General features: G+C 71.9%; 55 protein-coding genes (2 of these 55 running past the window's edge). 52 read left to right on the top strand and 3 right to left on the bottom strand.

Going from position 1 to position 57671, the window contains the following annotated elements:
* From pgsA to KHA85_RS00670, 16 genes are all read left to right on the top strand, one after another.
* Nucleotides 1-628, top strand: the 3' portion of a protein-coding gene (pgsA, locus tag KHA85_RS00745; protein WP_050797115.1) for a phosphatidylinositol phosphate synthase. It extends 32 nt beyond the left edge of the window; only the last 628 of its 660 coding nucleotides appear in the window; the start codon falls outside the window, past its left edge; the stop codon is at nt 626-628.
* The gene (locus tag KHA85_RS00740; RefSeq protein ID WP_007627698.1) at nt 625-1533 is read left to right on the top strand and encodes a phosphatidylinositol mannoside acyltransferase; all 909 of its coding nucleotides are present in this window, start codon (nt 625-627) and stop codon (nt 1531-1533) included. The genes pgsA and KHA85_RS00740 overlap by 4 nt, the downstream gene beginning before the upstream one ends.
* 7 nt (nt 1534-1540) lie before the next feature.
* Nucleotides 1541-2656 (top strand): glycosyltransferase family 4 protein, encoded by a 1116-nt coding sequence (locus KHA85_RS00735; protein WP_213184445.1) that lies wholly within the window; start codon nt 1541-1543, stop codon nt 2654-2656.
* The gene (locus KHA85_RS00730; RefSeq protein ID WP_213184444.1) at nt 2646-3245 is read left to right on the top strand and encodes an NUDIX hydrolase; all 600 of its coding nucleotides are present in this window, start codon (nt 2646-2648) and stop codon (nt 3243-3245) included. Before KHA85_RS00735 ends, KHA85_RS00730 begins: the two co-directional genes overlap by 11 nt.
* A 106-nt stretch (nt 3246-3351) precedes the next feature.
* The gene (pdxS, locus tag KHA85_RS00725) at nt 3352-4257 is read left to right on the top strand and encodes a pyridoxal 5'-phosphate synthase lyase subunit PdxS (RefSeq protein ID WP_007626279.1); all 906 of its coding nucleotides are present in this window, start codon (nt 3352-3354) and stop codon (nt 4255-4257) included.
* 7 nt (nt 4258-4264) lie between these two features.
* Nucleotides 4265-5137, top strand: a complete 873-nt coding sequence (locus KHA85_RS00720) for an acyl-CoA thioesterase (RefSeq protein WP_213184443.1) — start codon at nt 4265-4267, stop codon at nt 5135-5137.
* A complete protein-coding gene (gene pdxT, locus KHA85_RS00715) occupies nt 5134-5748 on the top strand; it encodes a pyridoxal 5'-phosphate synthase glutaminase subunit PdxT (RefSeq protein ID WP_213184442.1) in 615 nt (204 codons plus the stop codon). The genes KHA85_RS00720 and pdxT overlap by 4 nt, the downstream gene beginning before the upstream one ends.
* Nucleotides 5749-5838: 90 nt before the next feature.
* Nucleotides 5839-6591 carry a YebC/PmpR family DNA-binding transcriptional regulator gene (locus tag KHA85_RS00710; protein ID WP_213184441.1) on the top strand — a complete coding sequence of 251 codons (753 nt, stop codon included), beginning with the start codon at nt 5839-5841 and terminating at the stop codon, nt 6589-6591.
* 63 nt (nt 6592-6654) lie between these two features.
* Nucleotides 6655-7314 (top strand): crossover junction endodeoxyribonuclease RuvC, encoded by a 660-nt coding sequence (locus KHA85_RS00705; protein ID WP_213184440.1) that lies wholly within the window; start codon nt 6655-6657, stop codon nt 7312-7314.
* Nucleotides 7311-7910 (top strand): Holliday junction branch migration protein RuvA, encoded by a 600-nt coding sequence (gene ruvA, locus KHA85_RS00700; RefSeq protein WP_213184439.1) that lies wholly within the window; start codon nt 7311-7313, stop codon nt 7908-7910. The genes KHA85_RS00705 and ruvA overlap by 4 nt, the downstream gene beginning before the upstream one ends.
* Nucleotides 7910-9016 carry a Holliday junction branch migration DNA helicase RuvB gene (ruvB, locus tag KHA85_RS00695; RefSeq protein WP_007626290.1) on the top strand — a complete coding sequence of 369 codons (1107 nt, stop codon included), beginning with the start codon at nt 7910-7912 and terminating at the stop codon, nt 9014-9016. Before ruvA ends, ruvB begins: the two co-directional genes overlap by 1 nt.
* 91 nt (nt 9017-9107) lie before the next feature.
* Nucleotides 9108-9416 carry a preprotein translocase subunit YajC gene (yajC, locus tag KHA85_RS00690; RefSeq protein ID WP_007626292.1) on the top strand — a complete coding sequence of 103 codons (309 nt, stop codon included), beginning with the start codon at nt 9108-9110 and terminating at the stop codon, nt 9414-9416.
* A gap of 144 nt (nt 9417-9560) precedes the next feature.
* Nucleotides 9561-11189 (top strand): protein translocase subunit SecD, encoded by a 1629-nt coding sequence (gene secD, locus KHA85_RS00685; protein WP_213184453.1) that lies wholly within the window; start codon nt 9561-9563, stop codon nt 11187-11189.
* Nucleotides 11186-12244, top strand: a complete 1059-nt coding sequence (secF, locus tag KHA85_RS00680) for a protein translocase subunit SecF (RefSeq protein WP_109148679.1) — start codon at nt 11186-11188, stop codon at nt 12242-12244. The genes secD and secF overlap by 4 nt, the downstream gene beginning before the upstream one ends.
* Nucleotides 12241-12798 carry an adenine phosphoribosyltransferase gene (locus KHA85_RS00675; protein ID WP_109148680.1) on the top strand — a complete coding sequence of 186 codons (558 nt, stop codon included), beginning with the start codon at nt 12241-12243 and terminating at the stop codon, nt 12796-12798. Before secF ends, KHA85_RS00675 begins: the two co-directional genes overlap by 4 nt.
* A gap of 46 nt (nt 12799-12844) precedes the next feature.
* Nucleotides 12845-15211, top strand: a complete 2367-nt coding sequence (locus KHA85_RS00670) for a RelA/SpoT family protein (RefSeq protein ID WP_213184438.1) — start codon at nt 12845-12847, stop codon at nt 15209-15211.
* A gap of 96 nt (nt 15212-15307) precedes the next feature.
* Here the strand turns inward: KHA85_RS00670 and KHA85_RS00665 are convergent, their stop codons facing one another.
* On the bottom strand, nt 15308-16228 hold the full coding sequence (locus KHA85_RS00665) for a peptidylprolyl isomerase (protein WP_213184437.1): 921 nt from the start codon (nt 16226-16228) through the stop codon (nt 15308-15310).
* A 209-nt stretch (nt 16229-16437) separates the two neighbouring features.
* Between KHA85_RS00665 and KHA85_RS00660 the strand changes: the two genes are divergently transcribed.
* Nucleotides 16438-17103, top strand: a complete 666-nt coding sequence (locus KHA85_RS00660; RefSeq protein WP_061228677.1) for an MBL fold metallo-hydrolase — start codon at nt 16438-16440, stop codon at nt 17101-17103.
* Between the two features lie 45 nt (nt 17104-17148).
* Complete coding sequence (gene hisS / locus KHA85_RS00655) at nt 17149-18429, top strand: histidine--tRNA ligase (RefSeq protein ID WP_063935061.1); 1281 nt, start codon at nt 17149-17151, stop codon at nt 18427-18429.
* A 13-nt stretch (nt 18430-18442) separates the two neighbouring features.
* Here the strand turns inward: hisS and ypfJ are convergent, their stop codons facing one another.
* Nucleotides 18443-19360, bottom strand: a complete 918-nt coding sequence (ypfJ, locus tag KHA85_RS00650; RefSeq protein ID WP_109148684.1) for a KPN_02809 family neutral zinc metallopeptidase — start codon at nt 19358-19360, stop codon at nt 18443-18445.
* 149 nt (nt 19361-19509) lie between these two features.
* Between ypfJ and aspS the strand changes: the two genes are divergently transcribed.
* Nucleotides 19510-21312, top strand: coding sequence for an aspartate--tRNA ligase (aspS, locus tag KHA85_RS00645; protein WP_213184436.1), 1803 nt, complete (start codon nt 19510-19512; stop codon nt 21310-21312).
* An 89-nt stretch (nt 21313-21401) separates the two neighbouring features.
* On the opposite strand, the gene KHA85_RS00640 is transcribed toward aspS, so the two are convergent.
* On the bottom strand, nt 21402-22706 hold the full coding sequence (locus KHA85_RS00640) for an alkaline phosphatase family protein (RefSeq protein ID WP_213184452.1): 1305 nt from the start codon (nt 22704-22706) through the stop codon (nt 21402-21404).
* A 165-nt stretch (nt 22707-22871) separates the two neighbouring features.
* Here KHA85_RS00640 and KHA85_RS00635 point away from each other — a divergent pair, with 165 nt between their 5' ends.
* The 33 genes from KHA85_RS00635 to ribH form a co-directional block, all read left to right on the top strand.
* Nucleotides 22872-24248 carry a replication-associated recombination protein A gene (locus KHA85_RS00635; RefSeq protein WP_438802036.1) on the top strand — a complete coding sequence of 459 codons (1377 nt, stop codon included), beginning with the start codon at nt 22872-22874 and terminating at the stop codon, nt 24246-24248.
* Nucleotides 24249-24390: 142 nt separating this feature from the next.
* The gene (locus KHA85_RS00630; protein WP_007626311.1) at nt 24391-24549 is read left to right on the top strand and encodes a hypothetical protein; all 159 of its coding nucleotides are present in this window, start codon (nt 24391-24393) and stop codon (nt 24547-24549) included.
* A 275-nt stretch (nt 24550-24824) separates the two neighbouring features.
* Nucleotides 24825-27485: an alanine--tRNA ligase gene (gene alaS, locus KHA85_RS00625; protein ID WP_213184435.1), complete on the top strand. Its 2661-nt coding sequence runs from the start codon at nt 24825-24827 to the stop codon at nt 27483-27485.
* Nucleotides 27482-27964 (top strand): Holliday junction resolvase RuvX, encoded by a 483-nt coding sequence (ruvX, locus tag KHA85_RS00620; protein WP_213184434.1) that lies wholly within the window; start codon nt 27482-27484, stop codon nt 27962-27964. Before alaS ends, ruvX begins: the two co-directional genes overlap by 4 nt.
* Before the next feature lie 92 nt (nt 27965-28056).
* The gene (locus tag KHA85_RS00615; protein WP_213184433.1) at nt 28057-29229 is read left to right on the top strand and encodes an endolytic transglycosylase MltG; all 1173 of its coding nucleotides are present in this window, start codon (nt 28057-28059) and stop codon (nt 29227-29229) included.
* Entirely contained in the window at nt 29219-30067 is an 849-nt protein-coding gene (locus KHA85_RS00610) for a shikimate dehydrogenase (protein WP_213184432.1), read from the top strand. Before KHA85_RS00615 ends, KHA85_RS00610 begins: the two co-directional genes overlap by 11 nt.
* An 87-nt stretch (nt 30068-30154) precedes the next feature.
* The gene (gene aroC, locus KHA85_RS00605; RefSeq protein ID WP_213184431.1) at nt 30155-31369 is read left to right on the top strand and encodes a chorismate synthase; all 1215 of its coding nucleotides are present in this window, start codon (nt 30155-30157) and stop codon (nt 31367-31369) included.
* On the top strand, nt 31366-31920 hold the full coding sequence (locus KHA85_RS00600) for a shikimate kinase (RefSeq protein WP_213184430.1): 555 nt from the start codon (nt 31366-31368) through the stop codon (nt 31918-31920). The genes aroC and KHA85_RS00600 overlap by 4 nt, the downstream gene beginning before the upstream one ends.
* Before the next feature lie 52 nt (nt 31921-31972).
* Complete coding sequence (gene aroB, locus KHA85_RS00595; RefSeq protein ID WP_213184429.1) at nt 31973-33100, top strand: 3-dehydroquinate synthase; 1128 nt, start codon at nt 31973-31975, stop codon at nt 33098-33100.
* Nucleotides 33097-34197 (top strand): aminopeptidase P family protein, encoded by a 1101-nt coding sequence (locus tag KHA85_RS00590; protein WP_213184428.1) that lies wholly within the window; start codon nt 33097-33099, stop codon nt 34195-34197. The genes aroB and KHA85_RS00590 overlap by 4 nt, the downstream gene beginning before the upstream one ends.
* A gap of 93 nt (nt 34198-34290) precedes the next feature.
* A complete protein-coding gene (gene efp, locus KHA85_RS00585) occupies nt 34291-34854 on the top strand; it encodes an elongation factor P (RefSeq protein WP_007631945.1) in 564 nt (187 codons plus the stop codon).
* A 2-nt stretch (nt 34855-34856) separates the two neighbouring features.
* Nucleotides 34857-35411, top strand: coding sequence for a transcription antitermination factor NusB (nusB, locus tag KHA85_RS00580; protein WP_213184427.1), 555 nt, complete (start codon nt 34857-34859; stop codon nt 35409-35411).
* A gap of 69 nt (nt 35412-35480) precedes the next feature.
* The gene (pyrR, locus tag KHA85_RS00575) at nt 35481-36065 is read left to right on the top strand and encodes a bifunctional pyr operon transcriptional regulator/uracil phosphoribosyltransferase PyrR (protein WP_213184426.1); all 585 of its coding nucleotides are present in this window, start codon (nt 35481-35483) and stop codon (nt 36063-36065) included.
* Nucleotides 36062-37003, top strand: a complete 942-nt coding sequence (locus tag KHA85_RS00570) for an aspartate carbamoyltransferase catalytic subunit (protein WP_063973552.1) — start codon at nt 36062-36064, stop codon at nt 37001-37003. The genes pyrR and KHA85_RS00570 overlap by 4 nt, the downstream gene beginning before the upstream one ends.
* Nucleotides 37000-38337 carry a dihydroorotase gene (locus tag KHA85_RS00565; protein WP_106386095.1) on the top strand — a complete coding sequence of 446 codons (1338 nt, stop codon included), beginning with the start codon at nt 37000-37002 and terminating at the stop codon, nt 38335-38337. Before KHA85_RS00570 ends, KHA85_RS00565 begins: the two co-directional genes overlap by 4 nt.
* A complete protein-coding gene (locus tag KHA85_RS00560) occupies nt 38334-38873 on the top strand; it encodes a PH-like domain-containing protein (RefSeq protein ID WP_109148695.1) in 540 nt (179 codons plus the stop codon). The genes KHA85_RS00565 and KHA85_RS00560 overlap by 4 nt, the downstream gene beginning before the upstream one ends.
* The gene (carA, locus tag KHA85_RS00555) at nt 38870-40078 is read left to right on the top strand and encodes a glutamine-hydrolyzing carbamoyl-phosphate synthase small subunit (RefSeq protein WP_213184425.1); all 1209 of its coding nucleotides are present in this window, start codon (nt 38870-38872) and stop codon (nt 40076-40078) included. Before KHA85_RS00560 ends, carA begins: the two co-directional genes overlap by 4 nt.
* Nucleotides 40078-43437, top strand: coding sequence for a carbamoyl-phosphate synthase large subunit (gene carB / locus KHA85_RS00550; protein WP_213184424.1), 3360 nt, complete (start codon nt 40078-40080; stop codon nt 43435-43437). Before carA ends, carB begins: the two co-directional genes overlap by 1 nt.
* A complete protein-coding gene (gene pyrF / locus KHA85_RS00545) occupies nt 43437-44288 on the top strand; it encodes an orotidine-5'-phosphate decarboxylase (RefSeq protein WP_213184423.1) in 852 nt (283 codons plus the stop codon). The genes carB and pyrF overlap by 1 nt, the downstream gene beginning before the upstream one ends.
* A gap of 424 nt (nt 44289-44712) precedes the next feature.
* Entirely contained in the window at nt 44713-45036 is a 324-nt protein-coding gene (gene mihF, locus KHA85_RS00540; RefSeq protein WP_007631925.1) for an integration host factor, actinobacterial type, read from the top strand.
* Nucleotides 45037-45043: 7 nt separating this feature from the next.
* Nucleotides 45044-45646, top strand: a complete 603-nt coding sequence (gene gmk, locus KHA85_RS00535; RefSeq protein WP_061228656.1) for a guanylate kinase — start codon at nt 45044-45046, stop codon at nt 45644-45646.
* A 66-nt stretch (nt 45647-45712) separates the two neighbouring features.
* Nucleotides 45713-45997: a DNA-directed RNA polymerase subunit omega gene (rpoZ, locus tag KHA85_RS00530; protein ID WP_061228655.1), complete on the top strand. Its 285-nt coding sequence runs from the start codon at nt 45713-45715 to the stop codon at nt 45995-45997.
* Nucleotides 45994-47274 (top strand): bifunctional phosphopantothenoylcysteine decarboxylase/phosphopantothenate--cysteine ligase CoaBC, encoded by a 1281-nt coding sequence (coaBC, locus tag KHA85_RS00525; protein ID WP_213184422.1) that lies wholly within the window; start codon nt 45994-45996, stop codon nt 47272-47274. Before rpoZ ends, coaBC begins: the two co-directional genes overlap by 4 nt.
* Nucleotides 47275-47335: 61 nt before the next feature.
* On the top strand, nt 47336-48547 hold the full coding sequence (metK, locus tag KHA85_RS00520) for a methionine adenosyltransferase (protein WP_181366019.1): 1212 nt from the start codon (nt 47336-47338) through the stop codon (nt 48545-48547).
* A 45-nt stretch (nt 48548-48592) separates the two neighbouring features.
* The gene (locus KHA85_RS00515) at nt 48593-50638 is read left to right on the top strand and encodes a primosomal protein N' (protein ID WP_213184421.1); all 2046 of its coding nucleotides are present in this window, start codon (nt 48593-48595) and stop codon (nt 50636-50638) included.
* Between the two features lie 58 nt (nt 50639-50696).
* Nucleotides 50697-51251: a peptide deformylase gene (gene def / locus KHA85_RS00510; RefSeq protein WP_213184420.1), complete on the top strand. Its 555-nt coding sequence runs from the start codon at nt 50697-50699 to the stop codon at nt 51249-51251.
* 3 nt (nt 51252-51254) lie between these two features.
* Nucleotides 51255-52187, top strand: a complete 933-nt coding sequence (gene fmt / locus KHA85_RS00505; RefSeq protein ID WP_063973561.1) for a methionyl-tRNA formyltransferase — start codon at nt 51255-51257, stop codon at nt 52185-52187.
* A 284-nt stretch (nt 52188-52471) separates the two neighbouring features.
* The gene (locus KHA85_RS00500; protein ID WP_213184419.1) at nt 52472-53812 is read left to right on the top strand and encodes an RsmB/NOP family class I SAM-dependent RNA methyltransferase; all 1341 of its coding nucleotides are present in this window, start codon (nt 52472-52474) and stop codon (nt 53810-53812) included.
* A gap of 24 nt (nt 53813-53836) precedes the next feature.
* Entirely contained in the window at nt 53837-54505 is a 669-nt protein-coding gene (gene rpe / locus KHA85_RS00495) for a ribulose-phosphate 3-epimerase (protein WP_213184418.1), read from the top strand.
* A 2-nt stretch (nt 54506-54507) separates the two neighbouring features.
* Nucleotides 54508-55638 (top strand): bifunctional diaminohydroxyphosphoribosylaminopyrimidine deaminase/5-amino-6-(5-phosphoribosylamino)uracil reductase RibD, encoded by a 1131-nt coding sequence (ribD, locus tag KHA85_RS00490; protein WP_213184450.1) that lies wholly within the window; start codon nt 54508-54510, stop codon nt 55636-55638.
* Nucleotides 55638-56261 (top strand): riboflavin synthase, encoded by a 624-nt coding sequence (locus KHA85_RS00485; RefSeq protein ID WP_213184417.1) that lies wholly within the window; start codon nt 55638-55640, stop codon nt 56259-56261. The genes ribD and KHA85_RS00485 overlap by 1 nt, the downstream gene beginning before the upstream one ends.
* A gap of 74 nt (nt 56262-56335) precedes the next feature.
* Nucleotides 56336-57604: a bifunctional 3,4-dihydroxy-2-butanone-4-phosphate synthase/GTP cyclohydrolase II gene (locus KHA85_RS00480; protein ID WP_213184416.1), complete on the top strand. Its 1269-nt coding sequence runs from the start codon at nt 56336-56338 to the stop codon at nt 57602-57604.
* Nucleotides 57601-57671, top strand: partial view of a 6,7-dimethyl-8-ribityllumazine synthase gene (gene ribH, locus KHA85_RS00475; protein ID WP_213184415.1) — the start only. Its footprint extends 406 nt past the window's final position; 71 of the gene's 477 nt are visible here — the first part of the coding sequence; its start codon is at nt 57601-57603; its stop codon lies beyond the right edge, outside the window. Before KHA85_RS00480 ends, ribH begins: the two co-directional genes overlap by 4 nt.

Below are 57671 nucleotides of genomic sequence, written 5' to 3'. Positions count from 1 at the left end.
CCGGGTGACGCACCCGTTCGCGACGCTCCTCGTCCGGGCGGGCGTCACGGCCAACGGCATCACCCTGACGGGGCTCGTGCTGACCAGCGCCGCGGCCGTCGCCCTGTTCGGCAACGGACTGCTCGTCGCGGGCGCGATCGTCATCGCGTTGTGCACCCTGCTCGACCTGGTCGACGGCGCCGTCGCGCGCGCCGGCGGCGGCGGATCGCCGTACGGCGCCCTGGTCGACGCGGTGTCCGACCGGGTCGCGGACGGCGTGATCCTGTCCTCCCTGCTGTGGTGGCTCGTCCACGCCGAGCCCGACAACCGCTACGCCCTCGTCATGCTCCTGGCCTGCCTGGTGCTGTCACAGGTGGTGTCTTACTCCAAGGCCCGCGCGGACGCCGGCGGCCTGCGTACCCCCGGCGGGCTCATGGAGCGCGCGGACCGGCTGGTGCTCATCCTGCTCGGCGCCGGGCTAGAGGGACTGGGTGTCCCGTGGGCCCTCGAGGTCGGGCTCACCGCCGTCGCGGTGGGCAGCCTCGTCACGGTCGTCCAGCGGGTGTGGGGCGGGCGCACCGACTACCTCCGGCGCGTGGCCCACGAGGACGTCGCCACCGCACCGGCCACGGGGCCGGGAGACCGATGAGCGACGTGCCCGAGCGCCTGTCCGACCTGGGCTACGCGGCCGGATGGGCCGTGGTCCGGGCCCTCCCCGAAGGCCTGGCGCGGGCGCTCTTCCGCACGGGCGCCGACATCGCCGCCCGTCGGCAGGGCCCCGATTCCCAGCTGCGCAGGAATCTCGCCCGGGTCCTCGGCGTCGCCCCGGCGGAGGTCCCCGACGAGCTCATCCGCGACTCCTTCCGGTCCTACGCCCGGTACTGGCGGGAGGCGTTCCGCCTGCCGTCCATGGACCGCGAGGCCGTCGCCCGCGAGATGGACCGCACCATCGACGGGATCGAGCACCTGGACGCGGCTCTCGCGCAGGGGCGTGGCGTCGTGGTCGCCCTGCCGCACTCGGCCAACTGGGACCTCGGTGGCACCTGGCTCGCGCGGCGGTACGGCGGGTTCGCGACGGTCGCGGAGCGCCTCAAGCCGGAGTCGCTCTACCAGCGCTTCCTGGATTATCGCGAGAGTCTGGGGTTCACCATCTACCCACATACGGGCGGACCCACCCCACCGCTCGACGCGCTGCGGGACTACCTCGCCGGAGGCGGCATCGTCGCTCTGCCGGGGGAGCGGGACCTGCGCCGGACCGGTGTGCCCGTGACGTTCTTCGGCGAGACCACCCGCATGCCCGCCGGGGCCGCCAGGCTCGCGGTGGAGACCGGCGCACCGTTCCTCGTGGCCCAGTTCTGGTACGACGGCCCCGACACGATGCGCGTGCGGGTCACCCCGCCGATAGACGTCTCCGGGGGAGTCGAGCCCGCCGTCCAGGCGATGGCCGATCTGTTCGCCGAGGGCATCGCCCGCCACCCCGCGGACTGGCACATGCTGCAGCCCCTGTGGCTCGACGACCTGTCGGCCGAGCGGCGAGAGCGGATCGAGGGCTGATCCGGCCGTGCGTATCGGCATGATCTGCCCCTACTCCTTCGACGCCCCCGGCGGAGTACAGGCCCACGTCGTGGACCTCACGGAGGAGCTCCGCCGTCGCGGGCACACCGTCCGCGTCCTCGCGCCGGGCAGCCCCGGCAGTGCTCCGGTCTCCGGTATGACGCTGACCGGGCCGGGCGTCCCGATCCCGTACAACGGGTCCGTCGCCCGGCTCAGCTTCGGACCCGCGACCTGGCGAGCGACCCGGCACTGGCTCCGCGAACAGCCCCTCGACGTGCTGCACATCCACGAACCCAACGCCCCCGGGGTCGGCATGTTCGCTCTCGCGATGTGTTCGGGCCCCATCACGGCGACCTTCCACACCTCCACCACCGGGTCGATGATCCTCGACGCCGCGGACGGCGTCCTGGCGCCGCTGCTCGAGAAGATCCGTGGCCGCATCGCCGTGTCGAGCCTGGCCCGCCGCTGGCAGATGGAGGCCCTGGGCTCCGACGCCGTGGAGATCCCCAACGGTGTCGACGTGGGCGCCTTCAGCGACGTCGACACCTCAGGGGAGCCGACCGACGCCCCGACGGTGACGTTCCTCGGCCGTTACGACGAGCCCCGGAAGGGGATGGGGGTCCTCGCCGCCGCGCTGCCGGCCGTCCTGCGCGAGGTCCCGGGCCTGCGCCTGCGGATCATGGGCGACGGCGACGAGCAGGCCCTGCGCGCCCGGCTGCCCGCCGGTCTCGACGTGGAGTTCCTCGGCCGCGTCGACGACGCCCGCAAGGCCGCCGTCCTCGCCGCCGCCGACGTCTACTGCGCCCCCAACACCGGCGGCGAGAGCTTCGGCATCGTCCTCGTGGAGGCCATGGCCGCCGGCACCGCGGTCGTCGCCTCGGACCTCGACGCGTTCCGCCGGGTCCTGCGCGACGGGGAGTGCGGAGAACTCGCGGCGGTCGGGGACGCCGACGCCCTCGCCGGCGCCCTCACGGCGGTCCTCACCGCCCCCGCCCGCCGGTCCGAGCTGTGCACCCGCGGCAGCGAGGCTGTCCGGGAGTACGACTGGCCCGTCGTCGCCGACCGGGTGATCCGCGTGTACGAGACGATCCGCGGACCGGGGGAGACGCTCCGTGTCCGTTGAGCTGATCGTCCTCGTCGTCGTCGTCCTCGTCGCGGCCCTCACCGCCGCCCTGCTCGGCGCCTACCTCACCGCCCACCGGCTGGACCGGCTGCACATCCGCACCGACCTCGCCCGCGCCGCCCTGGCCGGCGCCCTGGAGCGGCGCCACGCGGTCACCGCCGCGGTCGTGCGCGACCTCGCCCCGCGCGATCCACCCGGGGCCGACCGCCTGTCCCACGCGCTCGCCCGCGCCCGCGCCCACCCTCCGGACGCCGTCGCCGGGCCCGACCCGGCTCCCCAGCCCCCGCCGCGCCGGAGGACCGACCGGACCGACGACGACGAGGCCGGTGAGCACGCCGAACTGGCCGAGAACACCCTCGGCATGATGCTGGCCGCCCTCGACGTGGGGGCACTGCCCGTCGACCTCGCCGACGAACTCGAGGACGCCACCGACCGCGTCTCCATGGCCCGCCGCTTCTACAACGACGCCGTGCGGGACACCCGCGCCCTGCGCGACCAGACCGCCGTGCGCGTCCTGCGCCTGGGGGGCCGCGCACCCATGCCCGATTACGTCGAACTCGTCGACCCCCCGCCGGGACGGGACGCCTGACGGCGTGGCCGCGGACCGCGGGGGGAACGCGGTTGGGGCGGCGAGGTGAGGGCGACCTACACTGGTAGGCCTGAACACGTCGTCTGAGCCAGGAAAGGCCAATTTCGTGAGCGAGCCGCAGTCGAGCGAGAACACCACCGGAACAGCCCGCGTCAAGCGGGGCATGGCCGAGATGCTCAAGGGCGGCGTCATCATGGACGTCGTCACCGCCGAGCAGGCGAAGATCGCCGAGGACGCCGGTGCCGTGGCCGTCATGGCTCTCGAGCGTGTTCCCGCCGACATCCGCGCCCAGGGCGGCGTCGCCCGCATGAGCGACCCCGACCTGATCGACGGCATCATCGAGGCCGTCTCGATCCCGGTGATGGCCAAGGCCCGCATCGGCCACTTCGTCGAGGCCCAGATCCTGCAGGCACTCGGCGTGGACTACGTCGACGAGTCCGAGGTCCTCACCCCGGCCGACTACACCAACCACATCGACAAGTTCGCCTTCACCGTGCCGTTCGTCTGTGGCGCGACCAACCTCGGCGAGGCGCTGCGCCGCATCACCGAGGGCGCGGCCATGATCCGCTCCAAGGGTGAGGCCGGCACCGGCGACGTCTCCAACGCCACCACCCACATGCGGTCGATCCGCCAGCAGATCCGCAAGCTCCAGAGCCTGCCGGAGGACGAGCTGTACGTGGCGGCCAAGGAGCTGCAGGCCCCGTACGAGCTCGTCAAGGAGGTCGCGGAGAAGGGCAAGCTCCCCGTGGTGCTGTTCACCGCCGGCGGCATCGCCACCCCCGCCGACGCCGCGATGATGATGCAGCTCGGCGCCGAGGGCGTCTTCGTCGGTTCCGGCATCTTCAAGTCCGGCAACCCGTCCGAGCGGGCCAAGGCGATCGTCAAGGCCACCACCTTCCACGACGACCCGGAGATGCTCGCGAACATCTCCCGCGGCCTCGGCGAGGCCATGGTCGGCATCAACGTCGACGACATCCCGGAGCCCCACCGGCTCGCCGAGCGGGGCTGGTGACCCGCCGGTGGCGAAGATCGAGGACATCCTCGACCTCGAGCGGATCGACCGCGACCTCTACCGGGGCCCCGCGATCCGCACCCATCTCCAGCGCACCTTCGGCGGACAGGTGGCCGGTCAGACCCTGACCGCCGCCGTCCGGACCGTGGACTCCGACAAGCACGTCCACTCCCTGCACGGGTACTTCATCCGCCCGGGGATCCCGGACGTGCCCACCGTCTATCAGATCGACCGACTGCGGGACGGGCGGAGCTTCGCCACCAGACGGGTCACCGCCATCCAGGAGGGCGAGCCGATCTTCACGATGTCGGCCTCGTTCCACCTGCGCGACCAGGACGGGATCGAGCACCAGGACCGGATGCCCCGCGTCGTCGACCCCGAGGAGATCCCCGTGCCCTCCGTCGACGACCTGGATGAGGTCCACCGCGTATTCGTCGACGAGTGGGCCCAGTGGGACATCCGGTTCGTCCCGCGTGACGGGATGCCGACCAGTTCCGCGCTGGCCGCGCAGCAGCGGGTGTGGTTCCGGTGCGTCGACACCCTCCCGGACGACGCGAACTTCCACGTGTGCACGCTGGCGTACATGTCCGACATGACCCTTTTGGGATCGGCCAAGATCCCGCACCCGGACGAGCCGACCCAGGACGCCTCGCTCGACCACGCCATGTGGTTCATGCGTCCGTTCCGGGCCGACGACTGGCTGCTCTACGACCAGACGTCCCCGTCCGCCTCCGGGGGGCGTGCCCTGACCCAGGGGCGGATCTTCGACCGATCGGGCCGACTCGTGGCCGCCGTGACCCAGGAGGGACTGTCCCGACGACTCAATCCCGGGGCGCAGTCGTTCCCCGTGGACACCTCCGGCTCCACGTCCGTGTCGTGACCGGACCCGCACCGGCGATCGGTGTCCTCGCCCTCCAGGGCGACGTGGCCGAGCACATCCGTCACCTCGAGACAGTCGGCGCCCGGGCCGTCCCGGTGCGCCGACGGTCCGAGCTGGACGCGGTGGACGGCTTGGTCCTGCCGGGAGGCGAGTCCACCACGATGAGTCGACTGCTGGACGTGTACGAGCTGCACGAGCCCGTGGCCGAGCGGATCTCCGGCGGCATGCCCGTCTACGGGTCGTGCGCCGGCATGATCCTGCTCGCCTCGGACGTCCTGGACACCCGGGCCGACGCGACCTGGTTCTCCGCGATCGACATGACGGTCCGCCGGAACGCCTTCGGACGGCAGGTCGACTCGTTCGAGGCCGACCTCGTCGTCGACGCCCTCGGCGGTGACCCGGTACGCACGGTGTTCATCCGCGCGCCCTGGGTCGAATCGGTCGGGCCCGACGTCGAGGTCCTCGCCGACGTCCGCGCCTCCGACGGCCGGGACCACGTGGTCGCGGTGCGGCAGGGCAACGCCCTGGCCACCTCGTTCCACCCCGAGATCACCGACGACGTGCGCGTCCACGGGTACTTCCTCGACATGGTGCGGCAGGCCACCTCGTAGACTGGGCGGTCAGCGGACCTCTACGAGGCCCCGCGCCGGGCCGCCGGACGGCGGGACCCGGTCCCCAGACCCCCGGAGGGCGGAACATCAATGGCAGGCCATTCCAAGTGGGCCACCACCAAGCACAAGAAGGCGGCGATCGACGCCAAGCGCGGCAAGCTCTTCGCCAAGCTCGTCAAGAACATCGAGGTGGCCGCCCGCACGGGCGGCGGTGACCCCGCCGGAAACCCCACTCTCTACGACGCCATCCAGAAGGCCAAGAAGAACTCCGTCCCGGCCGACAACGTCGAGCGCGCCCGCAAGCGCGGCGCCGGCGAGGAGGCGGGCGGTGCCGAGTGGGAGACCATCATGTACGAGGGCTACGGCCCGAATGGCGTGGCCATGCTCATCGAGTGTCTGACCGACAACCGCAACCGCGCCGCCGGCGAGGTGCGTACGGCGATGACCCGCAACGGCGGCAACCTCGCCGACCCCGGCTCCGTGGCGTACCTGTTCGCCCGCAAGGGCGAGATCGTCCTGGACAAGGGCGATCTGACCGAGGACGACGTCCTCATGGCCGTGCTCGACGCCGGCGCAGAGGAGGTCAACGACCTCGGCGAGCAGTTCGAGGTGGTCTGCGAGCCCACCGACCTGGTCGCGGTGCGCACCGCCCTGCAGGAGGCCGGGATCGACTACGAATCGGCCGAGTCGGGCTTCCGGGCGTCCGTAGAGGTCACGGTCGACGCCGACGGTGCCGCCAAGGTCTTCAAGCTGATCGACGCGCTCGAGGACTCCGACGACGTGCAGAACGTCTACTCGAACATGGACGTCCCCGCGGACGTGCTGGCGAGCCTCGACGTCTGACGGCCGACCCCACTGGTAGGGTCTCGAACGTAGGTTCTACCACCGGTCGAGGAGAGGTCGCAGATGCGCGTCATGGGTGTGGACCCGGGGCTGACCCGGTGCGGGCTCGCCCTCATCGAGACCGCCCCGGGTCGCGCGGTCACGGCGCTCGACGTGGACGTGGTGCGCACGACCTCCGACGAGCCGCTCGAGCGGCGCCTGCGGGCCGTGCACTCCGTGGCCGACGAGTGGATGGAGATCCACCGCCCGGACGTGGTGGCCATCGAGCGCGTGTTCGCGCAGAACCAGGTCTCGACCGCCATGGGTACCGCTCAGGCGGCAGGTGTCGTCGCGCTGGCGGCGGCCTACCGGGAGATCCCCGTGGCGTTCCACACCCCGTCGGAGGTCAAGGCGGCGATCACCGGTAGCGGGCGCGCGGACAAGAAGCAGATGACCCTCATGATCACCCGCATCCTGGGTCTGCAGAAGCCGCCGAGCCCGGCCGACGCCGCGGACGCGCTCGCCCTTGCCGTGTGTCACAGTTGGCGCGCGCCCATGCAGGGTCGGGTCGCCTCGCTCGATGCCCACGTCGCCCGCTCGCGGGCCGGCTTCGAGGCGAAGGTCGCGGCCGTCAGGGAAGCGGCGGCATCGGACGGGACCGGGCGGCGCGACCCGGCCGCCGACCAGGAACGCGCCCGGGCGGCCGCCCGGGGCATGGCGCGGACGAAAGGAGTGCGCTGGTGATCGCCTCGATCCGGGGGACGGTGGCCGAGATCGGTCTGGACCGCTGCGTCGTGGAGACCGGAGGCGTCGGTGTCCTCGTACACGCGACCCCGGCCGCGCTCGCGGGACTGCGGCGCGGCGCGGAGGGCATGCTCCACACCGAACTCGTGGTCCGCGAGGACTCGCTCACCCTCTACGGTTTCGACTCCGTCGACGCGCGGCAGCTGTTCCTCACCGTGCAGACCGTCTCCGGCGTCGGACCTCGGCTCGCGCTGGCGATCGTGGCCACACTCGAACCCGAGGCCCTCATCCGCGCACTCGGGACCGGAGACGTCAAGGCGCTGACCCTGGTACCGGGCGTCGGCAAGCGCACTGCCGAGCGGATGGTCCTCGAGCTCAAGGACAAGGTCGGCCCGGTGCCGGACGGTGACGCCGCGTCCTCCGTGGTCGGGAACGGGCGCGTGCCGGCCGCCACCGAGGTGGCCGACGCCCTGGAGGGACTGGGCTTCTCCGCCGCGGAGGCCGAGAAGACCGCCACCGCCGTACTGGACTCACAGCCCGACCTCGATCCCGCGCAGGCTCTGCGCCTGGCCCTCAAGTCTCTCGGTAAGCGCTGATGACGGGACAGTTCGACACCGCGGGTGGCGGCGCTGACGCCGGGGACGGGCACGAGGCGGAGCTCTCGGCCTCGCTCACCCCGTTCGACACCGACGTCGAGGGCGCGTTGCGGCCACGCAGCCTCGGGGAGTTCATCGGGCAGGAGACCGTCCGCGAGCAACTCGATCTGGTCCTCACCGCCGCCACCCGCCGCGGAGTCGTACCCGATCACCTGCTCTTCTCCGGACCGCCGGGGCTGGGCAAGACGAGTCTGGCCATGATCGTGGCCGCCGAGCTCGGCGGTTCGCTGCGCATCACGTCCGGCCCGGCCCTCGAGCGCCCCGGGGATCTCGCCGCGATGCTCTCCAACCTCATCGAGGGCGACGTGCTGTTCATCGACGAGATCCACCGCATCGCCCGGCCGGCCGAGGAGATGCTGTACCTCGCCATGGAGGACTTCCGCATCGACATCATGGTGGGCAAGGGGCCCGGGGCCACGTCGATCCCACTGGAGATCGCCCCGTTCACCCTGGTCGGTGCCACTACGCGCTCCGGCGCGCTCACCGGTCCGCTGCGTGACCGCTTCGGGTTCACCGCGCACATGGACTTCTACACCGACGCCGACCTGGCCCGGATCGTCACCCGCGCGGCCGAGATCCTCGCCATCCCCGTCGACCCCGACGCCGCCCTGGAGATCGCCGGTCGTTCACGCGGCACGCCCCGGATCGCCAACCGCCTGCTGCGGCGCGTCCGCGACTTCGCCGAGGTACGGGCGGACGGCCGCATCACCGTGCCCGTCGCGCGCGCGGCCCTCGAGGTGTACGAGGTCGACGAGCTGGGACTCGATCGCCTGGATCGCGCCGTGCTACGCGCGCTGCTCGTCCAGCACGAGGGCGGACCGGTGGGCCTGAGCACGCTGGCCGTGGCGGTGGGGGAGGAGTCGACCACCCTGGAGGAGGTCTGCGAGCCCTTCCTCGTCCGCGCGGGCCTGCTCGCCCGGACCCCCCGGGGACGCATCGCGACCGCCGCGGCGTGGGACCACCTCGGGCTCACCCGCCCCGACAAGACGCCCTCCGAGCCGATGCTGCCGGTCGAGGTCGACCGGGGCCCCGGCGCGCGCGGCTGAGCCCCGGGCTGGCATCCTCGGACGGGACCGTCCGTAGCCCGGACCCGACCCACCGGACCCGGAACCCGCGGGTCCACACCAGGAGGACCCCATGGGACTGGAACTGCTGCTGCCGTTGATGATCATCGTGCTGCTCGTGCTGATGTTCATGCAGAGTTCGAAGCAGCGCAGGGCGATGAAGGAACTGCGGGAGATGCAGGAGTCCCTCACCGTGGGGGACCACGTGCTCACCACTTCCGGCCTGCACGCCACGATCGTCGCCGTGGAGGCGGACACCCTCGAGCTGGAGATCGCGCCCGGGATCCGAACCCGCTGGGACCGGCGCGTCATCCGCGAGAAGTTCGACAGCTCCGCCGCGCCGGAAACCGGACCGGGGACCGACGCCTCGGGTTCCCGGTAGTCGACTACCGGCGAGTAGTGTAGTGGGGCCGACCAGCCGGAGGCCTCAGACGAAGACCGAGAGAGATCACCTGTGTCGCCAGTACGTTCTCGAGGCGCCGACGCCCGCCCCAGACCCTGGGCGCTGCTGTCCAGCTTCTTCCTGGTGCTGTTCATCCTCTTCCTCGCCGCGTTCGCCGTGGCGGACAGGGGCCTGACCCCGAAGCTGGGGATCGACCTCCAGGGCGGCACCCGTGTCACGCTGATCCCCAAGGGCGATCCCGACGAGGCCGACCTGCGGCTCGCGCAGGACATCATCCGCGACCGCGTCGACGGTCTCGGCGTCGCCGGGACCACCGTCGTCATCGAGGGCAGCAACATCGTCCTCACCGTGCCCGGCGAGGACTCCAGCCAGGCACGCGACCTCGGCACGACCTCCCAGCTGACCATCAGGCCGGTACTCGAGGTGCAGCCCGTCGCCGAGGGTGACCGTGAACCGGTCCCCGCCGACAAGGGCGACCGCGACGCCGTGGCCGCCGCCGTCGAGGAGGCGCGCGCGGAACGTCAGGGCGAGCCCGCCGGGCTCATCGAGAAGCTGCCCACCTTCCGGTGCCCCGAGCGGGACGTGCTCGCGGGCTTCGACGACCCGGCGCAGGCTCTCATCGCGTGCGGGGAGGGAGCCAAGTACGTCCTCGGTCCGGTGCCGCTGCTCGTCGGCGAGCCCGAGGACGGGCAGCGACTCGACGGTCAGCAGATCGTCAAGGACTCCGTGAGCCACGGCTTCAACCAGCAGGCCGGCAAGAACGAGGTCTCGTTCCGGTTCAACGCCGGTCCCGGCGAACAGGGCAGCGCCACCTGGTCGCGCCTGACGCAGGAGAACCTCCAGCGTCAGATCGCGATCCTCCTCGACGGCGAGGTGATCAGCGCCCCCGTCGTGCAGGGCGTCACGCCGGTCGGGTCCGCGACCTCCATCACCGGTGACTTCACGATCGAGGAGGCGGCCGCACTCTCGGCGAATCTGCGCTACGGCGCGCTGCCCATCTCCTTCGAGGACCCCAACGTCGACAACGTCCCGGCCTCCCTCGGGCTCGCCTCCCTCGAGGCGGGACTACTCGCCGGCGCGATCGGCTTCCTGCTGGTACTGGCCTACTCCGCGTTCTTCTACCGCCTGCTCGGCGTCCTCGCGTTCGTCTCGCTGCTGCTGTCCTTCCTGCTCACCTATGTCGTCCTGGTCTTCCTCGGCTACACGGTCGACTACAGCCTCGACCTGGCCGGGATCGCCGGCCTGGTGATCGGCATCGGTATGACGGCCGACTCCTACGTCGTGTTCTTCGAGCGGATCAAGGACGAGTTGCGCGACGGGCACCGGTTCAGATCCGCCGTGCCCCGGGCCTGGAAGAGCGCCGGCCGCACCATCGTCACCGGCAACTTGGTCAGCCTCATCGGTGCCGTCGTGCTCTACCTGCTCGCCAGCGGAGAGGTACGCGGCTTCGCCTTCACTCTCGGCCTCACGACCGTCATGGACGTGTTCGTGGCCTTCACGGTGACCTGGCCGCTCGTCTACCTGGCCTCGACCCGGCCCCTGTTCGCCAAGCCGTCGGCCAACGGGATGGGCCGGATGGAGAACCTCCAGGCGGCCGCCGCCGAGCAGCGCCGGCTCGACCGCCGGGCGGAGAAGGAGACCGAGGAGACCGCGGATCGCGGGGTCACGGCGACCATCCGTGGCCCGGGCGGCGACACGCTCACCGAACCCCGGATCGACCGATCCGCCACCGACGAGGAGGAGGGCCGATGAGCACTCCCACCAGCACCGCGACCGAGAGCGGCGCCCCGGCCGACGCGCCGACCGGCAGTCTGTTCACCCGGCTCTACACCGGTACCGGCGCGTTCGGCATCGTCGCGAACCGACGCAAGTTCTACGTGCTGACCGTGGTCATCGTCGCCATCTGCCTCGCCAGCATCATCTTCCGCGGCTTCAGCTTCGGCATCGACTTCACCGGCGGTACCAAGCTCTCGATGCCCGCGGGCAATCATGACCAGGACCGCGTGGCCGCGGTCGTCGAGGAGTCCATCGGCGAGGAGCCTCAGACGGTCCAGGTCGTCGGCGCCGGTGACGCGCGGATCGTCGAGGTGGAGACCCGGTTCCTCACCAGTGACGAGATCCGCGCCGCCAAGAACGCGATGTTCGAGGAGTTCCAGCCCGTCACGGCCGACGGGGTCGCCTCCGTCGAGGCGATCGGCGACTCCGCCCGCAGCGAGAGCTGGGGCGGGCAGGTCACGCAGAACGCGCTGATCGCCCTCGGCGTGTTCCTCGTCATCGTGTTCGGGTACATCGCCTTCCGCTTCGAATGGCAGATGGCCACGGCGGCGATCGTCGCGCTGCTGTTCGACGTGGTGACCACCGCCGGGGTCTACTCGATCATCGGCTTCGAGGTCACTCCCGCCACGGTCATCGGCCTGCTGACGATCCTCGGTTTCTCTCTGTACGACACGGTGATCGTGTTCGACAAGGTCGAGGAGAACACGCGGGGCATCAGACACACCGCCACACGGACCTACGCCGAGGAGGCCAACCTCGGCGTCAACCAGACGCTCATGCGGTCCATCCACACCACCATCATCGGTGTCCTGCCGCTGCTGGCGCTGGTCGTGATCGCCGTGTGGATCCTCGGCGTGGGTACGCTGCTGGATCTCGCCCTGGTCCAGATGGTCGGCATCGTCACCGGCACCTTCTCCTCCGTGTTCCTCGCGACGCCACTGCTGGTGTCGTTGAAGAACCGTGACCCCGACATCCGACGCCAGACCGCCAAGGTCCTGGCCCGACGCGAGAAGGCCGAGGCCATCGCATGACCGACTCATCCGTCACCCACGTCTCACCGACCATCAGCTCCTCCGTCGAGCGTCTGATGCGCCGCGTCGAGGACTTCCCGTCCGCGGGCGTCCAGTTCTGCGACCTCACGCCCGTGCTCGCCGACCCCGACGGCTTCGACGCCGTCGTCCGCGGGCTCATCGCCGGTCACGAGATCGGCACCGTCGACTACGTCGCCGGCCTCGACGCGCGCGGCTTCCTGCTCGCCGGAGCCGTCGCCGTGCGCCTCCACACCGGCGTCCTGGCCGTCCGGAAAGCGGGCAAGCTCCCGCCGCCCGTGCACTCGCGCTCCTACGAGCTCGAGTACGGCGCCGCCACGCTCGAACTGCCCGCCGACGGGCTCGACCTGCGCGGTAAGCGGGTCCTCGTCGTCGACGACGTCCTCGCCACCGGTGGCACCCTCACCGCGGCGGTCGGCCTGCTGGAGGACTGCGGCGCAGTCGTCGCCGGCCTGTCCGTCGTCCTCGAGGTCCCCGGCCTCGGGGGCCGGGATAGACTGGCCGGCACACCGCTGACCTGCCTCACGGTCGCGTGACCCCCGGCCGCTCCTGACGGCCCGACACTGCAGGGAGGAGCCGGAGATGACGCAGCGCCAGAACCCCGCCGGCAACCCCGACCGGAGCGGCCACACGGGTAAGAAGGCTACGCCGCAGCCCACCACCCAGCCGCTGCCGGTGATCCCCGGCTCCCGGCCGTCCGCCGGACGCCGGGTCCGGGCGCGATGGGCGCGTCGCCTCACCTCCGGTCTCACGGTCACCTCCACACCCGCGGTCCTCGAACCACTCGTACGCGTCCACCGCATCCACCACGCCAAGGCGGACGTCGGGCTCCTGGCTCGCGCCTACACCCTCGCCGAGCGCCAGCACGAGGGCGTGTACCGCAAGTCCGGCGACCCCTACATCACCCATCCGCTGGCGGTGGCCACCATCTGCGCGGAGATGGGTATGGACACCACCACGCTCGTCGCCGCCCTCCTGCACGACACGGTCGAGGACACCGACTACTCGCTCGAGCAGCTCGAGGCGGATTACGGGGGAGAGGTCGCCCACCTGGTGGACGGCGTCACCAAGCTCGACAAGGTCGACTTCGGCGAGGCCGCCGAGGCGGAGACCATCCGCAAGATGATCATCGCCATGGCGCACGATCCCCGCGTCCTGGTCATCAAGGTGGCCGACCGCCTGCACAACATGCGGACCATGCGCTTCCTCCCGCCGGAGAAGCAGGTGAAGAAGGCCCGCGAGACCCTCGAGGTGATCGCCCCGCTCGCACACCGGCTCGGCATGGCCACCGTGAAGTGGGAACTCGAGGACCTCGCCTTCGCGATCCTCGAGCCCAAGAAGTACCAGGAGATCGTCCGGCTGGTGGCCGACCGCGCACCCAGCCGCGACGTCTACCTCAACACCGTGATCAACCGGGTCAAGGCCGACCTGGAGAAGGCCAACATCCAGGCCCGCGTCGAGGGCCGACCGAAGCACTACTGGTCGATCTATCAGAAGATGATCGTCCGCGGTCGGGAGTTCGACGAGATCCACGACCTCGTGGGCATCCGCGTCCTGTGCGACGACGTCCGGGACTGCTACGCGGCGATCGGCGTCGTCCACTCGACGTGGAAACCCATGCCGGGCCGGTTCAAAGACTACATCGCCCAGCCCCGCTTCGGCGTCTACCGCTCCCTGCACACGACCGTGATCGGGCCGGACGGGAAACCTCTGGAGATCCAGATCCGCACGCACGAGATGCACCGCAACGCCGAGTACGGCATCGCCGCGCACTGGCGGTACAAGGAGACCCGCGGCAAACACAACGGCGACCCCGCCGAGGTCGACGAGATGGCGTGGATGCGCCAGCTCCTGAGCTGGCAGCGCGAGGCCGCCGACCCGGGGGAGTTCCTCGATTCCCTCCGGTTCGAGATGACCAGCAAGGAGATCTTCGTCTTCACCCCCAAGGGCGACGTGATCAACCTGCCGGTCGGCGCGACCCCCGTGGACTTCGCCTACGCCGTCCACACCGAGGTCGGCCACCGCTGCATCGGCGCTCGGGTCAACGGCAAGCTCGTCGCCCTCGAGCGCCCGCTGGAGAACGGCGAGGTGGTGGAGGTCTTCACCTCCAAGGACCCCAACGCGGGACCGAGCCTGGACTGGCAGAAGTTCGTGGTCTCCGGCCGCGCCAAGAGCTCGATCCGGCAGTGGTTCGCCAAGGAGCGCCGCGAGGAGGCTCTCGAGCGCGGGAAGGACCTCATCACCCGCGAGGTCCGTCGCGGTGGCGTCCCCGTCCACCGGGTGTTCTCCAACGAGTCGATCGCCGGCGTCGCCCGCGAACTCGGCTTCACCGATGTCACCGCCCTGTACACGGCGATCGGCGAGAACCACGTCTCCGCCAAGACGGTGGTCGGGCGTCTCGTCGCGGCCCACGGCGGCGTCGACGAGGTCACCGAGGAGCTCGCGGACCGGTCGCGGGACAAGACCATCACCCCGCACCGCCCCACGCCCGCGGGCGCCGGCGTCCTCGTCGGAGGCGTGGAGGACGTCCACGCCAAGCTCGCCCGCTGCTGCACACCGGTGCCCGGCGACGAGGTCCTGGGCTTCATCACCCGCAGCGGCACGGTGAGCGTCCACCGGACGGACTGCACCAACGCCACGGACCTCCATCGCGAACCCGAGCGGTTGGTCAAGGTCGAGTGGACGCCACAGCCGGGGGCGCTGTTCCTCGTGGCCATCCAGGTCGAGGCGCTGGACCGGCACCGGCTCCTGTCCGACGTCACCAAGGTGCTGGCCGATGAGAAGGTCAACATCCTGTCCGCGTCGGTGCAGACCGCAGGTGACGACCGGGTCGCGATCTCCCGGTTCACGTTCGAGATGGCCGACCCCAAGCATCTGGGCCACGTCCTCAACGCGGTTCGTCGGGTCGAGGGCGTCTTCGACGCCTACCGGATGACGTCCAACTCCTAGGCCCGGCGAGCGCCGGAGCCGCACGAACGACTTCGCCCCGGCCGGATGGCCGGGGCGGTGTCGTCCAGGTCGCGATCCGGGCGGGCCCGGGCCGGGTCACTCCTCGGGCAGACCCTCCTGCGCGTCGACCGTGACCTTCTCGATCTGGACCGGACGCTTGGGCGCCTGGTAGTCGTCGCTCATCGGATCGTTGCTCTTGATCCCGCCCTCGGCGATCCGGTCCAGGACCTCGAGCCCCGACTCACCGATGGTGCCCATGACCGAGTACTCGGGCGGGAGCATGGAGTCCTCGTAGACGAGGAAGAACTGGCTGCCCGCACTGTTCGGCGCCTGGGACTTGGCCATGGCGACCGTGCCGCGCGGGTAGACCGAGATCCCGGAGCCGTCCTCCGCCACGGGGAGATCGGTGGGCGGCTCGTCGACGATGGAGTAGCCGGGACCCGAGAGGCCGGTGCCGGTCGGATCCCCGCACTGCAGCACGGAGAGCTCGGCGCCCTCCTCACCGATGGTCAGGCGGTGGCACTCGGTGTCGTCGAAGTAGGACTGCTCGGCCAGATGCACGAAGCTCGCGACGTTGCAGGGGGCCCCGGCCCGGTCCAGCTCGAGCGGGATGTCCCCGGCGTTGGTCGCGATGGTGATCTGTGCGGTACCCCGGCGGGGCTGGTCGCCGCTCGGCGGCTCCACCTCGCGCCTGGTCTCCTCGATCTCGTCGATCTGCTCGTTGAAGCGCTCGGCCTCTTCGACCACCTCGGGGCCCTGGTCCTCGAACTGCGCGGGATCGACCTTCTCCATGGGGGTCTCCGCCGGGTACTCGCAGGTGACCCAGTTGGCCGCGTACTCCTCGGCGCGCGCCTGCTCGGTCTTGTTCCAGACCACGACGCCGACGATCCCCAGCAGGACCACCACGACGACAGCGGCGCCGGCGATCTTGAGCTGCTTCTCGCGGCGAGCCTGGGCCTCCATCTGCTCGCGCAGGCGCTGGCGCGCCTCGGCTCGGCGTTCCTGGTTGGTGGACACTGACCCTCCTGGGGACCTGGACTAGGCTGGAACGGTCGGCCGGATCGACTCGCCGGGTCTCCTCACGGAGGCCCCGGGGACGGTCCGGCCCAGGGTACTTGTCTACCAGGTCGGGCAACGTCGATCGCACACCACTCCGGTGTCGGACCGCGTTGACCCGACGCCGCGCGCCAGGCGCCGTGGATTGTCGAAGAAAGGGAGTACGGGACGTGCAGATCGTCGGTTTCCCCGCCGGGATGTTCCAGACCAACTGCTACATCGTGTCCGACGACGCGGGGGACTGCGTGATCGTGGACCCGGGCCAGGACGCCGAGGAGCAGGTGCGCCGCCAGGTCTCGGAGGCGGGCCTGCGGCCGCGTGCGGTGCTGCTCACCCACGGTCACCTCGACCACATCTGGAACGCCCGGCAGGTCGCGGACCACTACCGCGTCCCCGCCTACATCCACCCCGACGACCGCCCGATGCTGTCTGATCCCGGCAAGGGCCTGTCGCTCGACCTGTCGGCCATGCTCAAGGACATGACGTTCACCGAGCCCGCCGAGGTCGTCGAGGTTTTCGACGGCGACACCCTGCGGTTCGGGTCGATGACCTTCGACGTGGACCACGCCCCCGGCCACAGCCCCGGTTCGGTGTCCTTCCGGATCACCGTGCAGACCGAAGAGGGACCGCGGATGGTGGTCCTCGGTGGCGACGTACTGTTCCAGGACGGGGTCGGCCGTACCGACCTGCCGGCGGGGGACACCGAGGTGCTCATGCAGTCGATCGCCAAGAAGTTCCTCGTCCTGGATGACGACGCGGTGGTCCTGCCCGGACACGGCCCGTCCACCACGATCGGTCGCGAGCGCCGGTCCAACCCCTTCCTGCGCGACCTCTAGACCGACCGGCGCCCCCGCCCCCTATCTGACCCGAGGACTTTCCCTGTGACCGGCACCGAGAAGAAGACCGCACTCAAGGCCCCCAAGGGCGTGCCCGACTACGTCCCCCCGGCGTCGGCCGGGTTCGTCGCCGTCCGCGACGCGATCACCACCGCCGCCCGGCGCGCCGGCTACGGCCACATCGAGCTGCCGATCTTCGAGGACACGGCGCTGTTCGCCCGCGGGGTGGGCGAGTCCACGGACGTGGTCTCCAAGGAGATGTACTCGTTCGAGGACAGGGGCGGCCGCAGCGTCACGCTGCGGCCCGAGGGCACGGCGGGGGTCATGCGTGCGGTGATCGAGCACGGGCTGGACCGCGGACAGCTGCCGGTCAAGCTCTGTTACGCCGGGCCGTTCTTCCGGTACGAGCGTCCGCAGGCCGGCCGCTACCGGCAGCTCCAGCAGGTCGGGATCGAGGCCATCGGGGTGGACGACCCCGCCCTCGACGCCGAGGTGATCGCCGTGGCCGACGAGGCGTTCCGGTCGCTCGGCCTGACCGGCTTCCGCCTCGAGCTCACCTCGCTCGGCGACGAGACGTGCCGCCCGCAGTACCGCGAGCGGCTGCAGGCGTTCCTCGCCGGCTTGGATCTCGACGAGGCGACGCGTGAGCGCGCGCGGATCAACCCGCTGCGCGTGCTCGACGACAAGCGCCCCGAGGTGCGTGAGCAGCTCGAGGACGCGCCGCTGATGATCGATCACCTCTCGGACGCCAGCGCCGAGCACTTCGCGACCGTGCGGGCGCACCTGGACGCGCTCGGCGTGCCGTACACGGTCAACCCCCGCATGGTCCGCGGCCTGGATTACTACACCAAGACGACCTTCGAGTTCGTTCACGACGGCCTCGGCGCGCAGTCCGGGATCGGCGGCGGAGGACGCTACGACGGGCTGATGGAGCAGCTCGGTGGCCAGGCTCTGTCGGGCATCGGCTTCGGGATCGGTGTCGACCGCACGGTGCTGGCGCTCCAGGCCGAGGGGATCGATCCCGCGGCGCAGGGGCGGGTCGACGTGTACGGCGTCGCGCTCGGGGCGGCGGCCAAGGCGGCGATGGTGCCGGTCCTGGCGGAGTTCCGCCGCAACGGGCTGCGGGCGGACATGGCGTACGGCGACCGGGGCATGAAGGGCGCGTTCAAGGCGGCGGACCGGTCGGGCGCGGCGGTCACGGTCGTCATCGGTGAGAACGAGCTCGAGACCGGCACCGCAGTGGTCAAGACGATGTCCACCGGCGAGCAGGAGCCGGTTCCGCTCGAGGCGATCCTCGGGCACGTCACCCGGGCCGTCGAGCGCTGACTCCTCCGGCGCGTCAGAGCTGCGCGCGGAAGGTGTCGCAGGCCTGCACGGAGCCCTGCTCGTAGCCGGTGAGGAACCACTGCCTGCGCATCTCGGACGAGCCGTGGGTCCACGAGCGGGGGTCGACGCGCCCGCCTCCGGTGCGCTGGATGTGGTCGTCGCCGATGGCCTCCGCGGTTTGGACGATCGCGTCCACGTCCTGCGGGGTCAGGCTCTCCAGCAGCGGCGGGCCGCCGTCGGGCGCCGGGGTGGAGGTCGCGTAGTGGGCCCAGAGCCCCGCGTAGCAGTCGGCTTGGAGCTCGACGCGGACCGCTCCGGACGACGGGCCCTGCGGGTCCTGCTGCGAGCGTCGGATGTCGCCGAGCATGGTCTGCAGGTGGTGGCCGAACTCGTGCGCGACGACGTACATCTGCGCCGCGCCGGAGGGCGGACCGCCGAGCTGCCCCACCAGGACGCTGTCGAAGAACGCGGGATCGATGTAGACGGTCTGCCCGGCCGGGCAGTAGAAGGGGCCGATGTCGGAGGAGGCGGCCCCACAGCCGGTGTCGACGGCGCCGCTGAAGACGGTGGTCCGCGGCTGCTCCCAGCGCATACCGACCTGATCCGGGAGCTGGGTCGTCCAGACGTCCTCGAGGCTCTCCGTGGTTGCGACGATGCGGCAGATCGTGTCGGTGTTGGCCTGCTGCAGGTCGCACTGGTCGATGTGGGCCTGGATCTGCTCCGCGGAATCGGAACCCTGTCCCTGGGCACCGGTGGGACCGGTGGTTCCGGTGTCCAGGCCGAGCTGGCCCGGGTCGACACCGAGGAACAGCGCGATGAGGACGACGGCGAGGCCGCCGAGCCCTCCGCCGACGGCGATCCCCCGGCGACCTCCCCGGCCCCCGCCGGAGACTCCGCTGGTGTCGAGCCTCCCGCCCTGTCGAAACGTCATGATCTCCGCCTTCCGGGTGGTGCGTCGCCCCGTCTGTCGTGGACGTAGACTGTTCCCCGTCCGAGCCCGTGGCCGGCCGTGGGGTCGTCCCGTCGGTGCTCACGCTCAGGCGATCACACCACACTTTCCCCGACGAGAGGACCACCGTAGTGCTGCGCACCCATTCCGCCGGCCAGCTCCGAGCCGCCGATGCCGGTGACACAGTCACCCTGGCCGGCTGGGTGGCACGCCGCCGGGATCACGGCGGCGTCATCTTCGTCGACCTGCGCGACGCCTCGGGCGTGTGCCAGGTGGTCTTCCGCTCCGAGGACGTGGCCGAGCGCGCCCACCGCCTGCGCAACGAGTACTGCGTGGCGGTCACCGGCACCGTCGACCGGCGTCCCGAGGGGTCGGAGAACCCGAACCTGGCCTCGGGCGAGATCGAGATCGACGTCACGTCGTTCGAGGTCCTGGGCGAGGCGGCGGCGCTGCCGTTCCAGCTCGACGACGAGGTGGGGGAGGAGGCGCGTCTGCGTCACCGGTACCTCGACCTGCGTCGCGAGGGCCCGGGCGCGGCGCTGCGGCTGCGGTCGAAGGTCAACGCCGCGGCCCGCGGCGTGCTGGCCCGTCACGACTTCGTCGAGATCGAGACCCCCACGCTGACCCGCTCTACCCCGGAGGGCGCGCGCGACTTCCTCGTGCCGGCCCGCCTGCAGCCGGGCACGTTCTACGCCCTCCCGCAGTCTCCGCAGCTGTTCAAGCAGCTGCTCATGGTGGCCGGGATGGAGAAGTACTACCAGTTGGCCCGCTGCTACCGCGACGAGGACTTCCGTGCCGACCGGCAGCCGGAGTTCACGCAGCTCGACGTGGAGATGAGCTTCGTCGACCAGGACGACGTGATCGCTGTGGCGGAGGAGATCCTCACCGAGGTGTGGGCGACCGCCGGGTACGAGATCACCACGCCGATCCCGCGGATGACGTACGACGAGGCGATGCGCCGGTACGGCTCCGACAAGCCGGATCTGCGCTTCGACATCGAGCTCGTCGAGTGCACGGAGTTCTTCGCCGACACCCCGTTCCGGGTGTTCAAGGCGCCCTATGTCGGCGCGGTCGTCATGAAGGGCGGGGCGTCGCAGCCGCGTCGTCAGCTCGACGCCTGGCAGGAGTGGGCCAAGCAGCGCGGCGCCAAGGGGCTCGCGTACATCCTCGTCGGGGAAGACGGCGAGCTGGGCGGCCCGGTCGCCAAGAACCTGTCGGACGCCGAGCGGGCCGGCATCGCCGCCCACGTCGGCGCGGAGCCGGGTGACTGCATCTTCTTCGGCGCCGGCGCGGTGAAGTCCACGCGGGCCCTGCTCGGTGCCGCCCGCGGTGAGATCGCCGCCAAGCTCGGTCTCATCGACCCCACCAAGTGGGCGTTCACCTGGGTCGTCGACGCGCCGATGTTCGAGCCCGCCGACGACGCCACGGCGGCCGGCGACGTGGCCGTGGGCTCCGGCGCGTGGACGGCGGTGCACCACGCCTTCACCTCGCCCAAGCCCGAGCACCTGGACACCTTCGACACCGATCCGGGCTCGGCGCTCGCCTACGCGTACGACATCGTGTGCAACGGCAACGAGATCGGCGGCGGCTCGATCCGTATCCATCGCAAGGACATCCAGGAGCGGGTGTTCGGCGTCATGGGCATCTCGGCCGAGGAGGCGCAGGAGAAGTTCGGCTTCCTGCTCGACGCCTTCTCCTACGGCGCCCCGCCGCACGGCGGCATCGCGTTCGGCTGGGATCGCATCTGCGCCCTGCTGGCCGGGACCGAGTCGATCCGCGACGTCATCGCGTTCCCCAAGTCCGGCGGCGGCGTGGACCCGCTGACCGATGCGCCGGCGCCGATCACCGCGCAGCAGCGCAAGGAGTCCGGCATCGACGCCAAGCCGGTGCAGCGCGGCCAGTCCGCCCCGCCCGCGGAGACCCCGGCGCAGTAGTCGTCGAACGCGGGGTCGGGCCCGCGGCGTGGTCGTCTCCGGCCGTGCCGCGGGCCCGTCCCGTACGCGGTGCCGCACCGCGGCCCGCGTCAGAGGTGGAACGCCTCGAGCGCGGGCCGCCCGTCCATTCCGCCGTGGTCGAGGCCGAACAGCGTCGCGACGGTCGGAGCCACGTCGAGCGTGCGCACGGGCCGGTCGACCACGGCGCCGCGCCGCACGATCCGGTGGCCGCCGGTGATGAAGAACGGGATGCCCAGCGTGACCTCGTGTCCGTGGTTGCCGGGGATCGGGTTGGAGAACGGGGTGGGGTCGGAGAACCTCCACCCGGGCTGACACGTCGCCACGAGGTCTCCGCCGCGCTCGCCCAGTGACAGTTCGGTCGGATCGTAGAGGCGGTGGACGCCGGGCAGCCCGCCGATCACCTCGCGCAGTCGCGCCAGGGCGGCGTCGCGCTCGACGGCGGGGCCGAGGTGCGTGAACGTGTCGGCGCCCCCGTTCTGGGCGATCCCGAACCGCCCGCGCAGTGCGGGGTCGGCGTCGATCGCGCCGGCCGCGCTGATGAGGCGCAGGGGTTCGGACCAGTCCATCCCGTGGTCGGCCAGGACGATGAGCACCGAGCGTTCCCAGCGCCCGGTCGCGCGCAGGAACTCCTCGAGGTCCCAGAGCTTGTGGTCGGAGTTGAACACCGCCTGGTTGCGGGCGAGTCGCAGCGAGGTGCCCGACAGGTCCATGTGGCCGAAGCGGTCCATGTCCCCGAGGTTGACGAAGGTCATCCGCGGGGCGTGGTCGGTGATGGTCCGCTTGAGCGCCTCGACCGTGAACCAGTCCAGCGAGTGGTCGGTGATCGGCACGAGCGGGAACGGCGCCCACTGCACGCTGGCGCGCCCGCTGAACAGCCCGTGCAGGTAGTCCTTGCTCAGCACGCTCGCGGTGGTGAGGCCCGCCTCGGTGCGGATCCGGTCGAGGACCGTCGGTGCGCGCAGGTCGTCGGGCCGGTCGAGCGTGCGGTCCGTGCGCGCGGCCCGGTCCCAGACGGCGTTGGCGGGTACCCCGTTGCGCTCGGGGAGCACGCCGGTGACCATCGCGGCGTGGTTGGGCAGGGTCTCGGCGATCATGATCGACGAGGCATCGGTGAACCGCGTCCCCGCGGCGGCCCAGCGGTGCAGTGTCGGTGCCTGCGCCGCGTTGAGTTCGTCGGGCCGCATGCCGTCGGTGACGATCACGTAGACGTCGAGGTCGTCGGCGACCGGGCGCACCGGGTCCGCCCACACGCGCGCCGGTTCGGCGAGGAGGGTCACCCCGACCGCGCCGGCGGCGGCGACCCGCCCCGCTCCGGCGAGCGCCTCGCGGCGGGTGAGCGTGGGGCCGTGGGTGGGGTGGTCGTCGCGGCACATGTGGTGGGCCCTCCGGAGGTCGTGGCACGGGGTGGTGTTGGAGTGGGGTGGCGGCGGTGCGCCCCCGCCGGGCAGGTGGCACACCTGGCCTCCAGACAACCCGACGACGACGAGGGCCGCGGTCACTTCCGTGGATCCGTCGCCGGATGTTCACCTGGGGGTTCGCTGTCGGGGCCCGCCGGTAGCCTGGGGGGCGTGACAGAAGACGCTGGGCTGTTCGCCGCCGGGGACTCGGGCGGCGCCGGGTCCGTTCCTCCGGCGTCGGCGTCCGTGGACCCGGGCGCCCCGTTGGCGGTCCGGATGCGGCCGCGGACGCTGGGCGAGGTGATCGGCCAGGAGCACCTGCTGCGCCCTAATTCGCCGCTGCGGCGGCTGGTGGAGGGGCGCGGGGGCTCGTCGGTGATCCTCTACGGCCCTCCGGGGACCGGGAAGACGACGCTCGCCAATCTGGTGGCCAGCACGTCGGGGCGGCATTTCGTCGCCCTGTCGGCGCTCAGCGCCGGGGTCAAGGACGTCCGCGCGGTGATCGACGACGCCCGCACCCGGCAGGTCCACGGTCAGCGCACGGTCCTGTTCATCGACGAGGTGCACCGGTTCTCCAAGAGCCAGCAGGACGCCCTGCTGGCGGCCGTGGAGAACGGCATCGTGCTGCTGGTGGCCGCCACCACGGAGAACCCGCATTTCTCCGTGATCGCGCCACTGCTGAGCCGGTCGCTCATCGCCGAACTGCAGGGCCTGGACGACGCCGGGGTGGCCGCCGTGCTGCGTCGCGCGGTCTCCGACGAGCGGGGGCTGGCGGGGCGCGTCGAGCTCACCACCGCCGCGGCGGAGGACATCGTCCGGCTCTCGGGCGGGGACGCGCGACGCAGTCTGACGATCCTGGAGGCCGCGGCCGGGGCCGCGGAGGACGGCGTGGTGACGCCGGAGATCGTCGAGCTCAGCCTGGACGCGGCCCCCGTGCGCTACGACCGTGACGGCGACCAGCACTACGACGTCACGAGCGCGTTCATCAAGTCCATCCGCGGGTCCGACGTGGACGCGGCGCTGCACTACCTGGCACGCATGCTGGTCGCGGGGGAGGACCCCCGGTTCATCGCCCGGCGGCTCATGGTGCACGCGAGTGAGGACATCGGCATGGCCGACCCGACCGCGCTGCTGTCCGCGAGCGCGGCGGCGGAGATCGTCCAGAAGGTCGGCATGCCCGAGTGCCGGCTCGCGCTGGCCCAGGCCACCATCCACCTCGCGACCGCCCCCAAATCCAAGGCGGTGATCGCGGCCATCGACGCCGCCATGTCGGATGTCCGCGCGGGCGGCGTCGGCGAGGTGCCCAAGCACCTGCGGGACGGCCACTACGCCGGGGCCAAGGGGCTCGGCAACGGGGTGGGCTACCGGTACCCGCACAACGCGGCGCCGGGGGTCGTGGCGCAGCAGTACCCGCCCGACGAGCTGGTGGGGCGGGACTACTACGAGCCCGGGCCGCACGGCCACGAGCGCGAGCTGTCCGCCCGGGTCGACAAACTCCGCCGGATCATCCGGGACTGACGCGCGCCCGGGGCCACGCCGAGAGGGGCTCCAGGGAACCCTCGGGGCAAAAGCCTGGCCAAACCCTGGGAACTGTGTGAAGGTCATATTTCCTGCATGAGCAGGCAGGATGTTGTGTCCACATCAGCATTCGGAGGTTCTCATGTTCACCGGTCTCGCCAGCATCTTCTCGACGCTCGTCGGCGTCGCCACCTCGGTCGGCGTCTGGGGCACCGGGGCGCACAGCCTCGGCCTGCTGCCGCAGGAGGCCTTCATCACCGCCGCCAACTTCGGCATCATCCTGCCCCCGATGCCGCGCTGACCGACCCTCTCGCCGCACACGGCCAGCCAGGGCGCCCCTCCGCCGGACCGGTGGAGCGGGCGCCCGCGTCCTTCCGGGTGGCGGCCCCTCGTCGTCGTCGTCAAGGCCACGTCCCCGCGCGGCGGCGCCGGCTGCCACGTCCCCGCGCGGGACGGCCCCTCGCCCCGCCCGCAGCGCATCCCGGCCCGCCCCACCTCGTTCCCGGGCGCCGACCCGCGCGGCGGTAGTCTTGACTCTCGCCCGACACCACCCGTAGACGACCAGTGAGGCCCCCTGTGCAGACCCATGAGATCCGGCGCCGCTTCCTCGACCACTTCGTCCGCGCCGGACACACCGAGGTCCCCAGCGCGTCACTGGTCCTGGACGATCCCAACCTGCTTTTCGTCAACGCCGGCATGGTCCCGTTCAAGCCCTACTTCCTCGGCCAGGAGACGCCGCCGTACGCCACCGCGACGTCCATCCAGAAGTGCGTGCGCACCCTCGACATCGAGGAGGTGGGCATCACCACCCGCCACAACACCTTCTTCCAGATGGCCGGGAACTTCTCCTTCGGCGACTACTTCAAGGAAGGGGCCATCCGCAACGCGTGGTCGCTGCTGACGTCCTCGCTCGACAACGGGGGCTTCGGCATCGACCCCGCGCTGCTGTGGGTGACCGTCTACCTCGACGACGACGAGGCGTACGGCATCTGGCGCGACGTGATCGGCGTGCCCGAAGAGCGCATCCAGCGGCGCGGCATGGCCGACAACTACTGGTCCATGGGCGTGCCCGGACCCTGTGGACCGTGCTCGGAGATCTTCTACGACCGCGGACCGGCCTACGGAGTCGACGGCGGGCCGGAGGCCGACGAGGACCGCTACATCGAGATCTGGAACCTCGTGTTCATGCAGAACGAGCGCGGCGAGGGCTCCGGCAAGGACGCCTTCGAGATCCTCGGCCCGCTGCCCAAGCAGAACATCGACACCGGCATGGGCGTCGAGCGCGTCGCCTTCCTCCTCCAGGGCGTCGAGAACGTCTACGAGACCGACCTGCTGCGCCCGGTCATCGACACCGCGGAGCGCCTGTCCGGCGCGAAGTACGGCGCCGACAGCGCCTCGGACGTGCGGTTCCGCGTGATCGCCGACCACGCCCGCACCGCCTACATGCTCATCTCCGACGGCGTGACCCCCGGCAACGAGGGCCGCGGCTACATCCTCCGTCGCCTCCTGCGGCGCATCGTCCGCTCCGTGCGCCTCCTCGGCGCGTCGGGGGAGACCATGGCCGAGTTCATGGCCACCGTCCGGGACGCGATCGGTCCCTCGTTCCCCGAGACCGTCGCCGGCTACGAGCGCATCGAGCGGATCGCCGTGGCCGAGGAGGCCGCCTTCCTCAAGACCCTCGAGTCCGGCACCCAGCTATTCGAGCGCGCCGCCGAGTCCGCCCGCCGGTCCGGCGCCGCGGTGCTCTCCGGCCAGCAGGCGTTCGCCCTCCACGACACCCACGGGTTCCCGATCGATCTCACCCTCGAGATGGCCTCCGAGGCCGGGCTGCAGGTCGACGAGGAGGGCTTCCGCTCGCTCATGTCCGAGCAGCGCGCCCGCGCCAAGGCCGACTCGCAGGCCAAGAAGCACGCCCACGCCGACCTGTCCGTCTACCGCGACTTCCTCGACGCCGGCGAGACCGTCTTCACCGGCTTCACCGACCTCACCGACGAGTCGCGCCTGCTGGGCATCGTCTCCGGCGGCCGGGCCGTCGCGGTGGCCCGCGAGGGCGACGAGGTGGAGTTCGTGCTCGACCGCACCCCGTTCTACGCCGAGTCCGGCGGCCAGCTGGGCGACCGCGGCATGATCTCCACCGCCGGCTTCCAGATGCGCGTCGACGACGTGCAGAAGATCGGCAAGAAGCTCTGGATCCACAAGGGCGTCCTCACCGGGGGCGAGGTCGAGGCCGGGCAACTCGTCACGGCCGCCGTCGACCCCGAGTGGCGCAAGGGCGCCACCCAGGGCCACTCGGCCACCCACCTCGTCCACGCGGCGCTGCGCCAGATCCTCGGGCCCGAGGCCGTCCAGGCCGGTTCGCTCAACAAGCCCGGCTACATGCGGTTCGACTTCAACTGGTCCGGCTCGATCCCCGCCGACGTCCTCGCCCAGATCGAGGAGGTCACCAACTCCGCCGTCGACGCCGACTACGGCGTCAACACCATCGAGACCACCCTCGACGAGGCCAAGCGCATGGGCGCCATGGCCCTGTTCGGCGAGAACTACGGGTCCACGGTCCGTGTGGTGGAGATCGGCGGCCCGTTCTCCATGGAACTGTGCGGCGGCACCCACGTCAGCAGCTCCGCACAGATCGGTCCCGTCAGCCTGCTCGGCGAGGCGTCCGTCGGGTCCGGCATCCGGCGTGTCGAGGCCTACGTCGGCATGGACGCCTACCGCCACCAGGCCCGCGAGCGCGCTCTCGTGTCCGGCCTCGCGACCTCGCTCAAGGCGCCCGCCGACGAGCTGCCCGACCGCATCGCCGCTTTGAGCGCCAAGCTGCGCGAGACCGAGAAGGCCCTCGAGTCGCTGCGCGCGGCCCAGCTGGCCTCCCAGGCCGGCGACCTGCTCGCCTCGGCCGAGGACCTCGACGGTGTCCGGTTCCTCGCCCACAGCGCCCCGGGCGGAGCCGCCGGCGACCTGCGCACCCTCGCGTCCGACCTCAAGGGCCGCCTCGGCTCCGACGCGGGCGTCGTCCTCCTCACCGCACCCGGCCAGGACAAGGTGCCGTTCGTCATCGCCGTCACCCCGGCCGCCCAGGAGCGCGGCCTCCGGGCCGGCGACCTCGTCAAGGCGATCTCCCCGGCACTCGGCGCCCGCGGCGGCGGCAAGGCGGACATGGCCCAGGGCGCGGGCACGGAGCCCGGCGGCATCGACGCCGCGGTCTCCGCCCTGCGCGACGCCGTCCGGGACGCGGGATGACCGACCCCGGCGCGCCCGCGGCCACCGGCGCGGCCTGGACCCGCGGGCGCCGGCTCGGCCTGGACGTGGGCACCGCCCGCATCGGCGTGGCCTCCTGCGACCCCGACGGGATCCTGGCCACCCCGGTCGAGACCATCCGCGTGGTCGACGGCGACCCCGGATGGGCCGCCGAGATCCGGCGGCTCGGCGAGCTGATCGCCGAGTACGACGCCGTCGGCGTGGTCGTGGGGCTACCCACCTCCCTCAAGGGGCGCGAGACCGCCTCGACCGCCATGGCCCGGTCGTTCGCCGACGCGCTGACCACCGCTTCCCCGGAAGTGCCGGTGGAACTCGTCGACGAGAGGCTGACCACCGTCACCGCCGGCGCGGCCCTCCACGGGGCCGGTCGCAACACACGTAAGCAGCGCGACGTGATCGACCAGGCCGCCGCCGTCGTCCTCCTCCAGGCCTGGATCGACTCGCGGCACGCCCGCCGATGAACGGCGCGCCGACCGGCGGTGATGGCTAAACTGCGGCCGAGCACGATGCTGTCCGACGGGCAGCTCTCCTTCAACCCTGACCGAGGAGCACCATGTCTGCGGCACGAGGACGCTCACGCACGAGCGGCACCACCAGGTTCCTCCTCCTGGCGACCGTGATCGGGGTGGTCCTCGCCTTCGGCTTCATGGTCTACCGCAATCTCAACACCGAGGTCGCCGCCGCTCCCGACCACGAGGGAGAGGGCAGCGGCAACGCTCTCCTGCACGTCGAGCCGGGCGACACCCTGGGCGTCGTGGGGGACCGCCTCTACGAGATCGGCACGGTCGCCAGTACCCGGGCCTTCACCGGCGCCGCGGCCGGCACGCCCGTCGAGGGCATCCAGCCCGGCTACTACCAGGTGCGTCAGGAGATGAGCGCGGCCGCCGCCGTCGAGGCGCTGTCGGACCCGCGGAACCGCGTCGGGATGGTCGACGTCAAGCCCGGCGGTCGGCTCCTGGACACGGTCGTCGTGGGCGGCGGCACCGAGAAGGGGATCTTCACCCTGATCGCCGACGCCACCTGCCTGCGCGACCTCGACGCGCCGGACGAGGCCCCGGCGTGTCGACAGCCCCAGGAGATCGTGGACGCCGCCGCCCAGGCCGACCCGGCGGTGCTGGGCGTCCCCGACTGGGCGATCAACGAGGTCCGGGCCGCCCCGGACCCGGTGCGTCGACTCGAGGGCCTCATCCGGCCGGGCGTCCACACCATCGACCCCCGCTCCGAGCCCGTCGACATCCTGCGGCATCTCATCGAGACCTCCACCGCCGCCTATGACGAGACCGGTCTGGTCCCGGCGGCCCAGCGGATCGGCCTGACCCCGTACCAGGTGGTCACCGCGGCCTCCCTGGTGGAGAAGGAGGGGCTGCCGCAGGACTTCGACAAGGTCGCCCGGGTCATCCTCAACCGCCTCGCCGAACCCATGCGGCTGCAGTTCGACTCCACCGTGAACTACGCCCTCGCCGACCAGGAGATCGCCACCACCGACGCCGACCGAGCCGCGCGGACCCCGTGGAACACCTACGCCATGGACGGCCTCCCGTACGGGCCCATCGGCTCACCCGGACTCGAGGCGCTCCGCGCCATGGAGAACCCGGCCGACGGGCGGTGGAAGTACTTCGTCACGGTGGACATGGAGGGGACCACCCGCTTCGCCGACGAGTACCCGGAGCACGAGCGCAACCAGAGCGAGGCGATCGCCAACGGGGTCCTGGCAAGTGGACGCTGATCCCTCGTCGCCCGTCGCCGGGCCGCGGTCGGCGGCCGTGCTCGGGCACCCGGTGGACCACGCTCTCTCGCCTGTCCTGCACGGCGCCGCCTACCGCGCGCTCGGGCTGGAGGATTGGACCTACGAGCGCATCGACTGCGACGCCGACCGCCTGCCGTCGCTGGTGGACTCCTCGCCGGCCCACCGGATCGGCTACTCGGTCACGATGCCCGGGAAGTTCGCCGCCCTCGCGCACGCCAGCGAGGTCAGCGACCGCGCCCGCATCGTCGGCAGCGCTAACACCCTCGTGCGGCGCAGCGGCGGCTGGTACGCCGACTGCACGGACGTCGACGGGGTCACCGGGGCCCTGGCCGAGTTCGGCGACCTGCCCGCCGCGCCGACGGCGGTCGTCCTCGGCGTGGGCGGCACCGCCCGGCCCGTCCTGGCGGGCCTGGCCGCGGCCGGCGCGACCCGGGTCGTCCTGGCCTCCCGCCGCGACAACGCCGGCCCGGCCGCGGAATGCGGACGCGCCCTCGGACTGGACATCAGCACGGTGCTGCTGACCGACGCGTCCCTGCCCGGCGAGATCGAGGCCGCGGACGTGCTGGTCAACACCGTCCCCGAGCCCGGGATCCGGGAACTCACCGCTCTCGTGTCCCGCGCCCGCCGGCTCTTCGACGTGCTATACGACCCCTGGCCGACCGTGGCCGGGGCGGCCGCCTCCGCCGCGGGCGTACCGGTGGTGGGCGGCGACGTCATGCTGCTCAACCAGGCCTTCGGTCAGGTCGAGTTGTTCACGGGCAGGCCCGCGCCGCAGGCTGAGATGGCCGCGGCGCTCGCGCGGGCCCTCGAGCGGTAGCTCCGGCGCGCGCGGCGAGGGGCGCCCGGCGCTGGTCGACGCGGCGCCGCGACGGGCCTGATGTGCCCCCGCCCACCGGGTCGTGGGATGATCGGCGACGTGCTGAAGTGGACCACTGCCGGAGAATCGCATGGCCAGGCCCTCGTGACGATCGTCGAGGGCGTCATCGCGGGCGTCGAGGTGACGAGCGAGCAGATCGCCGCGCAACTCGCCCGCCGCCGCCTCGGCTACGGCCGCGGTGCGCGCATGAAGTTCGAGGCCGACGCCGTGCGCGTGCTGGGCGGCGTCCGGCACGGCCGGACCATGGGATCGCCGGTGGCGATCGAGGTCGGGAACACCGAGTGGCCCAAGTGGGAACAGATCATGTCGGCGGACCCCGTGGACCCCGAGGAGATCGACGACAAGGCCCGCGCCGCCCGCCTGACCCGCCCGCGGCCCGGTCACGCGGACTTCTCCGGGATGCTCAAGTACGACTTCGACGACGCCCGGATGGTCCTCGAGCGCGCCAGCGCGCGTGAGACCGCCGCCCGCGTCGCGGCGGGGACGGTCGCCCGCGGTGTGCTCCGCGACGTCCTCGGCGTGGAGGTGCTGTCACACGTCATCTCCATCGGCGCCTCGGAGCCCTACGTGGGCCCCGAGCCGACGTTCGCCGATCTCGAGGCGATCGACGCCAGCCCGGTGCGCGCGTTCGACGCCGCCGCCGCGGACTCGATGATCTCCGAGATCGAGGCCGCCAAGAAGGCCGGTGACACCCTCGGGGGCGTCGTCGAGGTCGTCGTCCACGGACTCCCGATCGGACTCGGGTCGCACGTGTCGGGCGAGGAGCGTCTCGACGCCCAGCTCGCCGGCGCCCTCATGGGGATCCAGGCCATCAAGGGCGTCGAGGTCGGTGACGGGTTCGAGACGGCCCGCCGGCGCGGCAGCGTCGCCCATGACGAGATGGTCCGCGGTGAGGACGGCGTCGAGCGGCGCAGTAACCGCGCGGGCGGACTCGAGGGCGGCATGACCAACGGCCAGCCCCTGCGGGTGCGGGCGGCGATGAAGCCCATCTCGACCGTTCCGCGCGCCCTCGCGACGGTCGACATGGAGGACGGGTCGGCGGCCACGGCGATCCATCAGCGCTCGGACGTGTGCGCCGTCCCCGCGGCGGGCGTCGTCGCGGAGTCGATGGTCGCGCTCGTGCTGGCCCGAGCGGTACTGCAGAAGTTCGGTGGCGACTCGCTGGCGGAGACCCGCCGCAACGCCGAGGGGTACCTCGACGCGGTCGCCGAGCGTCTGGACTGGGCGACGGACGAGGTATGAGCGGCCCGGCACGTCCGGTCGCGGTGCTCGTGGGCCCGCCCGGCGCCGGGAAGACCACCATCGGCCGCAAACTCGCCCGACGCCTCGAGCTGCCGTTCCTGGACGCCGATCACCTGATCGAGGAGGCCGAGGGCCGGAGTATCCCCGAGATCTTCGCCTCCGACGGTGAGCCCACCTTCCGAGAGATCGAGGAGCGGATCATCGGCGAGGCGCTCACCTCCTTCGACGGGGTGCTCTCCCTCGGTGGTGGCGCGGTGCTGTCCCCGGTGACACGGGAGCGGCTGCGCGGGCACCGGGTCGTCCACCTCACGATCGGCGTCGCCGAGGGCGTGCGCCGTTCCCAGGGGCCGGGTCGCCCACTGCTGTCCGGCGGTGACGTCACCGCGCGGTACCAGGCACTGCTCACCGAGCGGGCACCGCTGTACCGGGAGGTGGCCTGGACGACCGTGAGCACCGAGCGGCGCAGTTCGGGCAAGGTGGTGTCGGACATCGTCGACAGGCTCGACTCCGGCGACCCGCATCCGCGGGGCGCCGGCGGCCGGACGAGATGATGGTGAGGACGTGCACACGCGTGCGGAGACGATCGATGAGCGGGAGCGACAGATGAACAAGGATCCGAACACCAGCGACCCCGTCGTCGTGGAGGTGCGTGCCGCGGACCCGTATCCCGTGGTGATCGGCCGCGGGCTGCTGCCGGAGATCCTCGAGGCGTGCTCGTCCTCGCGGACCGTCGCGATCTTCTACCAGCCGCCGTTGGCGCAGACGGCCGAGACGTTGCGCGAGAAGCTCGCCGAGGCGGGGGTGGACGCCCACCGCATCGAGATCCCCGACGCCGAGGCCGGGAAGGACCTCGCCGTCGCCGGGTTCTGCTGGGACGTCCTCGGGCAGATCGGGCTCAACCGCAAGGACACGATCGTCAGCCTGGGCGGCGGGGCCGCCACCGACCTCGCCGGCTTCGTCGCCGCCACGTGGATGCGGGGCGTCCGGGTGGTGCACATCCCCACGACGCTGCTGGCGATGGTCGACGCGGCCGTCGGCGGCAAGACCGGCATCAACACGGACGCGGGCAAGAACCTCGTGGGCAGCTTCCACGAGCCGGCGGCGGTGTTCATCGACACGGCCACCCTGGAGTCCGTTCCCCGCAACGAGTTGGTCTCGGGCATGGCCGAGGTGGTCAAGTGCGGCTTCATCGCCGACCCCGTGATCCTCGACCTCATCGAGGCCGACCCGCAGGCGGCGCTGGACCCGTCCGGGGACACGATCGTCGAGCTGATCCGCCGCAGCGTGCAGGTCAAGGCCGACGTCGTGGGGCAGGACCTCAAGGAGTCGGGCCTGAGGGAGATCCTCAACTACGGGCACACCCTCGGCCACGCGGTCGAGCGTCGCGAGCAGTACCGCTGGCGTCACGGCGCCGCGATCAGCGTGGGCATGTGCTTCGTCGCGGAGCTCGCGAGGCTCGCCGGTCGCCTCGACGACGCGACGGCCGATCGCCACGCCTCGGTCCTGGCCTCGCTCGGCCTGCCGACCGGGTACGACCCGGACGCGTTCCCGCGCCTGCTCGAGCTCATGGCCGGGGACAAGAAGAACCACTCCGGCTTCCTGCGGCTGGTGGTGCTGGACGGGCTCGCGCGCCCCTCCCGGATGGAGGCCCCGGACCCGTCGCTGATGACGGCCGCCTACGCCACGATCTCCGAGGGCCGTGCCCCCAGCGGTGGGGGGATCCTCCTGTGATCGAGCGACTCGCCCGCCGCCGGAGGGCCCTGGCCGCCGCCCTCGCGGACGTCGGCGCGCAGAGCCTGTTGGTCACCGATCCGCGCAACATCGCCTACCTGACCGGGTTCCGCGGGTCCGGTGGTGTCGCGTTGGTGGACGACGACGGCGAGGCGGTGCTCTGCACGGATTCGCGGTACGAACTCCAGGTGGTCGAGCAGGCCCCGGACGTGGGGCACGTGATCTCGCGGGAGTACGTCTCCGGCGTGCTCGGGCGTCGCCGCGGCCCCGCGGACGCCCCGCTCGCCGTGGAGGCCGACCACATGACGCTGTCCGCGGCGTCCGCCCTCCGCCGCGCGCTCGCGGACACCGGGGGAGCGGCCACCCGCATCGTCGAGACCAGCGGCCTCGTGGAGCAGGTGCGCCGCGCCAAGGACCCCGAGGAACTGGCGCTCATCGAGCGTGCCTGCGGCGTGGTCGACGAGGCGTGGACAGACCTGCTGAACGCCGGTGCCATCGCCGTGGGCCGCACCGAGCGGGAGGTCGCGGCCGACCTCGAACACGCGATGCGGCGGGCGGGATCGGACGGAGTGGCGTTCGAGACGATCGTCGCCTCCGGCCCGAACGGAGCGCACCCGCACCACGTGCCGGGCGACCGGGTGCTCGCCGACGGCGACCTCGTGGTGGTCGACTTCGGCGCCACCGTCTCCGGTTACGCGTCGGACTGCACCCGCACGGTCGCGCTGGGCACCGCCCCGGATCGGCTGCTGGACGCCTACGACGTCGTCCTGCGTGCGCAGCTGGCCGGCGTGGAGGCGGTGCGCGAGGGGATGGGATGCGCGGACCTCGACGCGGTGAGCCGGGGCATCATCGACGACGCCGGGTTCGGCGACCACTTCGGCCACTCGCTGGGCCACGGGGTGGGCCTGGACGTGCACGAAGCGCCCGCGGTGTCGACGAGGTCCACGAGTACACTGTCCGACGGCGATGTGATCACCATCGAGCCGGGGATCTACCTCCCGGGTCTCGGCGGGATCCGGATCGAGGACACCGTGGCCGTCACCGGAGGTGGCGGGAGGTCCCTGACCACCACGTCGAAGGCTCTCAGGGCGCTCTGACCACCAGCACGCCCCGAGTGGTCTGCCCACGACCACGTGCGCGGCGCCCCCACCGGCGTCCCGCCCGACGACTTTCCCGAAGGAGTACCGACTATGGCGTCCACCGCCGACTTCAAGAACGGCCTCGTCCTCAAAGAGGAGGGGCAACTGTGGCAGATCGTCGAATTCCAGCACGTCAAGCCCGGTAAGGGCCCGGCGTTCGTGCGGACGAAACTGAAGAACGTCGTCACCGGGAAGAACGTCGACAAGACGTTCAGCGCCGGCGTCAAGGTCGAGATCGCGACGGTCGACCGCCGCGACATGACGTTCCTGTACCGCGACGGTGAGGACTACGTCCTCATGGACGAGCAGGACTACGAGCAGATCAACGTCAGCCCGGCCGTCATGGGCGACGGCGCGCGCTTCCTGCTCGAGAACACCACCGTCCAGGTCTCGTTCAACGAGGGCGTCCCGCTGTTCGCCGAGATGCCGGTCGCCGTCGACCTGATCGTGCAGCACACCGATCCCGGCCTCCAGGGTGACCGCTCCACCGGCGGCACCAAGCCCGCCACCCTCGAGACCGGCGCCGAGGTGCAGGTCCCGCTGTTCATCAACACCGGCGACAAGCTGCGCATCGACACCCGTGACGGCCACTACCTCAGCCGGGTGAACGACTGATCATGGCGGACGAGGTCGACCACCGGCGCCGAGGAGCTCGGTACCGGGCCCGCAGGCGTGCCGTCTCCCTGCTCTTCGAGGCCGAACTGCGGGACGCCGACGTGGTGAAGCTCGCCGAGGAGCGACGCCGGATGGGGCAGGAGTCCCAGGAGTTCCACGACGTCGCGCCGTACACCATGGAGATCGTCACCGGCGTCGCCGAGCGGCTCGACCGGCTGGACTCGACCATCTCCGAGCACCTGCGGGAGTGGACGCTCGAGCGGCTGCCCGCCGTCGACCGCGCGGTGCTCCGTGCGGCCGCGTGGGAACTGCTCTTCGGCTCCGACGAGGTGGACGCGGCGGTGGTGATCGACCAGGCGGTCCTGTTGGTGTCGGACCTGTCCGCGGAGAAGTCGGTGCCGTACGTCAACGCGGTCCTCGACCGGGTGGCAGGGCTGGCCCAGCACATCCGGGCCGCCGAGCGCGCCGTGTCGAGCCTGGAGGGCCCGGACGACACCGGCGGGCCCGACGTGTCGCAGACCACGTCCGACGATCCGGGGACGGGCGCGGCCGGCTGATAGAGTTCAGGTCCGAAAGCTATCCCTTTAACGAGCCGTCCAGCGAGGCGGACAAGGAGGTGGTGATCGGTGAGCGCTGACGGTTCGGAGACGAACTCGGTGTCACTCTTCACGTCCGACGACGTCGCCAGGACGGTGTCCCGCCTGGCACATCAGATCATCGAACGCACCGCTGCGGACGCGCCCGGCTCGGGCCCCGTGGTGCTGCTCGGCATCCCGACCCGTGGCGTGCCGCTGGCCGCCCGCCTCGCCGAGCGGATCCGCGAGTTCAGCGGGGCCGAGGTCCACGCCGGGTCACTCGACGTCACGCTCTACCGTGACGATCTCGCGGGCGGTCCGCACCGGCCCCTGGGGCCCACGAGGGTCCCGGCGCAGGGGATCGACGGGGCCACGGTCATCCTCGTCGACGACGTGCTGTTCTCGGGCCGCACCATCCGGGCCGCGTTCGACGCGCTCCGTGATCTCGGTCGTCCCGACCGCGTACAGCTGGCGGTCCTCGTCGACCGCGGTCACCGCGAGCTGCCCATCCGTGCCGACTACGTGGGAAAGAACGTCCCGACCTCTCGGGACGAGGGCGTGTCGGTGCGGCTCACCGAGATCGACGGCACCGACGCCGTGTTCCTGCGGCGACCCGACCCGGAGAGGACGCGATGAAGCACCTGCTCTCGGCGGCTGACCTCGACCGGGACGCGGCGCTGTCGATCCTCGACGAGGCGGCGCGCCTGAAGGAGGCCCTCCTCGGCCGCGAGGTCCGCAAATTGCCGACGCTGCGTGGCAAGACGGTGCTGACGGTGTTCTACGAGAACTCCACCCGGACCCGCGTGTCCTTCGAGACCGCCGGCAAGTGGATGAGCGCCGACGTCATCAACGTCTCGGCGAGCGCGTCCTCCGTCCAGAAGGGTGAGTCGCTCCGCGACACCGCGTTGACCCTCACCGCCATCGGTGCCGATGCCCTCATCGTCCGCCACCCCGCCTCGGGTGCGGCGCAGCAGATCGCCGGCTGGGTCGCCCCCGGAGGGGCGGGCCCGTCGGTCATCAACGCCGGTGACGGCATGCACGAGCACCCCACCCAGGCACTGCTCGACGCCATGACCCTGCGCGAGCGGCTGGGTGGCGTCGAGGGACGCCGCGTGGTGATCGTCGGCGACATCCTGCACTCGCGGGTCGCCCGGTCCAACGCCCTGCTGCTGTCGACGCTGGGCGCGGAGGTCGTCCTCGTCGCCCCGCCCACGCTGTTGCCGGTGGGTGTGGACTCCTGGCCCGTCCGCGCCTCAACCGATCTCGACGCCGAACTGGACGGCGCGGACGCCGTCATGATGCTGCGCGTCCAGGCCGAGCGGATGAACGGCGGATTCTTCCCGTCCGCCCGCGAGTACGCGGTGCGCTACGGACTCGGACCCGCCCGCGCCGCCCGGCTCGGGGAGGACGTCGTGGTGCTTCACCCGGGTCCGATGGTCCGCGGCATGGAGATCGGCTTCGACACCGCCGACGCGCCGTCGTCCGCGATCCTCCAGCAGGTCACCAACGGGGTGCACGTCCGCATGTCGGTCCTGCTGCACGCCCTGGTCGGAACGGAAGGAAACCCCGAGTGAGCGCCCACCCTGCGCCTACCCTGCTGCTACGTCGGGTACGCCCCTACGGAGAGGGCGACCCCGTGGACGTCCTCGTCCGGGACGGCCGGATCGCGGCGATCGGTGACGACGCCGGCGCCCATGCCGGGGCCGGCACCGCCGACGGTGACGAGGGCGTCGAGGTCCTCGACTTCGACGGTGCGGTCCTGCTGCCCGGGTTCGTCGATCTGCACACCCATCTGCGCGAGCCCGGCCGCGAGGACACCGAGACCATCGCGACCGGGTCGGCCGCCGCCGCCCGCGGCGGTTACACCGCCGTGTTCGCGATGGCCAACACCCAGCCCCCGCAGGACAACCAGACCGTCACCGACTCGGTCTTCAGGATCGGCCGCGAGGTCGGTCTGTGCGACGTCCACCCCGTCGGCGCCGTCACAGTCGGGCTCGCCGGCGAGCAGCTCACGGAGATGGGGCAGATGGCCTCGGGGGAGGCCCGCGTACGGGTATTCTCCGACGACGGCATGTGCGTGTACGACCCGCTGGTCATGCGCCGTGCCCTCGAGTACTCGGCCGGTCTCGGCGTGCTCATCGCGCAACACGCCGAGGAGCCACGGCTGACCCGCGGAGCGGTGGCACACGAGGGGCCCACCGCGGCACGTCTCGGGCTCACCGGCTGGCCGCGCTCGGCCGAGGAGTCGATCGTCGCCCGCGACGCGATCCTCGCCCGCGACGCCGGTGCCCGCGTCCACATCTGTCACGCCTCCACGACCGGCACCGTCGAGCTGCTGCGGTGGGCCAAGGCGCAGGGCATCTCGATCACCGCCGAGGTCACCCCGCACCACCTGCTGCTGGACGACTCGCGACTCGAGTCGTACGACGGCGTGTACCGCGTCAACCCGCCGCTGCGCGAGGCGCACGACGCGGCGGCACTGCGCGAGGCCCTGGTCTCCGGGGTGATCGACTGCGTCGCCACCGACCACGCCCCGCACGCGGCCCAGGAGAAGTGCTGCGAGTTCGCCGCCGCCCGTCCCGGCATGCTCGGCCTCGAGACCGCCCTGCCCATCGTCGCCGCGCTGCTCGTCGAGACCGGGGACATGACCTGGCGGGACCTCGCCCGCGTCATGAGCACCCGGCCCGCCGAGATCGCCGGCCTGTCGGACCAGGGGCGGCCGATCGCGGTGGGGGAGCCGGCCAACCTCGCCGTCGTCGACCCCGACTCCCCGTGGACCGTCGTCGGCGAGGAGCTCGCAAGTCTGTCCGCCAACACCCCCTACGAGGGAATGACGTTCGCGGCGAGGGTCGTCGGCACCGTGTACCGGGGCCGTCTGACCACCCGCGACGGAGAGGTACTCGCATGACCCAGGACTTCTGGACCGTCATCTTCGTCATCGCCGTGCTGCTCGTCCTGATCGGTCTGATGACGCTCGGCTGGCGGAACCGGAGCCGATCCCAGGCGGGTCTGTTCGACGACCTGCCGGCACCGCCCGCCGACCCGGGCGAGGTCGTGCTGGGTCCGCTGTCCGGCGTGTACATCGGAAGCACCATCGCGGGCGACTGGCAGGCCAGGATCGCCCGCCCGCCGCTCGGCCACCGCTCGGCCGGCACCCTCACCGCTCACACCGGCGGCCTGCGACTCGACCTCGCCGACGCCACTCTCTGGATCCCGCGCGAAGACCTCGTCGACGTGCGCCGCGCCTCGGCACTGGCCAACAAGACCGTGCCCGGCGGCGGCATCCTCGTCGCCCGTTGGCAGGTCACCGGCGCGGACGGCCGCACCCTCGTCGACTCGGGCTTCCGGGCCGACGACAAGGACGGCTACCCCCGCTGGGAGGCGCTGCGCGGTGACGCCGCCCCCACCCCCGATACCGACTCCACCACCGAGGAGAAGCAGTGACATCGCACAGCACCACGCCCGCGCGACAGGGGGTCGGCGAGCCCGCCGCACTCGTCCTCGAGGACGGGCGTATCCACCGGGGTCAGGCGTTCGGCGCCACCGGCACCACGCTCGGCGAGGCGGTGTTCACCACCGGTATGTCCGGGTACCAGGAGACCCTCACCGACCCGTCCTACTGTCGGCAGATCGTCGTGACCACCGCGCCCCAGATCGGCAACACCGGCTGGAACGACGAGGACGGCGAGTCGCTGCTCGACGGCGAGGTCGGCGGCGGCCGCATCTGGGTCGCGGGCCTGGTCATCCGCGACCTGTCGCGCCGCGCCTCCAACCATCGCTCCACGCGCACGCTCGAAGAGGAGATGGTCGCTCAGGGCGTCGTCGGCATCGCGGGGATCGACACCCGCGCGGTCGTCCGCCACATCCGCGAGCGCGGTGCGATGAAGGCCGGCATCTTCTCCGGCGCGGATCTCTCCGACGACGAGACCATGCTCGCCGCGGTCCGTGCCCAGGAATCCATGGCCGGCGCGTCGCTGTCCGAGGAGGTCACCACCTCGGCGCCGTACGTGGTGGAGCCGGAGGGCGAGGCCCGGTACTCGGTTGCCGCCCTCGACCTGGGCATCAAGTCCAACACGCCGCGGATGCTCGCGGCACGGGGCGTCCGCGTCCACGTGATCCCCGCCGGCTCGACCCTCCAGGACGTCCTCGACCTCGACGTCGACGGGGTCTTCCTGTCCAACGGGCCCGGCGACCCGGCGACCGCCGACGCCGCCGTGCACCTCACCAAGGAGGTCCTCGGCCAGGGCATCCCGTTCTTCGGCATCTGCTTCGGCAACCAGATCCTCGGGCGCGCGCTGGGCCTGGACACGTACAAGATGCGGTTCGGTCACCGCGGCACCAACATCCCGGTGATCGAGAAGGCCACCGGCTCGGTGGCCATCACCTCGCAGAACCACGGGTTCGCGCTCCGCGCCCCCGAGAACGACACGTGGGAGACGCCGTGGGGGACCGCGACCGTCACCCACGTGTGCGCCAACGACGGCACCGTCGAGGGCGTCGCCCTCACCGACGGCAGCGCGTTCTCCGTCCAGTACCACCCCGAGGCGGCCGCGGGCCCCCGCGACGCGGCAGACCTGTTCGACCGCTTCGTCCGCCTGCTCGCCTCCTCCGACACCGGCTCCGCAGACTCCAGAAAGGGCTCGAACTGATGCCCCGGCGCACAGACATCAACCACGTCCTCGTCATCGGCTCCGGACCGATCGTCATCGGCCAGGCCAGTGAGTTCGACTACTCCGGGACCCAGGCGTGCCGTGTGCTCAAGTCGGAGGGGCTGCGCGTCACGCTGGTCAACTCCAACCCGGCCACGATCATGACCGACCCCGAGTTCGCGGACGCGACCTACGTCGAACCGATCACTCCCGAGTACATCGACAAGATCTTCGTCCGCGAGGCCGAGCAGGGCCATCCCGTCGACGCGGTCCTCGCGACCCTGGGCGGTCAGACCGCGCTCAACGCCGCCATGCAGCTCGACGCCCAGGGGATCCTCACCAAGCACGGCGTGGAGCTCATCGGCGCCGACATCCCCGCGATCAACCGCGGCGAGGACCGGCAGACCTTCAAGGACATCGTCGCCAGTGTGGGCGGCGAGTCCGCGCGCAGCGCCGTGTGCCACACGATGGAGGAGGTCCACGCGACGGTCGCCGAGCTCGGCCTGCCCGTCGTCGTCCGCCCGTCGTTCACCATGGGCGGCCTCGGTTCCGGCCTCGCCTTCACCACCGAGGACCTCGAGCGGATCGCCGGCGGCGGGCTGTCGGCCTCGCCCACCGCGAACGTTCTCATCGAGGAGTCCATCCTCGGGTGGAAGGAGTTCGAGCTCGAGCTCATGCGCGACAACAAGGACAACGTCGTCGTCGTGTGCTCGATCGAGAACGTGGACGCCCTCGGCGTGCACACCGGCGACTCCGTGACGGTCGCGCCGTCGATGACGCTGACCGACCGCGAGTTCCAGAACATGCGCGACCTCGGCATCGCCATCATCCGCGAGGTCGGCGTCGACACCGGCGGCTGCAACATCCAGTTCGCCGTCAACCCGGTCGACGGCCGCATCGTCGTGATCGAGATGAACCCCCGCGTGTCCCGCTCGTCGGCGCTGGCCTCCAAGGCCACCGGCTTCCCGATCGCCAAGATCGCGGCCCGCCTCGCCATCGGCTACTCGCTCGACGAGATCACCAACGACATCACGGGGGAGACCCCGGCGTGCTTCGAGCCGACCCTCGACTACGTCGTCGTCAAGGCCCCGCGTTTCGCGTTCGAGAAGTTCCCGGGTGCCGACGACACCCTCACCACCACGATGAAGTCGGTGGGCGAGGCCATGAGCCTCGGCCGCAACTACCGCGAGGCGCTCGGCAAGGTCATGCGCTCGCTCGAGACCAAGGCCGCCGGCTTCTGGACCCTGCCCGACGAGGTCATCGCCCCGGGGCGTTCGACCGATGTCGCGGCGGTCCTCGACGATCTGCGTCGCCCGACCGAGGGACGCATGTACGACGTCGAGCTCGCGCTGCGCCTGGGCGCCACGGTCGAGCAGGTCCACGAGGCCTCCGGCATCGACCCGTGGTTCGTCGACGAGGTCGCCGCACTGGTCGAGCTGCGTCAGGAGATCATCGACGCGCCGGTCGTCGACGAGCCCCTGCTGCGTCGCGCCAAGCACGACGGGCTGTCCGACGCCCAGATCGCGGCGCTGCGCCCCGAGTTCGCCGGGGCCGAGGGCGTGCAGCGCCTACGGCACCGCCTGGGGGTGCGCCCCGTCTACAAGACCGTCGACACCTGCGCGGCCGAGTTCGAGGCCAAGACCCCTTACCACTACTCCACCTACGAGCTCGACCCCGCCGCCGAGTCGGAGGTCACGCCGCAGACCGAGCGGGAGAAGGTCATCATCCTGGGCTCCGGTCCCAACCGGATCGGCCAGGGCATCGAGTTCGACTACTCGTGCGTGCACGCCGCCCTGACCCTGTCCGAGGCCGGCTACGAGACCGTCATGGTCAACTGCAACCCGGAGACCGTCTCGACCGACTACGACACGGCGGACCGCCTCTACTTCGAGCCGCTCACGTTCGAGGACGTCATGGAGGTCTACCACGCCGAGTCCGAGTCGGGAACGGTCGCGGGCGTCCTCGTCCAGCTCGGCGGGCAGACCCCGCTCGGCCTGGCCGCCCAGCTCGAGGAGGCCGGGGTGCCGATCGTCGGCACCAGCCCGTCCGCCATCGACCTGGCCGAGGACCGCCGCGAGTTCGGCGAGGTGCTGGTCCGCGCCGGCCTGCCCGCCCCCGCGTTCGGCACCGCGATCAACGCGGAGGAGGCCACGACCATCGCCGCGGACATCGGCTACCCCGTTCTCGTGCGCCCGTCCTACGTGCTGGGCGGCCGGGGCATGGAGATCGTCTACGACGAGGCCTCCCTGCGCTCCTACATCGACCGGGCGACCGAGATCAGCCCGGACCGTCCGGTCCTGGTGGACCGCTTCCTCGACGACGCCGTCGAGATCGACGTCGACATCCTGTGTGACGGCACCGAGGTCTACCTCGGTGGCGTGATGGAACACATCGAGGAGGCCGGCATCCACTCCGGCGACTCCGCCTGCGCGCTCCCGCCGATCACCCTCGGCCAGGACGACATCGACCGTGTCCGCCGTTCGAGCGAGGCACTCGCCTTCGGCATCGGCGTCAAGGGCCTGATGAACGTCCAGTACGCCATCAAGGACGACGTCCTCTACGTCCTCGAGGCCAACCCGCGCGCCAGCCGCACCGTGCCGTTCGTGTCCAAGGCGACCGGCGTCCATCTGGCCAAGGCCTGCGCCCGGATCATGATGGGCGAGTCGATCGCAGCGCTGCGCGAGGAGGGACTCCTGCCCTCGGACCGGGACGGTGGCTCCCTGCCCGCGGACGCGCCCGTCGCGGTCAAGGAGGCGGTCCTCCCGTTCAACCGCTTCCGTACCCCGGAAGGCGACACCGTCGACTCCCTGCTGAGCCCGGAGATGAAGTCGACCGGCGAGGTCATGGGCATCGGCCCCGACTTCGCCGTCGCCTTCGCCAAGGGGCAGCTCGCCGCCGAGGGGGTGCTCCCCACGTCGGGCACCGTGTTCGTCTCGGTCGCGAACCGGGACAAGCGCTCGATGGTGTTCCCCGCGCAGCGCCTCGCCGCGCTCGGGTTCACCGTGCTGGCCACCGAGGGGACCGCTCTGATGCTGCGGCGGTACGGGATCGCGTGCGAGACCGTGGCGAAGCTCTCCGAGTCGGGCACGGGTCCCGTGGACGCCGAGGGCAACGCGGTCCGGACGATCGTCGACCGCATCAACGCCGACGAGGTGGATCTCATCCTCAACATCGCCTCCTCGACGGGCGGGACCCGGGCGGACGGACACGAGATCCGCTCCGCCGCCATCTCGCGTCGCGTCCCGTGCGTCACGACCGTCCAGGGCGCCACGGCCGCCGTCCACGGCATCGAGGCGACACGCCGCGGCGACGTCACCGTCAGCCCGCTGCAGGACCTGCACTCCGGGTTCGCCTCCTGATGACCGTCTCCGCCCCCCGGGCCCCCTTCGGCGAGCGGTTGCGCTCGGCGGTCTCCGCCCGAGGCAACCTGTGCGTGGGGATCGATCCACACCCCGCACTGCTCGAGGCGTGGGGACTCGGGGCGAACGCCGACGGGCTCGCCGAGTTCGCACGCCGGTCGCTCGAGGCGTTCGCGGACCTCGTCCCGGCGGTCAAACCGCAGGTCGCGTTCTTCGAGGAACACGGCTCGGCCGGCATCGGCGTCCTCGAACAGGTCCTCGACCGGATCGGCGAGGCCGGCGCGCTGTCCGTCGCCGATGCCAAGCGCGGCGACATCGGCTCGACCATGGCCGGGTACGCCCGGGCGTGGCTGCGCGATTCCTCTCCGCTCGCGTGTGATGCGCTCACCGTCTCCCCGTACCTCGGGGTCGGTTCGCTCGACGCCGCGTTCGAGGCGGCCTCGCGGACCGGGCGAGGGCTGTTCGTCCTCGCCCGGACCTCCAATCCCGAAGCGGGGCCGCTGCAGCGCTCGCTCGGGTCCTCGGGATCGGTCGCGCAGACGGTGGTCGACGAGGTGGGCCGGCGCAACGGCCTGGCCGCGCCGGGGGTGCCCGGCCCCTTCGGTGTGGTCGTGGGGGCCACGGTCGCCGATCCACCACGGTTGGACGCGTTGCACGGACCCGTCCTCATGCCGGGCGTGGGGGAGCAGGGCGGCACCCTCGAGGACGTCAGGAGGATCGCCGGGCCGGCACTACCGCACACCCTGGTCAACGTCTCGCGGCACGTCCTCCGGGCGGGCCCGGACGTCGACGCGATGCGGACCGTCGTGCGCGATCTGGCGGCACGGTACAGGTTCGGGGACGACTCCTGAGTCACCGCCGTCCTCTCCGGTTCACCGGCGTCACATGGGGACACGTCACCGGTGTGCCCGGCGGGAACCGGATCGGCGGCATTCGGGTGGTTCGACTCGCGGTGGCCGAGGCGCGCCGCTAGTCTTCTGTACAACCTCACCACGCCAATGCGCAGTTCAGACGGGGTACCGCTACGGGGCCCCGCGCTGGTACGGGGTCCCTCGGCCGCGTACTGTTGCTGAGGTCATCAGGCCCGGAAGCAGTGGACATCCCTCGGGGAAGTCGGAACCGCCCGGGTACGGTGAGCACGAGGGAGCGCCCGCTCCCGGAGGCGTTCCGCAGCCCGCGGACGCGCCGGGGACGGTCACCGCACACCAGGCGGGGGTGTCCTACGGTGGACACCCGCGTGAGTCATGAGACACACACGAACGAGACGGAGGAATTGTGGCCCTTCCCCAGTTGACCGATGAGCAGCGCGCTGCTGCTCTGGAGAAGGCGGCTGCCGCCCGTCGCGCCCGGGCTGAGCTCAAGGAGCGCCTGAAGCGCGGCGGCACCGACCTCAAGCAGGTGCTCAAGGACGCCGAGAGCGACGAGATCCTCGGCAAGATGAAGGTCTCGGCGCTGCTCGAGGCCCTGCCGAAGGTGGGCAAGGTCAAGGCTCAGGAGATCATGACCGAGCTGGAGATCGCGCCGACGCGCCGTCTGCGTGGTCTCGGTGACCGCCAGCGTCGCGCACTGCTCGAGCGGTTCGACTTCACGGTCGACTGATCGGCGAATGAACACACCGTCGTCCGGGGCCGCCCCGGAGGCGACGGCGAAGAGGGGCCGGCTGATCGTCTTGGCCGGCCCCTCCGCTGTCGGCAAGTCAACCGTCGTCGCCCGCCTGCGCGAGCGCCTGTCCGATCTCTACTTCAGCGTCTCCATGACCACCCGCGATCCCCGCCCCGGCGAGGTCGACGGTCGCGACTATCACTTCGTCACCACGGAGGAGTTCCGCGACGCGGTCGCGGGGGGCCGCATGCTGGAGTGGGCCGAGATCCACCGGGGCCTCCAGCTCTCCGGTACCCCCGCCGAGCCGGTCCGCCGCGCCCTGGACGAGGGTCGGCCGGTCCTCATCGAGGTCGATCTGGCCGGGGTCCGTCAGATCCGCGAGTCCCTACCCGAGGGCACGACCGTCTTCCTGGCACCTCCGTCATGGGAAGAACTCGAGGTCCGCCTGCGGGGTAGGGGTACCGAACCCCACGACGTGGTCGCCCGTCGACTCGAGACCGCGAAGGTCGAGATGGAGGCCCGCGACGAGTTCGACGTGGTCATCGTCAACGACGAACTCGAGGCCGCCGTCGACGAGTTGGTATCATTGCTGGTCGGCCGCGACTAACGCCGGTCCCAGCGTCACCCGGGTGTCACGAGACACCAGCCCGCAGTACCCAGAGGAGATCCCATAGTGGCCACCACCGAAGCCGCAGCGGCCACCCCGCTGTACGACACCCCGATCGGTATCACCAACCCCCCGATCGACGAGCTGCTCGAGCGGGCGTCCTCCAAGTACGCGCTCGTGATCTTCGCCGCCAAGCGCGCGCGGCAGATCAACTCGTACTACAACCAGATCGAGGAGGGCATCCTCGAGTACGTCGGTCCGCTGGTCGACCCGGGGCTGCACGAGAAGCCGCTGACCATCGCGCTGCGCGAGCTGCACTCCGATCTGCTCGACTGCGCCGAGGGAGAGTGAGCCCCACCGGGGACGACATGCGCGGCAAGCGTGTCGTCGTCGGCGTGGGCGGCGGGATCGCCGCGTACAAGGCCTGCGGCCTGATCCGGCTCCTCACCGAGTCCGGATGCCACGTCGACGTCGTCCCCACCGAGGCGGCCCTGCGCTTCGTCGGGTCCGCCACCTTCGAGGCGCTGTCCGGAAATCCGGTGTCGACCGGGGTGTTCTCGGACGTGCCGTCCGTCCGCCACGTCGCCCTCGGGCAGCGGGCGGACCTCGTCGTCGTCGCCCCCGCCACCGCCGACCTGCTCGCCCGCGCGGCGAGCGGCCGGGCGGACGACCTCCTCACCTCCACGCTGCTCACCGCACGCTGCCCGGTCCTGCTCGCCCCGGCCATGCACACCGAGATGTGGGAGCACCCCGCCACCCGGCGGAACGTCGACACTCTCCGCGGGGACGGGGTGCACGTCATGCCACCGGCCTCCGGACGCCTCACCGGCGCCGACACCGGCGCCGGGCGCCTACCCGAGCCGTCGGACATCGCCCGGCTGGCCTGGCTCCTCCTCGACGGCGGGGCCTTGCCGTGGGATCTGGCGGGTCGGCGCGTCGTGGTGACCTCCGGCGGTACCCGCGAGGAGATCGACCCGGTCCGGTTCCTCGGCAACCGGAGCTCCGGCAAGCAGGGACACGCGATCGCCGCGGTGGCCTCGGCCCGTGGCGCCCGGGTCACGTTGGTGACGTCCTCGGACCTCCCGGTGCCCGCGGCCGTCGAGGCGGTGCACATCGAGTCCGCCCTGGAGTTGCGGGAGGAGACCCTGCGCGCCGCCGCCCACGCCGATGTCGTCGTCAAGGCCGCGGCCGTCGCCGACTTCCGGCCGGCGGACGTCTCCGAGTCCAAGCTCAAGAAGGGCAGCGATTCCGAGCCGGCCGAGATCAGGCTGCAGCGCAACCCGGACATCCTGGCCGACCTCGTCGCGGCCCGCTCCGCCGGCGACGTCCCCTCCAGCTGCGTCCTGGTCGGTTTCGCGGCCGAGACCGGCGACTCGTCCGGGTCGGTCCTCGAGCACGGCCGGGCGAAGCTCGCGAGGAAGGGATGCGACCTCCTCGTCGTCAACGAGGTCGGGCGGGACACCACCTTCGGCCGGGACGACAACGGGGGCTGGATCCTCGACGTCGACGGCGCCGAGACCACGCTGGACCGGGCGAGCAAGGACCTCCTGGCCGACCGGCTGCTCGACGCGGTCGCAGCGGTCAGCCTCCGCCGGACCCGCCGGAGTGACACAGACCGCACCGACTAGTGTCGTTCTCACGCGATCGGCACCGATCACACGCGATCCCACCATGGAAGAGAGAAGCACTGTGACGCAGGCACGTCGGCTGTTCACCAGCGAGTCCGTGACCGAGGGGCATCCGGACAAGATCTGTGACGCCATCTCAGATTCGATCCTCGACGCGATGCTGGAACAGGACCCGGCGGCCCGCGTGGCCGTGGAGACCATGGTCACCACCGGCCAGGTCCACGTGGCCGGCGAGGTCAAGACCACCGGTTACGTGGAGATCCCGCAGCTCATCCGCGACAAGATCGTCGAGATCGGCTACGACTCCTCCGACAAGGGCTTCGACGGGGTCTCCTGCGGCGTGTCGATCTCCATCGGCCAGCAGTCCCCGGAGATCGCGCAAGGCGTGGACACCTCCCACGAGGCACGCACCTCCACCGAATCGGTCGAGGACGCCATCGCCCGCCAGGGCGCCGGCGACCAGGGCCTGATGTTCGGCTACGCCTGCTCGGACACCCCCGAGCTCATGCCGCTGCCGATCGCGCTGGCCCACCGCCTGTCCCGGCGGCTGACCGAGGTGCGCAAGGACGGCACGCTCGACTACCTGCGCCCGGACGGCAAGACCCAGGTCACCATCGAGTACGACGGCGACCGCGCGGTGCGTCTGGACACCATCGTCATCTCCACCCAGCACGCCGACGGCATCGACCTCGAGACCACGCTGCGCGACGACCTCACCGCCCATGTGATCGACCCGGTCCTGGCCGATGCGGCCGGTGACATCGACACCTCCGACTTCCGCCTGTTGGTGAACCCCACGGGCCGGTTCGTGCTCGGTGGCCCGATGGGTGACGCCGGTCTGACCGGACGCAAGATCATCGTCGACACCTATGGCGGCATGGCCCGTCACGGCGGCGGCGCCTTCTCGGGCAAGGACCCGTCCAAAGTCGACCGCTCCGCCGCGTACGCCATGCGCTGGGTCGCCAAGAACATCGTCGCCGCCGGGCTGGCCGAGCGCGTCGAGGTCCAGGTCGCCTACGCCATCGGCAAGGCCGCCCCCGTCGGCCTGTTCGTCGAAGCCTTCGGCACCGAGAAGGTCGACATCGACCGTCTGCAGCAGGCCGTGACGGAGGTGTTCGACCTGCGCCCGGGCGCCATCATCCGCGACCTGGACCTCAAGCGGCCCATCTACGCCCCCACCGCGGCCTACGGCCACTTCGGACGCACCGACGTCGACCTGCCCTGGGAGCGCACCGACCGCGTCGAGGACCTCAGGACGGCCGCCGGACTGTAGAGCCGTCGCACCCGGGTGTCGTAGCGGGGTGCGAGGATTCCCGACGTGACGACAACGCGCCCGGCCACCCGGGTCGCGGCGGCCGAGCGCCCCGTGGCCCGGGTTCTGCCGTTGCTCGGGGTACCCCACCTCGACCGCGAATTCGACTACCGGGTGCCCGAGTCGATGTCGGCCGAGGCTCGCCCCGGCGTACGCGTGCGGGTGCGCTTCGCCGGCCGACTTGTCGACGGTTTCCTCGTCGAACGCGCGGCCCACACCGACCACCAGGGCGAGCTCGCCTGGCTCGAACGCGTGGTCTCCCCGGAACCCGTCCTCACCCCGGCGCTGTTGCGCCTGGTCGACCTCGTCGCGCGCCGGTGGGTGGGCACGCGGTCCGACGTGCTCCGACTGGCCATCCCGCCCCGGCACGCGGCGGCGGAGAAGTCCGTGCCCGAGCCCGGCGCGCCCGAGGGGGTGTCGATCGGCCCGGTCGAACTACCGGCGGGCTGGGAGGACCACCCGATGGTCGCCAGGTTCCTCGAGGCGGTCACCGGCGGTGTGCCGGCCCGGGGGGTGTGGACGGTGCCGCCCGGCCGGGACTGGGCGCGGTCGTTGGCCGCACTCGCCGACTCCGTCCGACGACGGGGTCTGCAGGTGCTGCTCATCGTCCCAGACCAACGTGACGTCGACCGCCTCGCCGGGGCGTGCCGCGAGGTGGTCGGGGGCGGAGCGGCCGGCCGGGACCTCGTCGCCGACCTGTCCGCGGGAGTGGGCCCCTCCGCCAGGTACCGACGCTGGCTGCGCGCGGTCCGCGGGCATGCACGGATCGTCGTGGGCACACGCAGCTCCGTCTTCGCCCCGCTCCCCGAACCGGGCCTCATCGTGCTGCACGACGACGGTGACGACTCCTTCGTCGAACCCCGCGCTCCGTATCCGCACACGCGTGATGTCGCCGCCCAGCGTTCCGCGCTCGAGGGCACCCCGCTCCTGCTGACGTCGGTGGACCGGACGCCGGAAGTCGCGGAGTACGTGAGGACCGGCTGGGCACACGAGATCCGGCCCCGCGCCGGCCTGGTCCGCGAGCTGGCCCCGCGAGTGGTGGCCGTGACGGACGCCGACCCGGTCCAGGCACGCGACGTCGCGGGCGGCCGCACGCGCCTGCCGGCCGTCGCGTTGACGATGGCCCGCGAGTCGATCGACGTCGACGCGCCGGTCCTGGTCCAGGTTCCCAGGAAGGGGTACATCCCCACTCTGCTGTGCGGTTCCTGCCGGACGCCCGCCCGGTGTCGTCGCTGCAACGGCCCCCTGCGCGCCGGCCGCATGGACGAGGTCCACGGGCCGGTCGAGCTGGCGTGCGGGTGGTGCGGGGCGCCCGAGCCGGGGTTCCGGTGCGTGGCCTGCGGATCGCGTGCGTTGCGCGCCGGGGTCGTGGGCGCGGGGCGCACCGCCGAGGAGTTGGGCCGGATGTTCCCCGGTGTGCGGATCCGCACGAGCGGGGGAGGGGAGATCCTCGACTCCGTGCCCGCGAGTCCCGCGATCATCGTGTCCACCCCCGGCGCCGAGCCCGTCGCCGACGGCGGTTACGGCGCCGCGCTGCTGTTGGACTCGTGGGCACTGCTCGGCCGGCCCGACCTGAGGGCTGTGCAGAACGCGCTCCGGCTGTGGATCGGCGCCGCCGGGCTCGTCCGCCCGGCCGACGAGGGCGGCAGGGTGTTCCTGTCGGCGGACTCCGGGTCCGCGGTCGCCCAGGCATTGGTCCGGTGGGACCCGCAGGGCTGGGCGGAGCGAGAGCTCGCCGACCGCGCCGAGGTCGGGTTCCCCCCGGCGGTCCACATGATGGCGGTCGACGGCCCCGCGGCGGCGCTGGCGGAGTTCCTCGAGGACTTCCGGTTCGCCGACAGCGTCGAGGTGCTCGGCCCGGTGGACCTCCCCCCTGGCGAGGAGCTGCCCGGCCATGACGAGGTGGAGGATCCCGAGCGGGTCCTCCTGCGGGTCCCCCCGGCGATGCTGAACGACGTCGCCGCGGAGCTGCGCGCCCTCATCGTCCGGCGGGCGGGCAGACGATCCACGCATCCGCTGCGCGTCCGCCTGGATCCCGTGAACATCGGATGACCGACGCAGCGCCTAGAATGGCTGTTCATCACCGTCGCTCCGAGGAGACCCGATACGCATGCCCGTCCACCCCGTCCGGCTCTTCGGCGATCCCGTCCTGAGGACCGCCGCTGATCCCGTCACCTCCTTCGACGACCGGCTGGCGCGGACGGTGACGGACCTCATGGACACGGTCGCGCACGAGGAGGGTGCCGGTCTCGCGGCCCCGCAGATCGGCCTGTCCACCCGCGTGTTCGTCTACACCTGTGGAGGACGTCGGGGCCACCTGGTCAACCCGGAATGGGAAGCCATCGGGGACGAGACCACCGAGGTCAACGAGGGCTGTCTGTCCATCCCGGGTGTGTCGATGCCCACGGAGCGGTTCGCCCGGGTCCGCGCACGCGGGTTCGACATGAAGGGCGACCCCGTGAGCTTCGAGGCGGAGGGCATCCTCGCCCGCGCGGTCCAGCATGAGATCGACCACCTCGACGGGGTGCTGTTCCTCCAGCGGCTCACCCCGGAACGTCGCCGCGCCGCGATGGCCGAGATCCGGTCGTCAGCGTGGTTCGGCAGCGCCGCCGTCAGCGCCGGGGTCGTCTACGACCAGCTCTCCGACGCCATGGCGGTGAGGTGACCGATGCGCCTCGTCTTCGCCGGCACCCCCGACGTCGCCGTCCCGTCCCTGCGGGCTCTCCTCGACAGCGACCGCCACGAGGTGGTGGCCGTGGTCTCCCGACCCGACGCGCGCACCGGACGTGGCCGCGGGCTGTCCCGCAGTCCCGTCGCGGCCGCCGCCGACGCTGCGGGGATCGAGGTCCTCACCCCGCCCAACGCCCGCGATTCCGGGTTCGCCGAGCGGCTGCGTGAACTGGCGCCCGACGCCGTCCCCGTGGTCGCCTACGGACACCTCGTCCCACGGCCCGTTCTGGACATCCCGGCGCACGGTTGGATCAACCTGCACTTCTCCCTCCTGCCCGCGTGGCGGGGGGCCGCCCCCGTCAACGCCGCCATCGCGGCCGGTGACGAGGTCACCGGCGCCACGACGTTCCGACTCGACGAGGGGATGGACACCGGCCCCGTGCTGGGGACGATGACCGAGACGATCCGGCCACGCGACACCGCCGGCGACCTGCTCGGGCGACTGTCCGAGTCCGGGGCCGGTCTGCTGGTCGCGACGCTCGACGGCCTCGAGGCGGGGGAGTTGCGTCCGGTGCCGCAGCCGACCGATGGTGTCTCCCACGCGGGGAAACTCACTGTCGACGACGCGCGGGTGCGGTGGACCGACCCCGCCCTGGCGGTCGATCGACATATCCGATCGGTCACCCCGGCGCCCGGTGCGTGGACGACACTCGGCGGCGAGCGGGTGAAGATCGGCTCGGCCCGCCCGGCCGAGGAGACCGCCCCCGACCTCGAGCCCGGCCGTATCGCGTGGGACAAGAAGGCCGTGCACGTGGGCACGGCCTCCGCTCCCATGGTGCTCGAGACCATTCAACCCCCGGGCAAGAGGATGATGGACGCACTCAACTGGGTCCGCGGTGCGCGCCTCGACGCCGAGGCGGCCTTCGAGTGAGCGCCGACGGCGGGCGGGGCCGCGGCGCTGGAAGCGGCGGCAGCGAACGGGGCCGTGGCGCCGGAAGCGGCGGCAGCGGGCGCGGCGGTGACGCCCCGAAGCGCGGAGACGGCGAAGGTCGCCCCCGGGACACGGGCGCAGGTCGCCCACGGTCGGGCGGCCAGCAACGGTCAGGGGGACCGCGTTCGGGAGCCCGGCAGCGGTCTGGTGACCGGCAGCAGCAAGGAGGCCGGCAGCGGTCGGGTGACCAGCAGCGAGCGCAGCGACGGCCCGACGCGAGGTCCGTGGCCCTGACGGTCATGGCGGCGGTCCGCGAGCGCGCGGCCTACGCCAACCTCACGCTGCCGGCCGAGCTGCGCCGGGCGAAGCTCGACACCCGCGACGCCGCCCTGGCGACCGAGCTGACCTACGGCACGCTCCGCGCGCAGGGGCTCCTCGACCGCATCATCACCCTCGCCTCGTCGCGCCCCGTCGAGGAGATCGACCCGCCGGTGCTCGATCTGATCCGCCTGGGCGCCTACCAGCTGCTGTTCACGCGCATCGGCGCGCACGCGGCCGTCGACACCAGCGTGGAAGCGGCTCGCACCGCGGGGCTCGGCCGCGCAGGTGCGTTCGTCAACGCGGTCCTGCGCAAGATCTCGGCGCGCGACGCGGACGCGTGGGTGGAGGCGCTACGCGACGGCGTGACCGACCCGGTGGCGAGAATGGCCATCGGCACCGCCCACCCGGAGTGGATCGCCCGGGCGTTCGCCGACTCGCTCGGTGCGGCCGCCGGGGAGCTGCCCGAGCTGCTCGCCGCGGACGACGCGCGGCCCAGGGTCCACCTGGCCGCCCGGCCGGGCGCGATCTCCGCCGAAGAGCTCGCGTTGGTCACGGGGGGCCGCGAGGGCGAGCTGTCGCCGTACGCGGTGCACCTCGACTCGGGCGACCCGGTCACGCTCGACGCCGTGCGGGAGGGGCTGGCCGCGGTCCAGGACGAGGGCAGCCAGCTGGTCGCGCTCGCCGCCGCACGCGCGCCACTCGACGGGCCGGACGGCGGACGCTGGCTCGATCTCGCCGCCGGCCCCGGCGGCAAGGCGGTGATGTTGGGCGCGCTCGCGGAGATCGAGGGCGGGACCCTCACCGGCGTCGAGGTGTCGCCGCACCGGGCCGACCTCGTGCGGGAGGCCACACGGGACCTGCCGGTGACGGTGCACACGGCCGACGGGCGGGATCCCGGGCTCGAGCCCGGCTTCGACCGCGTGCTCCTCGACGCACCGTGCTCGGGGTTGGGTGCACTACGTCGTCGCCCGGAGGCGCGCTGGCGCAAAACCGCGGCGGACATCCCGGGACTGGTCGCCCTGCAGCGCGAGCTGCTCGACTCGGCTCTGCGGCTGGTCCGACCGGGGGGTGTGGTGCTGTACGCGACGTGCTCGCCGCACCTGTCGGAGACGGTGTCGGTGGTCCGGGAGGCGGCACGCCGGGACGACGTGGAGACCCTCGACGTGAGGGAGATCCTCGCGGACATCGGCGGCGCGGTCGGCGGCCCGCCCGACGGGTCGGGGGAGGGGCCGTGGGTGCAGCTGTGGCCGCACCGGCACGGCACCGACGCGATGTTCATGGCGGCGCTGCGGCGGACCCGCTGACGCGGCCCGCCTAGACTGGGCGGCATGTCGTACCAGCCGCTCATCGCGCCGTCGATCCTGTCCGCCGACTTCGCCCGACTCGACCGCGAGATCGAGCGCATCCCGTCCGCCGACTGGATCCACGTGGACGTCATGGACGGCCACTTCGTGCCCAACCTGTCGTTCGGCGCGCCGGTCGCCGCTGCGGTCGGCCGGGTGACCGACAAGCCCATGGACTGCCACCTCATGATCGAGAACCCGCTGCGCTGGGTCGGGGGCTACGTCGACGCGGGCGCCGCGAACGTGACCTTCCACCTCGAGGCGGCCGACGACCCGGTGGCGGTGGCGGACCTGCTGCACGTCAAGGGCAGCAGTGCCGGGATCTCGATCAAGCCGGGCACGCCCGCCGAGATGTGCTTCGAGGTGCTCGACCACGTGGACCTGGTCCTCGTGATGAGCGTCGAGCCGGGCTTCGGCGGTCAGAAGTTCATGCCCGAGTCGCTCGACAAGGTCCGCGCCCTGCGTGCCGAGATCGACCGCCGCGGTCTGGACGTCCGCATCCAGATCGACGGTGGGATCGACGCCGACACGATCGGGGAGTGCGCGGCCGCCGGCTGTGACGTGTTCGTGGCCGGCTCGGCCGTCTACGGCGCCCCGGACCCCGACGCGATGATCGGGGACCTGCGCGACCGGGCGCTCGCCGCGCGGGCGTGACCGTGCCCGACGCGACCGGCCCCGAAGCGGTCGCCTCCACGACGACACCGGCGCGCCGCCGGGAGCGGGCCGCCCTCGCCGAGGCGATCGCGCTCTCGCGCGCGGCTCTCGGGGTGAGCACGCCCAACCCCCCGGTCGGCGCGGTGGTGCTCGACGCCGCCGGCGCGGTCGTCGGTCGCGGCGCCACCGAGGCGCCGGGCGGCCGGCACGCCGAGGTGGTCGCCCTGGACGAGGCCGGCGACCGGGCGCGGAGTGGCACGCTCGTCGTGACGTTGGAGCCGTGCGATCACCACGGCCGCACGGGCCCCTGCACCGCGCGGGCCCTGGCCGCGGGCGTCGCGCGCGTGGTGTACGCCGTGTCCGACCCGAACCCCGTGGCGGCCGGCGGTGCCGACACCTTGCGGCGGGCGGGGGTCGACGTGTCCAGGGGCGACGACGACGAGGTCCGCGCCGCCGGGGACGGCCCGCTCCGGGCGTGGCTCCACCGACAGGCCCACGGCCGACCGTTCGTCACCTGGAAGTACGCGGCCAGCCTGGACGGCAGGGTGGCCGCGGCCGACGGGTCGAGCAGGTGGATCACCGGGCCGGTCTCGCGACAGCACGCACACGCGAGGCGGCAGGAGATCGACGCCCTCGTCGTCGGCACCGGGACCCTCACCGCCGACGACCCCGCTCTGACCGCCCGCCTAGACGACGGACGCCCCGCCCCACGCCAGCCCCTCCGGGCGGTGATGGGCCTGTCCGCCGTGCCCGCCGACGCGGCCGTCCGCGGGGACGACGGCCGGTTCCGGCACCTCGCCACCCGGGACCCCGCCGAGGCGCTCGCGATGCTCGGGGACGTGTGTCACGTCCTCGTCGAGGGCGGCCCGCGCCTGGCCGGGGCGTTCCTGGCCGCCGGGCTCGTCGACCAGGTCGACGCCTACATCGCCCCGCTCGTCCTCGGCGGCGGACGGTCGGCCGTCGAGGGGGCCGGCGTCGCCACGCTCGCCGACGCGCACGGTTTCACCGTCCGCGAGACCACCGTCCTCGGCGCCGACGTCCACCTGCGCATGACGGCGCCGACCACCCGACCCGCGCCCGCGGCGCCCGACACCCGGGCGCCCGCCATCGAACCGACGAGAGGACCCCGCTGATGTTCACCGGAATCGTTGAGGAGCTCGGCACGCTCGAGTCGATCGACCGGCGTGGCGACTCCGCGCGACTGCGGATCCGCGGCCCCCTGGTCACCTCCGACGCCGGCCACGGCGACTCGATCGCCGTCAACGGGGTCTGCCTCACCGTCACGGAGTGGGAGACCGGTGCCCACTTCGACGTGGACGTCATGGCCGAGACGCTCGACCGCACCGCGCTCGCCGCCCTCGCGCCCGGCGACCCCGTCAACCTGGAGCGCGCCATGCGCGCCGACGCCCGCTTCGGCGGACACATCGTCCAGGGCCACGTCGACGGCACCGGCCGGGTCGTCAGCCGCGTCGAGCACGAACACTGGCACGTCCTGCGGATCTCCCTGCCTGGCGATCTCGCCCGGTACGTCGTGGAGAAGGGCTCCATCACCGTCTCCGGCACCTCGCTCACCGTCTCGGCGGTGAGCGCGCCCGGCGAGGCCGACGCCTGGTTCGAGGTCTCGCTGATCCCCACCACCCTCGAGGCCACGATCCTCGGTGGTCTGGCCCACGGGGACCCGGTCAACCTCGAGGTGGACGTGCTGGCCAAGTACGTCGAGCGGCTGCTGGACGGACGCGGTGGCGGGTCCCGCTGACCGGATGCGCCATACTTGAGCCCGGACCCGCGGCCGACGCCCGGGCTCGTCAGACACGAGGAGACCCCGCAGCAGTGACCACCTTCGACGGCATCGAGCGAGCCATCGCCGACATCGCGGCGGGACGGGCCGTGGTGGTGGTGGACAGCGAGGACCGCGAGAACGAGGGTGACCTGATCTTCGCCGCCGAGCTCGCCACCCCCGAACTCATGGGATTCCTCGTGCGGTACTCCTCCGGATACGTGTGCGTGGCGCTCGAGGCCGAGGACTGTCTCCGCCTGGACCTGCCGCCGATGCGGGCCATCAACGAGGACCGCCACGACACCGCCTACACCGTGACCGTGGACGCCCGTACCGGCGTGTCCACCGGCATCTCCGCCGCCGACCGCGCCCGCACCGCGCGGCTGCTCGCCGCCGACGACACCGTCCCCGGCGACTTCACCCGCCCCGGCCACGTGGTGCCCCTGCGCGCCCGGCCCGGCGGCGTCCTCACCCGGCCCGGACACACCGAGGCCGCGGTCGACCTGGCCCGCCTGGCCGGACTGCGTCCCGCCGGCGTGATCTGCGAGATCGTCTCCGAGGACGACCCCACGACCATGGCCCGCACCCCCGAGCTGCGGCGCTTCGCCGATGAGCACGGCCTGGCGATGGTGACCATCGAGGCCCTCCAGGCCTGGCGGCGTGCACACGAGGTGCAGGTGGTCCACGAGGCCGCGGCGCGCGTGCCCACCCCCGCCGGCACCCTCACCGCCCACGGCTACCGCGACACCCTCCAGGGCGTCGAGCACGTGGCCATGGTCGCCGGCGACATCTCCGGCGACGAGCCGGTCGCGGTCCGCATCCACTCCGAGTGCCTCACCGGCGACGTCTTCCACTCCCTGCGGTGCGACTGCGGGCCGCAGCTCGACGCCGCGGTCGCCGCCGTATGCGAGGAGGGACGCGGGATCGTCCTCTACATGCGGGGCCACGAGGGCCGGGGGATCGGCCTCGTCCAGAAACTCCGCGCCTACCAGCTCCAGGACTCGGGCCGCGACACCGTCGACGCGAACCTCGACCTGGGCCTGCCCGCCGACGCCCGTGACTTCAGTCTCGCCGCGCAGATGCTGCGCGACCTCGGGGTCACCCGGGTCCGGCTCATGACCAACAACCCCGCCAAGGCCGACGCCCTGCGCGCCGGTGGGGTGGAGGTGGTGGCCAGGGTGCCCATGCCCACCGCGGTGACCCCCGAGAACCTGAGGTACCTGCGCACGAAACGGGACCGTATGGGCCACCTGCTCGAGGGGCTCGACGAGGGGCCGGCCGGCCCGGCCGGCGCCGACGTGGACGGAGAGGATCAGCGATGAGCGGCAGCGGAAGGCCTGAACCGGTCGTCCCCGACGCCCGCGGGCTGCGGCTCGGCGTGGTGGCCTC

It is taken from the genome of Dietzia massiliensis (genome assembly GCF_018390595.1).
GTDB classification, from domain to species: Bacteria; Actinomycetota; Actinomycetes; order Mycobacteriales; family Mycobacteriaceae; genus Dietzia; species Dietzia massiliensis.
The sequence above is the reverse complement of the archived record's forward strand: the minus strand, read 5'-3'. Positions and strand labels throughout refer to the sequence as shown.

Bases quoted from the DNA above. Each gene is read 5' to 3' on its own strand.
- KHA85_RS00560 (WP_109148695.1), top strand. From the start codon at position 38,334: ATGACCCAGGACTTCTGGACCGTCATCTTCGTCATCGCCGTGCTGCTC.
- ruvX (WP_213184434.1), top strand. From the start codon at position 27,482: ATGACCGACCCCGGCGCGCCCGCGGCCACCGGCGCGGCCTGGACCCGC.
- nusB (WP_213184427.1), top strand. From the start codon at position 34,857: ATGGCGGACGAGGTCGACCACCGGCGCCGAGGAGCTCGGTACCGGGCC.
- efp (WP_007631945.1), top strand. From the start codon at position 34,291: ATGGCGTCCACCGCCGACTTCAAGAACGGCCTCGTCCTCAAAGAGGAG.
- rpe (WP_213184418.1), top strand. From the start codon at position 53,837: ATGTCGTACCAGCCGCTCATCGCGCCGTCGATCCTGTCCGCCGACTTC.
- KHA85_RS00570 (WP_063973552.1), top strand. From the start codon at position 36,062: ATGAAGCACCTGCTCTCGGCGGCTGACCTCGACCGGGACGCGGCGCTG.
- ruvB (WP_007626290.1), top strand. From the start codon at position 7,910: ATGACGGGACAGTTCGACACCGCGGGTGGCGGCGCTGACGCCGGGGAC.
- KHA85_RS00740 (WP_007627698.1), top strand. From the start codon at position 625: ATGAGCGACGTGCCCGAGCGCCTGTCCGACCTGGGCTACGCGGCCGGA.
- carB (WP_213184424.1), top strand. From the start codon at position 40,078: ATGCCCCGGCGCACAGACATCAACCACGTCCTCGTCATCGGCTCCGGA.
- KHA85_RS00640 (WP_213184452.1), bottom strand. From the start codon at position 22,706: ATGTGCCGCGACGACCACCCCACCCACGGCCCCACGCTCACCCGCCGC.
- aroB (WP_213184429.1), top strand. From the start codon at position 31,973: ATGAACAAGGATCCGAACACCAGCGACCCCGTCGTCGTGGAGGTGCGT.
- def (WP_213184420.1), top strand. From the start codon at position 50,697: ATGCCCGTCCACCCCGTCCGGCTCTTCGGCGATCCCGTCCTGAGGACC.
- KHA85_RS00675 (WP_109148680.1), top strand. From the start codon at position 12,241: ATGACCGACTCATCCGTCACCCACGTCTCACCGACCATCAGCTCCTCC.
- KHA85_RS00630 (WP_007626311.1), top strand. From the start codon at position 24,391: ATGTTCACCGGTCTCGCCAGCATCTTCTCGACGCTCGTCGGCGTCGCC.
- secF (WP_109148679.1), top strand. From the start codon at position 11,186: ATGAGCACTCCCACCAGCACCGCGACCGAGAGCGGCGCCCCGGCCGAC.
- KHA85_RS00615 (WP_213184433.1), top strand. From the start codon at position 28,057: ATGTCTGCGGCACGAGGACGCTCACGCACGAGCGGCACCACCAGGTTC.
- yajC (WP_007626292.1), top strand. From the start codon at position 9,108: ATGGGACTGGAACTGCTGCTGCCGTTGATGATCATCGTGCTGCTCGTG.
- KHA85_RS00705 (WP_213184440.1), top strand. From the start codon at position 6,655: ATGCGCGTCATGGGTGTGGACCCGGGGCTGACCCGGTGCGGGCTCGCC.
- KHA85_RS00485 (WP_213184417.1), top strand. From the start codon at position 55,638: ATGTTCACCGGAATCGTTGAGGAGCTCGGCACGCTCGAGTCGATCGAC.
- pyrF (WP_213184423.1), top strand. From the start codon at position 43,437: ATGACCGTCTCCGCCCCCCGGGCCCCCTTCGGCGAGCGGTTGCGCTCG.
- KHA85_RS00670 (WP_213184438.1), top strand. From the start codon at position 12,845: ATGACGCAGCGCCAGAACCCCGCCGGCAACCCCGACCGGAGCGGCCAC.
- KHA85_RS00600 (WP_213184430.1), top strand. From the start codon at position 31,366: ATGAGCGGCCCGGCACGTCCGGTCGCGGTGCTCGTGGGCCCGCCCGGC.
- fmt (WP_063973561.1), top strand. From the start codon at position 51,255: ATGCGCCTCGTCTTCGCCGGCACCCCCGACGTCGCCGTCCCGTCCCTG.
- ypfJ (WP_109148684.1), bottom strand. From the start codon at position 19,360: ATGACGTTTCGACAGGGCGGGAGGCTCGACACCAGCGGAGTCTCCGGC.
- gmk (WP_061228656.1), top strand. From the start codon at position 45,044: ATGAACACACCGTCGTCCGGGGCCGCCCCGGAGGCGACGGCGAAGAGG.
- aroC (WP_213184431.1), top strand. From the start codon at position 30,155: ATGATCGGCGACGTGCTGAAGTGGACCACTGCCGGAGAATCGCATGGC.
- KHA85_RS00710 (WP_213184441.1), top strand. From the start codon at position 5,839: ATGGCAGGCCATTCCAAGTGGGCCACCACCAAGCACAAGAAGGCGGCG.